The sequence below is a fragment of the Nannocystis pusilla genome (genome assembly GCF_026626665.1).
GTDB lineage: Bacteria > Myxococcota_A > Polyangia > Nannocystales > Nannocystaceae > Nannocystis > Nannocystis pusilla.
This window is the reverse complement of record NZ_JAPNKE010000002.1, coordinates 11,890,579-11,946,157: the sequence shown is the minus strand read 5'-3', so window position 1 is coordinate 11,946,157 and position 55,579 is coordinate 11,890,579. Positions and strand designations below refer to the sequence as shown.

The following is a 55,579-nucleotide window of genomic DNA, read 5'->3' as shown; positions in this document are numbered from 1 at the left end:
GTCGGCCAGGTTCTCCGGGTACTGCAGCTCGGTCGCGTCCTCGAACGTGATCTTCACCTGGTACTGCACCACGCTGCCCGCCGGCTGCTGCGGGATCTGCCCCGTGATCTGGTCGGGTGCGACGTCCATCGCGATCACCCCGCCGACGTCCGGCTGCTCGCGCAGGCGCCAGGTCAGCGCGGCCGACTCGATCATCCCGCCGCTGCACCGCCCGCCGGCGCCGTCGACCGCGACCGACACCGTGTATTCGGCCAATTGCGGCAGGGCCACCCGGCGCCTCGACGTCGACGCCGAGCTTGAACAGCCCGTGCTTGGCGAACGCCGCGTTGATCAGGCACTGGTTGGGCGTGCCGTTGGCGAGGTCGCCGTCGTCGTCGTCGGCCGCGAGCGCCTCGAAGTACATGCTCGGGATGTCGACCGCGCGGCGGATCGCTTCGTAGTAGAGGTGATCGGCGTGGCCACCCCGCCCGGGCCCTGGTCTTCGACCAGCGCCTTGCGCAGGTCCCACAGCGCGCCGGCGATGATGAGGCCGGTGATGTGGGTGTCGCCGTCGATGTCGTCGGGCCACACCGCCTCGCTGCCGTTCGGGTCGATGTGGCGCAGCGGCCCGGGGTCGTTGAGGAAGAAGCCGATGCCCATCGCCGGGTCGTCGACGATCGTCGCCGCCAGGTAGTCGCTCACGCCCTCCGACAGCGCCGGGTCGAAGTTGCCGACGCCCTGGATGATCGCGTGGTCATGCACCCCGTGGCCGTACTCGTGGTAGACGATGTCGGCGACCCGGCCGGTGTTGTTGCACTGGTTGCTCTGGCGGAAGAAGTTGAGGTTGCCGTCGTAGTAGGCGTTGCAGCTGTCGTTGATGTTGACGATCGCGTCGAGCTGCTCGCCGAGCCAGCCGAGGTCGGGGTCGATCTGGCGCACGTACTCGATCACGACGTTCGAGTGGACGAAGGTGCTGATCTGGGCGTCGACCTGCTCGTCGTTCGGGGCGCCCCACACCGCCGTCTGGTTCGGCTGCAGGTTGAGGTTGCCGGTCGCCGGGTTGCCCGCGTCGTTGTCGACCGTCACCTGCGTGCCGCTGGCCCGCGTCGTCACGGTGGTCGCGTTGTTGCCGTTCCACGTCACGTCGCCGGCCTCGGTGCTGGTGACGTTCATCCCGCCCACCGTCAGCGCCGCGCGGTTGGCCGGCCAGTCCTGGCGCTCGCCGCCGGGCTCGCGCAGCGGCGCGTCGTAGGCGACCTTGCCGCTGGCGAACAGCAGCGTCTGCTTGCGCGCCACCGGCTCGCCGGTGGCCGCGTCGACGTAGACCCGCCAGCGCCCGCGCGGCGCCGTCGTCGACAGCTCGACCGGCACCACCGTCGCGTAGTCGACCTTGCCCGCGCGCACCAGCGGCAGCACCACCGCCTCGTGCGCGGCCTCGAAGGTGACTGTCCCCGGGGACAGGTCACGCTCCAGCCACGCGCTCGCGGCGGCCCGCGCCTCGGCGGCGCCGACCGAGCGGACCGCCGGCGCCGCCACGTGCGGCAGCGCCTCGAGCCGATCATGAACAGACGGTCGTTGCGGAAGCGGAAGCTGACCTGCCCGCCCTCGACCGCGACGCCGCGGACCCGCTGTTCGAACCCGAGAGTGCGCATCCCGCCGCTCTCGACATTCGCCACCAATGTGAAGTCCCCCGCCGCGGCGCCCGGCGCCAGCAATGCCACGTGACGGCTCAGGAACGCCCGCGCGATCCGCTCGGCCGCGACCGGCGAGGACGCGCTGCCGGGCGCCGCGATCCCCGCGCCCCAGATCCGCCTGACCACGTCGGTGTCGCGGTCCCAGACCGCCCACGTCTGCGGGCCCATCTCGGCGACCAGCCGCGACCACGCCCGCGCGTGCCGGGCCGGCACCCGATGCCACGCGAGGTCGCCGGCGACGCGTACCGGGGCGCCTTGCGCGACCTCCAGGACGGGCCGCCGCGCGTGCTCGGCGGGGGTCTGAACCGCGCTCGCGGTCGGGCTGACGGCCAAGATCGTGGCCGCGGTGAGGGTGGCAATCCCGTGGGCGAGTCTCATCGGTCCTCCGCGGGTGCGCCAGAGCGCACCACGTTGCCACCCTACCAAAACGCAAGGGCCTGGAGGTATGTTTGTGTCTAGCGCGTGCTCACGGGAAGAACCTTGTCGCCGCTTGACCCCGCGACCCGCCCTCAGCCCTCGAAGGCCGCAGCGAATGGCTGCAGTCGGCCCCTCCGCAGGTGAAGGCAATGCGGCAGCGCGTCCGCCTCGACCGCGCCGCGACCGCAACGATATGACCTCAGAAACATGTCTATCCAGACATGTCTTTGACGCTGGGCGATGCCCGACCGTGGGCCCGTTCGCCTTCAATGTCCTTTCAGACATACGCTGATTCGCCGCGGCGAACGTGCGCCCCCGCCGATTCACCCTTCGAGCACCGGCAGCACGATCGCCGACGGCGGGCCGGGTCGTGGTGGATCTGCTGCTCGCGACCACCATCCGCGTCCCGCTGGCCAGCGGCTCGCCGGTGCCGAGGTTGCGCACGAAGCGAGGGTGCGCGCCGCTGGCGACCTGGACGCGCAGCCGGTGCCCGCGCGGGAAGCGATACGCCGTCGGCCACAGCTCGACCGGCACGCGCAGCACCCCGTCCGCGTCCTTCTCCACGCGGCCGGGCGTCAATCGCAGCAGCCCGTCGCACACGTTGAGCGACCGCCCCGAGGGCTGGACGTCGCACAGGCGCACGAACACGTCGGTCCATTGCGTGCTCGACGAGAAGAACACCTCCGCGCGCACCGGCCCGACGACCTCGAGGTCGCGCTCCAGCGGCGCGCTGGTGTACGTGCACACGTCCGCGCGGGCCTCGAGCGCCCGGTTGTCGTGCGCGCCCGCCTCGCGGCCGAGCAGCACGCCGCCGACGCTCGGGGTCGGATCGGCGGGGTCATAGGAGAAGCGATCGGGCTGCGAGACCGGCGGCGTCGCCTCGGCCAGCGCGCCCCCGGGCTGCAGGTGAAACCGCCGCTCGCGCGCCCGGAGGGCGGCCAGGCCGCAGATTCACGCTCCACCCCGGGCGTGCCGTGGGTCATCACGCACACCCGCACCGCGGCCGCGCGGGCCGCCCGCGCTCGCCGAGCAGGTGCTCGCGCAGCCAGCCGATGCCCTCGCGCAGGCCGGCCGCCATCAGCCCCACGTCCGCGTGCGCGAACGGGCCGACGTAGAGCTGCGGCGACCGCCCGGCTGCGACCAGCGCGGCGTGGTCCTGCAAGGTCCACGGGAGAAAGATGTCGTACCAGCCGGTCACGATCTGCACCGGCGCGGCGACGTGGGCCACGTCGTCGCTGAAGTCGCGGGCCCTGGTCCAGTACGGATCGCCCTGTTTGTCGTGAACGAGCCAGGCCTGCCAGAAGTCGACGCGCCCGCCGGTCAATGCGTGGTCGAGGCGCGTCAGCGGGAGCTGCTGAAAGACCGCGCGGCGGCGGCGACCGCCCAGAGCTGCATCGCGAGCACGCCGCGCCGCGCGATCAGGGCCGACATCAGCTGCGTCCACGACAGCGTCGCGTCGAGCGAATAGCCCTCGCCGGCGTAGGTCTGATCGCGGAACTGCGACGCGGTCGCCTGCAGGCACAGCGCCTTCAGCGTCGGCCCGGCCTCGCGCGCGAGGGCCCACTGCGTGAAGCCGTAGTAGCTCGCGCCGAAGGTCCCGAGCCGGCCGTCGAACCACGGCTGCTGCTCGATCCACCGCACGGTGTCGACCCCGTCGGCGCCCTCCTGCCCGAACGGGTCGAGCGCGCCGCCCGAGCCGCCGGTGCCGCGCACCGCCTGCACGACCACCCGGAACCCGCGCTGCGCCAGCGGCGTCGCGGCCGACAGCTTCGGCGAACCCGCGCCGGCCGTAGGGCGTGCGCACCAGCACCGTCGGCAGCGTGTCCGTGGCGATCGCCGGCCCGTGCGGCGTGTGGATGTCCGCGCGCAGCACCACGCCGTCGCGCATCGGCACGGCCACGCCGCGCTCGATCTGGACCTCGCGGGTGAGCGGCGGCGGCAGCTTGGCGAGACGATCGATCAGGCGCGACGCGAGCGACATGGGACCTCCGGGGCTCGTGAGAGTGCGGGAGGAGCGTACCCCGTCGCGATGCCGCGCAGGTCGCACCTTCCCGACCCCGACGCATGACGGCAGTCGGCCCGTGCCGCCTCACGGCGCGAACGACCACAGATGATGCTTGGTCCAGTCGCTATCATTGCCGTTCAGCAGCATCAGATCGCCGCACTTGCCGCGCGCCGGCGTCAACCTGCGACTGCCGGTGGCGAGGTGGGGGAGCGTCAAGGGCGTGTCCTCGAGGATCGCGCCGTCGAATCCCAGCCGCACCAGCGACGCCGTCAGCGGATCGGCGGACTCCCCCGGGAGTACGGCGTCGGCCCACGCCCGATCGGCAGCGACAACCCGTCGGGGTCGACCAGCGCGCCGCTGAAGGCCGGCGAGCCCGAGGCGTCCTCGATCGCCACCTGCGTCTGCCAGCGCGCCTCGCCGTCCGCGAGCTCGATCGCGTGGGCCGTGACCTCGGCCGGCTCGAAGTGCTGCACGATCGCCACGGCCTGCTCGCCGGGCGTGATCACCAGCTGGATGAGCTGGTTGGAGCGCACCGGCGGGTCGAGCAGGTCCGCGGTCCACAGCACGCTGCCGTCGTCGCCGAGCCGCCACACCTTGAACTCGTCCTGCTCGCCCGCTTCACCGTGCCCCGCCAGGATCTCGCCGTTCGGGCCGACCGCGACATCCAGGCCATGGATAGGATAAACGCTCGGCGGGTTGATTTCCCACTCGAGCGCGCCGGTGGCCAGGTCGACCCGCGCCACCCACAGCGCGAACGGCTCCTCCTCCTCGATCCCACGGCCGATGATCACCATGCTGTCCCCGAGGAGCTCGAAATCGTTCGGCCAGGCCAGGTGACCCAGATCGGCGTCGACCACGGTCGCGGGCGACCCGTCGGCGGGGACCCGCGTGATTCGCATGACGTGCTGCCCGTCCTGGATGTCGAAACCGAGCAGCACCAGCGGATCATCGGCCGCGCGGCGCATTCCGACGGGGAGATAGCCGGGGTGGTCGTCGGGGCCGAACGACCACCCCGTCGGCTCGCCGTGCCAATCCACCCACATCACCCCGCCGTTGATGCCCTCGGGGCTGCCGGAACGGCCGCCGCCGATCGCGATCCGGCCGTCGTTGAGCATGGCGAACGAGCTCGACAGGAAGTGGACCGCGAGGTCGATGCTGATAGGCAGGGACCACATCGGCTCGAGGTGCGGGAGATTCTCGGGGCACTGGAGCTCGCCGGAGGCTCCTCGCTGTCGGCCGCCGTGGTCGACACGACCGTGGGATCACTGGCGGACGAGTCGGCGCCCCCCGAGGTGGTGGTCGAGGTGCTCTCGGTGCCGGCGGCGCCGCTCGAATCGCCCTCGGTGAACACGCCGAGGTCGCCCTGGACGTTCAAACAACCGGTGATAGCGAGCACGCTGGCGACGAGGCCGAGGCGCGGGAGGATGGTCGCGGTTTGGATGCTGGTCATACGCACGGTGATTTCCGTCGCCGTCGCCGGTCCGTGAGCCTCGCCCCCCGACCTCATCGGACCCGGATCCGACCCTCGCCCACCGCCCCTCCGCTCGGGGCGCGCCGAGCGCTCCCTGGGGTCGTCGCGCCGACCTGTCCCGAAGGACACCTTATTTCACCGCCCGCGCCTGCCGCTCACCGCCGCACCGGCTCGAGCTCGAGCCGCGCGATCGACAGCTGCATCCACGCGTCGAACGCGTGCGCCTCGATCGTGAACTGATAATCGCGCCAGCGCCACCGCTGCGCCCCGGCCTCGGTGCCGACGTTCGTCTCGAAGCGCTCCGGCTCGGCCCGGAGCGGCTGGTATTCGACCGCGACCAGCAGCGGCGGCGACTCGCCCGCGTCGATGTGCTTGGTCGAGTGGCCGAGGAACCGCATTCGCGTCGAGCCGAGCTCGACCTCGCCGCCTCGCTCGACCCGCACCGCCAGCGGCTCGCCGGCGCGGACCCGATCGCTGACCTGCTCGGCCGTCACCACGAGCCGCGGCGCCCGCGTCGGATCTTCGACCGCGACGACCTCGACGCGATAGCGCTCGAACCACGCCTCGCGCAGCGAATCATAACCTTCGGAGAGCAGGCTGATCTCGCGGCGCACCGGCGCTCCCATGCCCTCGAACACCAGCGCCAGGGTGACCCCGCTGCCGGCCGGATAGCTGCCGTCGGGGCTCGCCTCGATCGACTCGACGGTCACATTTTAAATGCACCGTGATGCCGCCGCCGAGCGGCAGCCGCTCGTTCGCCGCGAGCGTCGTGCGAATCGCCGGAGCGGCAGGAGCGGGCGCGGGTACGGAGGGCGGCGGCATCGTCGGCGCGGGCGCAGGAGCGGCGCACGCGGCGAGCAGGCAGATCGCGAGGCCGCGGCGCGCCGCCGCATTGTCGCCGATCGCCATCCTCACTGCGCCCCTCACTCGACGATCACTTTCGCGCTCCAGCCGCGGCCGAACGTCTCCGGGTGGTACATCTCCTCGGCCTTCGGCGGCGGCACCACGAACACGCCCGGCGTCGTCGCCAGCGCCACGTACGTGTACGTGTGGACGCCCTCCCACAACAATGACGTGAACGCCTCGGCTCGCTCGTCGCGCAGGTTCTGGTGCTCGAACCACGGGCGGTTCCACCACCACCACGGCGACTGCTTGGCCATCGCCTGCGGGTCCTCGGGCAGCGAGCCGGTCGTCATCAGCGCCGGGTTCTGCGGCTCGAGCCCGGCCGGCAGCGGGTCGACCAGGGCCACGTGATAGCGGCGCGTCGGCGCCACCATCGTCAGGCGCACGCGCACGCGCCCCGCCCTTGATCCGCCACGTCCCGTCGGCGTCGCGCGACACGTCCCTGGGGTCGTCGATCGCCTCGTACGCGCGGTCGACCACGAAGCCGTGGTCGGTCGGCGGCATGCGCATGTCGCTCGGCGCGTAGCGCATGCCGATCCGGTAGTACAGCCGGCCCTTGCCCTCTTTCTGCAGGATCAGGTCGCCCGCGCCGACCTCGAAGACGTCGGCCATCGGGATGTCGATGCGCTTGCGGTCGGTCTGGCGGCCGACGAACTTCTGCTCGCCGGCGTAGCGCGGCCCGAGCCACGCGCGGGCCACGAAGTCGGGCGTGGTCTTCTCGTACGTGTTGAAGTAGCGGTCGAGCGCCACCAGCACGAACGCGTTCTCCTGCGTGCTGCTCCACCGCCCGGCCTTGCGGTGCGCCATCAGGCCCTCGACCAGCTTGGGGATGAGGTCGCTCTTCGGCTGGTCGGCGATCAGCGCCTCGAGCATCAGCGCGTCGACCCGGCGGTCCGAGTGCAGCAGCACGTGCCCGCCGTCGCTGTACGAGGTGACGAAGTGGGCCGCGGCCGCGGTCTCCTCGGCGCGGTTGCGGACGACGCGGCGGATCGCCTCGAGCTCGGCGGTCGAGGCCGCGTCGCCCTGCAGGGCCGAGTACAGCCACGCGACCGCCTCGAGCCCCATCTTCTCGACCCCGCCGGCCTCCTTGATCAGCGCCCGCGCCTCGGCCGGGTCGCCGCGGCCAAGCTGGCGCAGGGTGTAGAGCGCGTAGGCCCGCAGCACCTGCTTCTCGATCGGCCCGTACGACTCGGGGATCCGGTAGCGGATCGACTGCAGATAATTGACTGCCTTTTGGGTCATGTCCTCGGGGACATTGAAGCCCTTGGCCTCGGCGCGGGCCAGCGCGTGGGCCACGTGGATCGACAGGTACGGGTACGAGCGCTCGCCCCAGCGCCAGAAGCCCCAGCCGCCGTCGTAGTTCTGCAGCTTGGCGAGGCGCAGCAGGTCCTGGCGCACGCTCGCCTCGAGCTCCTTGGGCGGCGGCAGGCCCTCGGCGGCGAACGCGGTCAGCACGTCGCGCAGCGACGCGATCGCCATCACCCGCGACGACACCTGCTCGGCGCAGTCGAACAGGTAGCGGACCAGGTACAGCAGCGCGTCCGTCAGGCCGGCCACCGCGGTCGAGGTCGTCGTCACCTCGAGGCCGCCGAACTCGCGCCACACGCCCGCCGGCGCCTTGACCGGCTGGGCCACCGCGCCGCTGTCGAGGGTGCCGTAGGTCGCGAACGCCTCGGTGGTCGCCGGCGTCCACACCGGCAGCGACAGCTCGGCGGCGTCGGAGTGCTTGCCGCTGGCGACCGCGAACTGGAATCGCGCCGTGCCGGCCATCTCGGTGGTGGTCGGGAACCGCACCTCGACCCGGTCGCCGGCCGGCACCTGTACCTGCGACCTGTCCCTTCGAGCAGCTTCGCATTGCCGGCGCGGACCGCCACCTCGACCGTCAGCGCCTTCTTGCCCTGGTTCTGCACCACCACCGGCAGCTCGACCTTGTCGCCGAAGTTGAGGAAGCGCGGCGGCGACGGCCGGACCATCAGCGGCCGGCTCGCGGTCACCGTCGCCTCGCCGCTGCCGAACGCGCCAGCCCCGCCGGCCGCCACCGCCATCACCCGGTAACGGGTCAGGTTGTCGGGCAGCTTGAGCCTTACCTGCGCCTTGCCCTTGCTGTCCGTCGGGACAGCCGCGGCGAACAGCGCCAGCGCGCTGAAGTCGGTCCGCAGCGCGATCGCCGTGTCCTCCTGCGCGCCGCTGTCGTCGTCGCCGTCGCTGGGCTTGGCCTCGGCCTTCTTGTCGCTCTCCCGCGCCTCCTCGATCGGCGCCGGCGCCATCGGCGGCTCCGGCGCGGCCATCCCGGCGCTCGCCTTGCTCTTCCGCTTCGGCGCCGACTCCTCGGCGCGGTCGTAGCCGCCGTCGTCCTTCGAGCCGCCGCCGCTCGGCCCGTTGCCCTGCAGCGCGGCGAGGTCGGGCCGCGCCAGCAAGAGCAGCTCGCGCAGGTGATGCTCGCGCACCCCGCCGTCGCGGTCGACGTAAAATGTCGCCACCGGGTCGGGCCACTTGTAGCCCGTCAACGACAGCACCGCCTCGTCGACCACCGCCAGCGCCACCTCGCCGCCGGCGACCGGCTTGCCCTCGGCGTCCTTCAGCTCGACGTCGACCACGGTCTCCGCGCCCGGCGGGAGCTCCTCGTCGCGCGGCTTGGCCGTCAGCTGCAGGGTGCGCTTGCGCGGCGGGATCCGCAGGTTGACCGCCCCCGCGGCGTAAGCTGGCCGCGGGGCCAGGTTCGGATCGGCCGTCCCGTCGTCGCGGGTCCGCGGGGCCGCACCGACCAGGTCGACGTGCACGTGCAGGTTCGGCACGTGACCCTCCTCGATCGGCACCCGCAGCTTGGCGGCGCCGTCCTCGACCTTGAACCGCTCGCTGCGCAAAAGGCCCGAGCGGCGGATCGTCATCACCCCCTCGGCGCGCGGCCACGGCGACACCACCAGCAATTCGGCGACGTCGCCGGCCCCGTACTCCTTCTTGTCGGTCAGCAGCCCGACCTTCTCCTGCTCGATCGAGCGGCTCGGCGGGGTGTCGCCGCCCGCGACCCACACGTCCGTGCGCGTCACGCTGCTGCGCCCGCGGGCGTCGGCCACCGTCGCCTCGAGGCGCAGGGTGCCGCCGCGGCGCGCCACGAATTCGCAGTGCGACGCGCTCTGCTCGAGCTGACCGGGCAGGTCTGGGTGTCGACGACCTTCTCCTTCCACTGCCCGCGCTCCTGCACCCATTCGAATTGCTGGGCCAGCACCGTCGCCGCGCGGCCCTCGACCAGCTTGCCGTCGAGGTCGGCGACCACCGCGTCGACGCTGAACTTGTCGCCCTTGTTGTAGAACGGCCGCGGCGTCTTGAGGCCGACGTAGAGGTCGGCCGGGTGGACCACCAGACGCGCCCGGCCGGTCCACTTCTGCCGGTTCACGTCCTGCGCCGAGCCCTCGGCCGTGACCGTGTACGCGCGCCGGCCGGCTCCACACGAAGTCGGCGCGGATCCGGTGCTCGCCGGCCGCGTCGGTCTGGCCCTTGAACGTCACCTCGCGCCCCTGCGGCTGCGCCTCGCGGCGCCACCAGTACCAGCTCCGGTGAAGCCGAAGCTGTACTCGTCGAGCCCCGGCGGCGTGAACGTGGCCGGCTCGCTGCGCACCCGCCAGTCGACGTCCGCGCCCGCGAGCCCGCCGCCCGAGAAGTATGGCGCGCAGCGTCAGCTCGGCGCTGGTGCCGACCAGGTGCGGCCCCGGCGAGGCCTCGACCTTCACCTCGTACTCCGGCCGGCGGAACTCCTCGATCTTGAGCGTATGATAGTAGTTGCGCCCGCCCGCGTCGATCCGCAGCTGCGCCGACCCGGTGTTGACGTTGCCCGGCAGCGCCAGAGTCAGCTCGAACCCGCCGGCCGCGCTCACCGGCACCTCGCCCTTCAGGAGCTCGCTGCCGCGCGGGTCGTACAATTGATACGAGGCGGTCTTGACGTTCGCCGGGCCGATGTCGCCGCGCTCGCCCCCGCCGACGCTGCGGATCCACCCCTTCACCTTGGCCGTCTCGCCCGGCTTGTAGAGGCCGCGGTCCTCGGCCACGTAGAAGCGCAGGTCGTCGCCCGGCGAATACGCGCTCCAGCCGGACGAGTCGGGCGAATAGTAGTACATGTTCTCGGGCACGAACGCGACGTCCCCGCCCTTGCGGGCGACGAGCATCTGCCCGCGATCGGCCAGCGGCAGCGTCACCAGGCCGTCGCTCCCGCTGCGGCCGGCGCCCCCGCCCGGCGCGATCTTCACGTCGAGCCCGGCGAGCGGCGCCCCGTCGGCGAGGTTCGTCGCCCACGCCAGCATCTCGCCGTGATCGACGAACGCGGTCAGGCCGATGCGAGTGACCTGCGCCCACGCCATCACGTACTGCCGCTGCCAGCAGTCCCGCGGCTGCCGCGGCGGCTCGACGAACGCGATCACGTTGCCGAGGCCGCCCTTGAGCGCGGGCGACAGATCGATCGCGGACTCCACCAGAGCGTCGGGCCGGTCGTCGACCTTGATCGTCTGGGTCGACACCAGCCGCCCCGGCGGCGCCGGGATCGGCCGGCCGTCGCGGCAGTCCATGTCGCGGCGATAGTCGAGGTAGCGCCCGTAGTCCTCCGGCGTGACCGCGTACAGCCGCACCTTCAGCTTCGGCCGGTTGATCGAGAACACCGACAGCTTCGGCCCGCCGCCCGGATCGACCACCAGGAAGTCGCGGTTGGGGCCCTGCAGCTGCGGCTCGGCGCGCGTGGTCGTGAATTGCGACCCGCCCGCTTCTCGGACGCCTGGCCGAACACGTCGCGCAGGCCGGCGTCGACGGTGACCGAATACATCGTGCGGCCCGCGGTCGCGCCGGTGACCGTGATCGTGTTGCCGCTGGCGCTGATGTTTATGCCCGGGATCGACGGCTCGACGTGGACCGTCCTGGGGTCGAAGCGCTCGAGGTCGATCGGGTTGGTGAACACGACCTGCAACGGCGTGAGCGGCCGGCACTCGCCGCCCCACCCGCACTGGGCGCCGATGTGCTCCATCGGCCCGAACGTGGCGAACTGATACACCTGGCTGTTCTGCGACCGGCGCGGCCCCTCGGCCGAGGGCGTGCCCGGGCCGACGGTCACCTTGACGCCGGTCCCGCGCGGCAGCGGCTCGACGGTGCGGAACGCGACGAAGCGCCCCGGCTCGCTCGCGGCGACCTGCTGCCGCGCGCCCTCGTCGGCCTCGATCTCCGCCGCGGTCGCCAGCCGGATCGCCCGCTTGTCGCCGACTTCGACCGAGATGGTCTCGAGGACCGCCTTCGGATCGATCTTCTGATCGAACTGCACCACCATCACCGGCTGGAGCTCGTGCGGACCGCCCTGCGGCCACATGGACAGCACCGTCGGCGGCGGGGTCGAGAACTTCCATCCTTGGCCTGCGCCAGCGCCCCGCCGACGCTCGACCGGGTCTGCGCCGCCACCCGCACCCGGTATTCGGTCGCCATCGGGAACCGCCCCGCCGGCTCGAACATCACCGTCTTGGCCCCGACCCACCGCCATTCGCCGGGCGGCTGCGGCGACAGCTCGACCGGCACCTTCAGCTTGGCCAGCTCGGCGTGGCTCGTCACCGCCACCATCGGCTGCGAGAACGACACCGACAGGTGCGGCGCCAGCTCGACCTCGCCCTCGGGCATCGCCCGCGTCACCGCCAGCGGGCCCGCCTCGGCCCGCTCCGGCGCCGGCGCCTCGCCCGGCGGCGGGAACGCCTGCGTCACCGTCTTGCCCGGCCGCGGCGCCGGCAGGCTCTGCTCGCGCAGCGAAGGTCTTCCTGTCACCTGTCTCTTGGGTCAGCGCGGGCAGCCGCGCCGGCAGCTTGGCCGCGCGCGCCTCGGGCAGCGGCTCGGCCTTGACCGGCGCCTGCCCGACCCCGCCGATCGGCCGCTGCGCCTCGCTCGCGCGCAGCCGGATCTCCAGGCCGTCGGGCGCGTCCTGCGGGGCGCTGCGCAGATCGATGTCCTGCGTCGCCGACGCCGCCGCCACCGGCTCGCCGCTCACCGGCACCACCACCGCCGAGCCCTTCGTCGCCGGGCAGCTCGTCAGCAGCGCGAGCGAGAGGTTGGAGACGCAGACGATTCGGAGCGGACGGCCGAGGCGCACCGCGGGTTGTATGCGCACGCAGGCGGCCCCGATACGCCCCCCGTCGGGCGATTTCGGGCGAGGCGGTCGCGGCTGTTCTCGCGCCTCGTCGCGCCCGGTGATTGCGGCGACTCTCGCCCGTCAATCGTCGCCGAGGCGAGCGTCGGCGCCGACGGGACCAGCCGGCGCGCGAGCAGCTGCAGCCGCGAGCGCGCCAATCCCATGCTGCTGCTGGCGCGATCGAGCTCGACGAACAGGTAGCAGCCGGTCCGCGGCGTCCGCTGCAGCAGGTGCAGGCGGGGCCTGCGGGTCACCAGGATGTCGTCGACGCAATCGTCGACCTCCTCGCTGTGGACCAGCCGCGTCAGCGCGTGCACCAACCCGTCGTCGAGGGGGTGCCCGCGGCGGGCCAGGAAGTGCCCGCGTTCGCTGTCGAGCAGGGCGGCCGCCTGGGCTCCGTCGAGCGCCATCGCCTCGTCGAGGCAGCTCCGCATCAGCGCGTCGATCTCGAGCGCAGGCGCCTTCGACCGCGTCGGCGCCGGCGGGATCGTCCCCCCGCCGGCGTCGGCAGCAGCTCCGCCAGCGCGAACGTCATGCCGCTGCTGTAGCGCCGCTGCTGCGGCACGAACATCACCACGTCGTGGCGGCGGGCGAACAGCCGCTCCAGCTGGCCGCCAGCCATCGCCGCAGCCGCGCCTCGAGCTCGGGCTCCGTGACGATCTCCCACTCGATCAGCACGTCGGCGAAGTGGCGCCGGCGGTGAAGCACTCCTCGAGCACCGCGTTGACGTCGTCGGCGCGCACGTCGGGCAGGTCGCGCAGGAGGTCGTGCAGCGAGCCTGTCTCGGAGGACAGGTGGACCCACGCGACCCGGCCCGCGTGGAAGAACACCCGCCCGACCTCGCCGCCGCTGCGCAGCAGGTCGCCGCCCGGGCTGGCGTGGGCCTCGGCGAGCGCCGGGAGCCCGGGCGTCGCGCTCGCCAGCGCCAGCGCGCGCTCGGCCGCCTGCACGCGCGCCAGCACCTCGACGCTCGACAGCGGCTTGACGAGGAAGTCGTCGGCCCCGGCCGCGAATCCGTCGAGCATGTCGGCGTGGCGGTTCCTCGCGGTCACCAGCATGACGTGCGCCGGCCCCGCGCCGGCGCGTCACGCAGGCGGCGGCACACCTCGAGGCCGGTCATTCGCGGCATCATCCAATCGAGCAGGACGATCTGCGGCGGCGCCGCGTCGTTGAGCAGCTTCCACGCCGCCGCGCCGTCCTCCGCCTCGCTCACCGCGTAGCCGCGGTCTCGCAGCGGCCCCACGAGCAGCGCCCGCGCGAAGGGTCGTCGTCGGCGACGAGGACACGGGCCATACGAGCGGGCGACGATTCGGAGAGGTTCATGACCGGCAGCTCGCACCGACGATCCTCTGTCCCCACGTGCTTGTCCATCCCTGATTTCGACGACGTCGGCCGCCGAACAATCACGGCTCTGCGGGCCCGCCAAACGGCCCATGTCCTATGTCCTGTCGTCCGCGTACAGCTGTCCGATAACATTCGTGAAGGTATGCTCAGGTATGCACATAGTCGATTTTCGCTTGCGCCCGGCCGGCGCGTGCGAGGCTCGCGGGCAGGTGAATGGCTGGCGATTCGGGCGCACGTACTCGTGATCGGCGACGTGGCGGGCATATCGGGGCTCCCCGCATCGGCGCTCGACGAGGCCTGCGCCGGCACACGGGTGTCGCGGCCGGTCCTGCGCTCCGAGGTGCTGCGAATCATCCGCGACGAGCGCGTCGACGTCATGATCACGACCGGGGGCGCCACCTTCCTCGCCGGCGACGAGTTCCTGGCGGCGTTCGCCGCGCGCGAGGCCCCGATCGCCCTGCTGATGGCCACGCGGCGGCCCGACACGGCGATCTTGGCCCGCCTGCGCGGCGCCGGGGTCCACGTCGAGCGCATCGGCTTCCCCATCGACCCGGCCGATCTGCGCGAGCGCGTCCAGGAGGCATTGCGCGCCGCGCAGCCCCCGCCTATCGAATCGACATTTACGACTGAGGATTTCCCCGAAGAGGAGAGCATGCCCAACATCAGCAAGACACTCGAAGAATCGATGAAGATCGACGGCGCGATCGCGGCGGCCCTGGCCGACTGGGACTCGGGCCTGTGCCTCGGCACGCCGGCGGCGGCCCCCGCCTGAACATCGAGATCGCCGCCGCGGCAACTGTCAGGTCGTCAAGGCCAAGATGGCGACGATGACCGAGCTCGGCATCAAGGGCGCGATTCAGGACATCCTCATCACCCTCGACGACCAGATCCACCTGATCCGCCCGCTCCGCCGCGGGGAGAACCTCTTCCTCTACCTGGCGATCGACAAGGTCAAGGGCAACCTCGGGCTCGCGCGGCATCGCCTGCAGAAGCTGGAGTCCGAGCTCGTGGTGTGACCGCGGTCGCCGGCGTCTTTCGCCGGCGACAGCCGCGAAATCACGCGTGTACCGCCGAGGCCGCAGCGGCCCGACGGCCGACGTCCGCGTAATCCTTCAGCACGAAGGCGTCGTGCATTTGCACCGAGCTGCGGCTGAGCCGGGCCAGCGCCCGCAGCCCGACGTCGGCACGCGGTCGAACAGCCTCGCCGATTGCGCGAACAGCCACAGGCCCAGCGGGCTGCCCGGGATCAGCCGCTTCGCCACGGTCAGCGCGAGGCTGCGGCTGTTCATCACGTACGCGCGCAGCGTCTCCTCGCATCGTGGAAGCCCTTTTCGTGGTCGCCCCCGGCCGCCGCCAGCTCGCCGGCCAGCACGTAGGCGCCGACGATCGCCAGGCTCGTGCTGCCGCCCACGGCCGCCCCCGGCGAATAGCCGGCGTCCCCGGCCAAGGTCACCCGCCCGCGCGTCCACGTGTCCATCCGCAATTGCGTGATCGTGTCGAAGTAGAACACCTGCGCCCGCCGGGCCTCGGCCAGCAGCCGCGGCGCCTCCCAGCCCAGGCCGGCGAACGCTTCCTCCAGCAGTTGCTTCTGCCGCGCGACGTCACGGTGATGGTATTCGAGCTCGCGCGCGCTGCGGAACAGGAACAGCGCGCGGGCGTCGTCCATGTGGCGCGCTGTAGACCCCGGCCATTCGGTCGACCCCGCTGACGAGGATCGTGCGGTCGCTGAGACCGAGGTATTGGGAATCGACGCCACCGCGAGGTAGGCGCCGATCGGGCGCGAGATTGCCGCTCGTCGCCGAACACCAGCCGGCGCACATTCGAATGCAGGCCGTCGGCGCCGACCACCAGGTCGAAGCGCCGCGGCGCGCCGCGCTCGAACGTCACGTCGACGCCCGCCTCGTCCTGGCGCAGCGACGCGATCGAATCGCCGTAGACGTACTCCACCTCGCCGCGGCTGGCGCCGATGAGGACCTCCGCTAGCTCGTCGCGCATGATCTCGCAATGGCGGCGCGACAGCACTTGCATCACCCGCTTGACGTCGAGCTCGACCGGCCGCCTCGCCCCGTCGCGCAGGAGCGTCAGGTGCTCCGTCCCCGTCTCGCGGGCCTGGATCTGCGCCAGCACCCCATCTTCTCGACGATGTCCATCGCCGGGCGGAACAGGTCGACCGCGTGGCCGCCGGTCTTGCGGGGCCCCGGCGCCCGCTCCACCACCGTCGGTTCGAACCCGTGACGTTTGAGCCAATACGCCAACACGGCCCGGCGACGCTCGCGCCGCTGATCAGGATCTTCTGCATCAACGCCTCCTTGCCTACCGATAGGTAAGCACGCGGTCCGGGATTTCAAGGCGACGGCGGCGTCTCCGGCGATATCCTCGTCCGGTGACGCGAGCCGGCCCACCGACACGAAGGCGCGGATCCACGCGGTCGCCCGCGAGCTGTTCATGCAGCAGGGCGTGCAGCAGACCAGCCTGCGCCAGATCGCCGACCGGCTCGGCATCACCAAGCCCGCGCTCTACTACCACTTCGACTACGCGAGGCGCTGGTCGCCAGCATGTTCGCGCCGCTCATCGCCGACATGGAGGCCCACCCCGAGGCGCTCGAGGCGGCCCCGCCGGCCGACCCGCGGGTCCTGCTCGGCGCCCACTTCGACCTGCTGACGCGCCACCGCGACCTCATCGTCGCGATGGTGCGCGACCTCAGCATCCTCGCCGAACTCGACCTCGCCACGCGCATGTTCGGCTGGCGCCACGCCTGACGACCCTGCTCATCGGCCCCGCGCCGCCGCTCGAGGCCCGCGTGCGCGCCGTGGTCGCCATCGGCGGGATGGCCGACACCGCCGTCGAGTTCCCCGACGTGCCGATGGAGCGCGTCGCCGACCGCCGTCGAGGCCGCCTGCGCCGCGCTCGGCCTGCCCCCGGCCCGCCCGGCCGCCGTCGCCAAGGCCAAGGCGGCGAAGAGCCGCCCGCGCCGGGCGACCTGAGGCTCCCGGCGCTGCGAGTCCGCCTGTCTCTCGGGTCATGCGCGAACGCACATGTCCGGGCGGACAGTCTTGGGTATGCCACGACATGCCCCTTCGGACATGCCCTTGAAGACACCTCTGTCCCGTCGCTGCTTTACAGCAGATCGCCCTCGGGCAGCTCGACGCCCTCCTCGCGGCTGCCCTCGTCCATGCGGCGGGCGCCCTCCATCAGCACCGCGGTGGTCGAGGTGCCGATCTGGTCGCGCATCTCGACCGGCAGCGCGCGGAACTCGAATTGGCCGGCGGACCAGCGCAGCGCGTGGTAGACGGCGTCGACGTGCAGCGCTCAGGCCCACGTCCATGACGGCGTCGACGATCCGGCCCTGCGAGAGGAACAGGCGGCAGCGCTCGTCGGGCTCGCGGCGGTGCAACACCAGGAGGCCGGTCTTGCGCTCCATCTCGAGCAGGACCAGCAGCGAGGCGACGCCGATGTCCTCGAGGTTGCCGTTGAAGCCGCGCGCGCTCGCGGGCCGACGTCGCGGATCTGGTCGCGCGTCTCGGCGTGCAGGTGCTGGCGGCGCAGCACGCTGGCGACGCGGGCGGCCAGCTCCTCGGGGCGGAACGGCTTCGGCAGGTAGTCGTCGGCGCCGAGGCGGAAGCCCTGCGCTTGTCCTCGGCCGAGTCGAGCGCGGTGAGGAAGATGAACGGGGTCAGCGCGAGCCGCGGGCTGGCCCGCAGGCGCGCGACGAGCGTCCAGCCGCTCATGCCCGGCATCATGACGTCGGAGATGACGAGGTCCGGCGGGTCGGCCATGGCCTTGGCGAGCGCGACGGTGCCGTCGCTGGCGGTGGTCAGCGTGTACTCCTGGCCGCGCAGCGCCGCCACCACGACGCGTTGAATCCAGGGGTCGTCGTCGACGACCAAGATCTTGGCGGCATGGCGGTGCTCCTGCTGGTTGGTTTGTCACGCATGCGGACCCTGTCGAGCAGCGCGCGCGGAGGGCCGTGATCGCCCGGCGCACTGCAATGTCGAGGAGGTCGATGTGGGCGCGCAGATCGCCGAGGGGGCCGTTGCGCTGGCCACCTCGACGCGCCCGGCCATCTCGGCGATGGCGGCGAAGCCCGCGGCGGCCGTGCCCTTGAGGGTGTGCGCGTAAGCGCAGCTGCGACCGCGAGGCGTCGGCCAGAGCCGCCGCGAGGCCCTCGCTCGAGCGCCGCAGCGACTCCCCCAGCAGGCCCGACAGCTCGCGCAACTCGTCGGCGTCGCTGCCGGCCATGGCGTGGAGCTGGCTCAGGACGCCGGCGAGCTCGTCGGCGTCGACCTCCGGCGCAGCGCCGGCCGCGGAGCGGACGAGTCAGCGAGCTCGGGCGCAGCGCCGGCCGCGTGCTCGCGCGCCGGTGCGATGGAGGAGCCGGCGGCGAGCTCGGCGCCGGCGCGGCAGACCTGTCGACGGCGAGCTCGGGCGCCGGCGCGGCAGATCGGCCGGCGGCGAGCTCGGCGCCGGCGCGACAGACGAGCCCCCGAGCGCTCGCTCGGGCGCGGGGACGGCCGCGCCGGCGGCGGCCTCGGCCCTGATCGGCGGGCGTCGACTCGGGCACGAGCGTCGGAGCGGCGCCGCGGCCCTCGAGGTGACGCGCGAGCGCCTCCTCGAGCACGTGCATCGGCAACGGCTTGGTGAGCACCTCGGCCATGCCGGCGGCGAGGCAGCGGCAGGCGTCGGCCCCGGAGGCGGCGGCGGTCAGGCCGAGGATCGGCGTGCCGGCGTTCAGCGCTGCGCCGTGACGGATCCACCGCGTCGTCTCGATGCCGTCCATCTCGGGCATCTGATAGTCCATGAGGATCAGGTCGTAGGCGGTGCCGGCGGCCTTCTCGAGCGCCTCGGCGCCGCTCCGCGACCTCGTGGCCGTAGCCGAGGTGGTCGAGCAGGTGCGTGGCGACGATCTGATTGAAGGCGTTGTCCTCGACGACGAGGATCGCCGCCGCCGTTCGGCGCGCACGCGCTCGTCGGGGCCGCCCTCGCCGTCGACGCGGGCCGCCGGCGGCTCACCGAGGCGTGCGCGAGCGGCCCGGACCTGGGCCCGGCGCAGCGCGCGGCCAGAGCCCCGTCGGCGTCGTCGCGCAGCCACGGATCGACCGCGACGACCGCGGGCTGCTCCGGGCCGCCGTCGGCGTCGACGAAGCGGACCACGCGGCCTCCGGTGGGTCCTCGCCCTCTTGGACCGCGACGCCGTCGGCCACAGCAGCTCGCGCAGGGCCTCGCGCTGGCCGGCGCTGCGCAGCCGCAGCCAGGCGGTGACGGGCTGCTCGCGCGGCGGGAACGAGGCGGCGGCCGCAGCCCGGGCAGCGGGAGCCGGGCGCAGAACTCGGAGCCGCGGCCGGGCTCGCTGACGACGTCGATGCTGCCGCCCATGGCCTCGCTGAGCCGGCGGCAGATCGCCAGGCCGAGGCCGGTGCCGCCGAACCGCCGCGTGGTCGACGAGTCGACCTGCGAGAAGGCGTGGAACAGGCGGTGCAACCGATCGGCGGGGATGCCGATGCCGGTGTCGCGGACGCGGAAGATCAACATGTCCCCGGGGCCAGATTCGCAGCGGACCACCACCTCGCCGCCGCGCGGGTGAACTTGAGGGCGTTGGTGGCGAGGTTGAGGAGGATCTGGCGCAGGCGCACGGGGTCGCCGAGGACCGCGGCGGGGACGTCGTGGGCGACGATCGCGGCGAGGTCGATCGCCTTCTCGCGGGCCATGCCGGCGACGATGTCGGCGACCTCGACGCACTCGCGCGGCGAGAAGGCGGCCTGCTCGAGCTCGAGCTTGCCGGCCTCGATCTTGGAGAAGTCGAGGATGTCGTTGACGAGCGAGAGCAGGATGTCGCCGGACTTCTTGATCGTCTGGGCGTAGGTGTGCGCCTGCGCCGGCAGACCCGCGTAGCGACGAGCAGCCCGGCCATGCCGAGGATGCCGTTGAGCGGGGTGCGGATCTCGTGGCTCATGGTGGTCAGGAGCTCGACTTGGCCTCGGTGGCCGCCTCGGCGACCTCCTTGGCGAGCAGGAGCTCACGGGTGCGCTCGGCGACGCGGGCCTCGAGTGCGCGAGTACTCGAGCTCGCGCCGCTGCCGCTGGGCCTCGCCGACCAGGCGGGCGTTCTGCACCGAGATCGCGGCCTGGGCGGCGAGGACCTCGAGCACGCGCACGCTCTCGGCCGTGAAGGCGCCGGGCAAGGAGTTGTGCTCGACGTGCAGGGCGCCGGCCAGCTCGCCGTGGAAGAGGACGGCACGCAGGCGGCCGCCCGGGTCCCGCGCAGGCGCACGACCGGGTCGTCGCCGAACCGCGGATCGAGGGCGGCGTCGGCGACGATCACCGGGGCCCGGGTGCGCGCGGTGTAGTGAATGATCGCCGCCGGTGGATCGCCAGGGTCGCCGCCGAGCGGGCTCGGCTCGCACATGAAGTGCTCGGAGTCGGCGCCGCCGCGGGCCCACACGCGCCAGCCCTCGGCCTCGCGCCGCAGCAGCCACCGTGCTCTGCGCCGGCGATCCGCAAGGCGGTCGCCATGGTGACGTCGACGATCCGCGCCTCGTCGAGCTCGCGGCTGATCGCCTGGCTGGCGCGGATGACCGCCAGCAGATCGATCGAGTCGGTAACCACCGGCGCGGGCGCCCGGCGCAGCTCCGGCCAGGCGCCGGCGAGCTCGCCGACCAACGCGGTGGCGCCCCAGGCTGCGTAGCGGTCGCTGGCCTCGCGCGCGTAGGCGGCGGCGACCCGCGGACGGCCGGCGGCCCGGTGATGCGCGGCAGCCAGGCGACAGGGCGAGGCCGGCCTCGTGGACGAAGCCGTGGGCGCTGGCGAGGTCGATCGCGCGGTCGTAGCCGCGGCTGGCCTCGTCCTCGGCGCCGCTCACCCGCGCCGCCTCGGCGCGCACCAGGGCGAGCTTGTGGGCGAAGGTCTCGGGCGCAGACTCGGCCCAGAGCACCAGCGGGCGTCGTCGGCCAGCTCGAGCACGATGTCGCCGACGCCCTCGCCGGCCCCGCGCGCGCCGAGGCGGGCCAGCGCGCCGTGGAAGCGATGCTGCGCCGGATAGAGGATGCCGACGACGCCGTCGAGGTACTCGTCGGCGGCGCGCTGCTGGCCTCGGCGGTCATCGGGTCGCCGAAGTAGAGCGCCAGCATGGCCTCGAACATGTGCAGGCAGAACAGCAACATGCGGTAGTTGCCGGCGCGGAAGACGGCGAGGTCGCGCTCGCGGTCGATGGCGGCGCCGTCGAGGCGGAGCGGATCCGAGGCCTCGCCGCGCAGGTTGGCCGCGGTCTGCAGGGCGAGCGCGAGGTAGAAGTTGGCGACGTCCTGCCGGATCTTCCGGATCTCGGCGGCGACGGGCACCGCGGTGGCGAGCAGCTCGGGCAGCGGGGTGCCGCGCAGGAGGGTGTAGATGCACAGCTCGGCGCCGCCGTAGCCGACGTACTCGTGCGCGCCGGTCTCGCGGCCGAGCTCGTAGGCGCGGCGCAGCGACTCGATCGAACGCGGCAGCGGCTCCTTCCACACCTGGATGTGCGAGCCGAACACCTTGATGACGCGGCAGCGGATCTGCAGGTCGTCGAAGCGGGCGGCGAGGCGCTGGGCCAGGCGGCCGAAGGCGTGGCCGGCCTCGAGCTCGAGGGCGCTGCACAGCAGCAGGCCGTTGAGGCAGCAGCCGTAGGCGATCGGCGCCGACACGCCGTGGCTGCGGGCGACCGCGATCATGGTCAGGACGACCGGTCGCAGCAGCTCGGGGCGGGTCCAGTAGGTCGGGCCGATGATGTCGCCCAACACTTCGACGACGGCCGACAGCCGCGGGTCGACGAGGTCGGGCTGCTCGGCGAGCGCCTCGATCTCGGCGGGGCCGAAGCGGAGCTCCCGCTGCAGGCGCGCGGTCTCCTCGGCGATCTCGTCGGCGGTGCGCGGCAGCGGGACGCCGAGGCGCTCGAGGATCGCCAGCGCCGTGTCGAGCGCTCGCGGCATCTGATCGCTCTGGATCGCGTAGAGCGCGATCTGCTGGCGCGCGACGCGGACGCGGCCGAGCAGGTCGGGCGCGCGCGCAGGGCGACCGCGGCGAGCGACTCGCGCGCGTAGTCGCCGGTGGCGTAGCCGGCCTCGATCGCCGCGAGGTGAGCCGAGAGGGCCAGCGGCGGGTCGTCCTCCCAGGCCGACTCGCCCGCGGCCGCGACCGCGGCCTCGGCGTAGACGCGGGCCGAGTCCTGCGCGGCAGCAGCGGCGGCTCGCAGCGCGGCGCGCAGCTCGAGGTGGGCGATGCTCCGCCGCTGGGCCGGATCGGGCAGCGCGGGCAAGCCGAGGCCGAGCTGGGCGGCGACCTCGAACAGGCGGTCGTCGAGCGCGGCCGGCCCGAGGCCGCGGCGCAGCGCGCGATCCGCAGGTGCAGGGCCGGGCGCGCGTCGACGGGGATGCTGGCGAGCGCGGCCTGCTGGACGCGGTCGTGGATGAAGCGGACGCCGTCGTCGACCGCGACGAGCAGGCCGGCGTCGATCAGCGAGCGAGCCTGGCCCGCAACGCGGCAGGCGTGAGGCCCATGGCCCAGGCGAGGGCGTCGCCGCGGACGCGGTTGCCGAGGCAGGCCGCCACCTGCAGCAGCTCGCGCTCGCCGGCGCCGAGGTCGTCGAGGCGACCGTCGAGGAAGGCGACCACGTCGTCGCGGATGTCGACCGGCTGGACCGCGTCGGCGTGCCAGGACCAGCGCTCGACCTCGTCGTCCCAGCGCAGGGCGCCGCGCTGGGCGAACGAGCGCAGCAGCTGCCCGGCGAAGAAGGGGTTGCCGCGGGTCTTCTCCCACAGCAGCGCGGCCAGCGGGGCGACGCGCTCGGGCTTGTCGACGAGCGCGTCGGCGACCATGCGGGTCATCTGCGAGGGATCGAGCGGCCGCACGAGCAGCGCCGTGACGCGCGCCGGCGGCCTCGATCTGCGACCAGGTGGTGCGCAGCGGATGATCGGCCTCGACGTCGCCGCCGCGATACGCACCGAGCAACAACATGATGCGTGGCCGGATCGGTGGCCAGCGCGCGCAGATGCGGAGCGAGCCGGGGTCGGCCCACTGCAGGTCGTCGAGGAACAGCGCGAGCGGCTTGCCGTCGTGCGTGAGCGCCTGCAACAGGCGGATGAAGACCGCCTCGAAGCGCGCCTGACCCTCGGCCGGCGGCAGCGGCGAGACCGGCGGCTGCGGGCCGAGCACCAGCTCGAGCTCGGGCAGGACGTCGACCACGAGCTGTCCGAGCGGACCGAGCGCGGTCGTCAGCGCGGCCCGCCAGCGCCCGACGTGGCCGTCGCTCTGGGCCAGCAGCCGCAGCACCGCCGGCCGCAGCGCCTGGATGTACGCGTCGTACGGCCTGGCCTGGCGCAGCTGATCGAACTTGCCGGCGTAGAAGCGGCCGCCCAGCGCTCGCATGCTGGCCTGCAGGGCGTGGACGAGGGCGGTCTTGCCGACGCCGGCGGCGCCGCGCACCAGCACGACCTCGGCCCCGCCCTGCGCACGCGCTCGGCGGCCTGTCGCAGCGCCGCGACCTCGTCGTCGCGGCCGTAGAGGCGATCGGGAGGCTGAAGCGCCCGCCGCGATCGCGCCGGCCGGCGACGAAGTCGACGAGCGGGTCGTCGCCGTCGAGGGCGACGAGGATCCGCCGGAGGTCGTGCGCGACGCTGGCGGCGGACGGTAGCGGGCGTCGGGCGACTTGGCCAGCAGCTTGAGCACGACCTGCGACAGCGCCGGCGGGATGGCGTCGACGAGCCGATCGGCGCGACCGGGACGCGGGCCATGTGGCCGTGCACGCGCTCGAGCGGGTCGGCGCTGGCGAACGGCGCGGCGCCGGTGAGCAGCTGGTAGAGGCAGGCGCCGAGGGCGTAGAGATCGGTGTGCGGACCTATCGCCAGCTCGGCGCGACCGAGCTGCTCGGGCGCGGCGTGATCGACCGCGACCGGCAATCCGACCGGAGGCGCATCGACCTCGCGCAGCGCCGGGCCGCCGAGCAGGCGCACGTCGGCGTGCCGCACGTCGGCGAAGATGTGCGCGGGCTGCAGCTCGAGGTGCAGAGGTCGCGCGCGTGCAGCTCGCCGAGGATCTCGGCGACGCGCAGACCGACGCGCAGGACGGTGTGCGCCGGCAGCGGCGCCGCGAGCAGCGGATCGAGGCCGACGTCCTCGTATTCGACGCCGGGCTGGGGTTCGCGGACCATCCGCCGCGGGCTCAGGAACCCGGCCGGCAAGCGCGGCCCAGCTCGACCTCGCGGGCCAGCGCGACGAACAGCGCCGGCTCGGCCGGGACTCGCCACTCGCCGCAGGACCTGGCGCTCGGCCTGCACGCGCACGAGCCTCGAGGTCTCGCCCTCGAAGAGCGTGGCCGCTTCGCCGCCGCGGGACATGCCCTGAGGATAATCTGGAGACCGCCGCGGTCGCGGCATTCGTGCCTCGTCCTGCGCAGACGATCGCGGCGCGGAGTCGAGCGCGACAATCGTCATTCGAGCAGGCTCAGCCGGTCGGCGACGGCCGCGCGGGTGCGACTGCGGACACATCCTCGCACTGCCCGGACGCGCATCCGGCTCTCGCGGGCGCCGGCCGTGGTGTCGCCATTGCGGCCGCGTAACAGGTGTCCGCCGATTGAGCGGACGATCGTTCGCCGCCCCTCGCCGCGGACCGACGGCGAGGCGTCGAACGACCTGAATCGAAGAACATGTCCCGAAAGACATGCTCCGACGCGCCGGTCCCGTCGGTCACGCCGCGCCTCGCTCGCCCGCGCTCCCGACCTGTCTCTTCGGACATACGGCGTCGCCGAGCGAGACCCACGCCGACCCCGGCGTCTCGGGCTGGTGGGCCGGCGAGCTCGACCGCGGGCCGGCGTCCCACTGCCGCGGGGCGTCGGCTATCGTGCCCGACATGTCGACGTCCCCGACCGCTCTCGCTGCTCTTGCTCGGCGCCCTGACCTCGTCCGCCTGCCAGGGCGGCGACGGCTCGACCGACGGAGCGACGGGAGCCGCCACGGACGCCACCACGGCCACGGCAGGGCCAGCCACGGACGCGACGACCGCGGCGAGCACCGATCCGACCGACGGCCCGGCGGATCCCACCCCGACGAGCTCGACGAGCACGACCTCCGGCTCGACCTCGGTCGGCACCACCGACGCGTCGACGACCACGAGCGACGATCCCTCCGCGACCGACACCGACACCGGCAGCCCCGGCCTCGCCTGCCCGCTCGGCGAGGGCTCCGGCGTGCAGCAGTTCGCGCTCGCCCCGGCGCTGTTCAGCGCCGGCGACGACCCGTCGGACTCGCCGGCCTGCGCGATCGTCAACCCCGAGCGCGGCTTCCACGGCTTCACCAACCTGCGCACCCTCGACGGCGGCATCCTCGACAACCACGCCGCCAGCGGCTTCTCGGTCGTCTACGGCCAGGTGCTGCTGCCCGAGTACCGCGACGCCCCGCTCGACGCCGACGTGCTCGCCGAGATCGCCGCCAGCTTCGACCTCGTGCGAGAGCACGGCATGAAGGTCGTCCGCGCTTTCACTATTCCAACGCGGAGAACGAGCCCGACGCCGAGCTCGAGCGGATCCTCGAACACATCGAGCAGCTTGCGCCGCTGCTGCAGGAGCACGCCGACGTGATCCTCACCCTGCAGGCCGGCTTCGTCGGCCTGTGGGGCGAGTGGCACGGCTCGATGCACGGCCTCGACGCGCCCGGTCCGCGCAAACAGATCCTCGACGCCCTGCTGGCCGCCTTGCCGCCCGAGCGGACCGTCTCGGTGCGCCGGCCCTCGTTCAAGCAGCAGGCCTACGGCGGCCCGCTGACCGCGGACACGGCCCACGACGGCAGCGCCATGGCCCGCGTCGGTCACGTCAACGACTGCTTCCTCGCCTCCGACGACGACTTCGGCACCTACCAGGAGCCCGGCGAAAAGACTACGCGGTCGCCGACTCGGCGTTCGTGCCGGTCGGCGGCGAGACCTGCGCCGTGAATCCGCCGCGCTCGGAGTGCCCCTCGGCGCTGGCCGAGTTGGCGCTCCACCACTGGACGCACCTCAATCTGGCGTACACGGAGGAGGTCCTCGAGGGCTGGCAGCAGGACGGCTGCTTCGCCGAGATCGCCTGCCGCCTCGGCTACCGCCTCCGCCAGCCCGCGTTGCGCTGGGGCAGCGGCAGCCTGGCGGCGCGCCGCCGGTCGCGCTCGAGCTCGTCAACGACGGCTTCGCCGCGCCCGTCAACCCGCGCCCGCTGGTGCTCGTGTTCGACGGCCCGACGCGCGTCGACGTCCCCGCCGTCGACTTCGACCTGCGCACCCTGCAGCCCGGCGAGACGCAGACCGTGTGCGTCGACGCCGTCCTGCCCGCCGACCTTCCGGCCGGGATGTACCGGATCGGCCTGCGCCTCGCCGATCCGCCCGAGCCTCGCCGGCGACCCGCGCCAGGCGATCCGCCTCGCCAACGACACCGGCGTCGCGTGGGACGGCGGCGTCAACTGGTTCGAGGCGAGCTTCACCGTCGATTGATCACACCTGTCTGAAGCGCCCTGTCCCCGCGGACAGGGCTCGAATCACGACGGCAGCGCGCCGGACGTCAGGTCGAAGGTGTACGGCATCGGCGAGTCGGCGCCGTTCAGGGTGATGTTGAACTTCCAGGCGCCGATCTTCTCCTGCATGCAGGCGAACAATGCGTCGTGCTTGAGCGTGCTGCGCTGCGGGTCGAAGGTGGTCTTCTTGACCTTGCCGTCGCCGTCGACCACGATCGTCGCCTTGACCCGCCCGGTCGGCGCGTCGGGGCCTTGCCCGCCGTGTCCTTGTAGCAGGCGACGATCTCGCCGGCGTGCGCCTCGACGTTGCGGTTGAAGTTGGCGACGTCGAGTACGGCGACTCCTCCTCCTCGGCGGCCGCGGGCGCCTCGGCCTCGGCGGGCGCGGCCTTTCACCGGCGTCGGCGCTCGCCGGCGGCTCGACTCCGCCTCCTCTTGCACGATGTGCAGGAGCAGGACCGAGGCGAGCGCGAGCCGGAGCGAGGGGAAATCGCGGCGTGATCTTACCCTTCTCGCAGGCGACGGAAGCACCGACCCTGTCGGACCGCGCGCGGATTTTCCGCGCGGCGAGCCGGTGGTCTCGCGGACCGTCGCGTGTCGACAGCCCGCGGGCCGCGAGCGTCGACGACAAATTTTCGGACATGTCCCGAGGGACATGCCCGTTCGGTCCTCGCGCTGCGGCGCCGGCCGCGGGGCGGGCAGGCTGCCGAACACCGCCTGCGCAGGTTGGCGTCGACGTCGGCGAGCAGCGCCTCGAGCTGCTCCTGCGCCTGCCGCAAGTAGTAGGCGTAGGTGACGTGGGTGAGCTTGTGGAGGCCGGCGTACATCGTGGCGACGGCGCCGAGGGTCGCCAGCACGGCGAGGATCGGGATCATCACGAAGAACATCCCCACGCCGACCCCGGCGCCGGCGGCCGCGGTCATGCCTCCCATCAGCGGATAGTAGAGCTTGCGTCCGGACGCGATCGACTCGCAGCTCGGCCGTCACCGTGCATTCGATGGCGACCCGCGGCGCTGCATCGTCAGGCGGACCTGGCGGATCGTCAGCACGTACATGTAATAGGCACATCCGCCGTAGCCGCTGCCGTCGGCGGTGTGGATGAACTTCGGCACGCGGAACGTCGTGACGCCGCCGTCGAGCGGGTGCGGGCGAACGGCGTCCTGCAGCGCAGGCTGTACGGGCTCGTCTGCCGCCTGTCCGACGGCGTCGGTACGGCCTTCGCCGGCGCGCGGATCACCCGCGAGGCGGTGATCCTGGCGGACGTCCTTGCCGAACAGGCGCACCGCCCAGCGGCCCTCCGCGGCCGCCGGGACCGCCGGGACCGCGAGCGCGCCGCCGGTGGGCAGCTCGGCGGCGGCCATCGCCACGAACTCGGGGCGATGCCCGCCTCGGCCGCGGCGGCCTGGACCTCCGACACCCGCAGCGCGCTCGCGGTCGTCGGCGCCGGCGCGGCCGCGGTCCGCGAGCGCTCCTCGACGCGGCGAGCGGCGTCCGCCTGCAACTGGGCGGCGCGCTGGAGCACCGCGGAGACGTCGCGTTCGCCGAGCAGCGGTCGCCGCCGGTGGGCGCGGGCGGTCAAGCGAGCTCGCCCTCGACGCCGACCAGCGCCTCGGCGAGCGCCTCGGCGGAGGCCCAGCGCGCGTCGGGCCTTGGCGAGGCAGCGATCGATCACCGCGGCGAGGTCCGCAGGGACCTCGAGGGCGAGCGTACAGCGGCGTGGCTGTCGGTCGCGTGCTTGACGAGCACCGTCGGCGTCGCCGCGCCCTCGAAGGTGCTGGCCCGCGAGCAGCCAGAAGCCGACGACGCCGAGCGAGTAGAGGTCGCTGCGCCCGTCGAGCTCGCGCCCGAGGATCTGCTCGGGGCTCATGTACGTGGCGGTGCCGACCATCTGATCGTCGCCGGTCAGCCGCGACGCCTGGGCCTCGAACGCGATGCCGAAGTCGGTGACGAGCACGCGCGCTCGCGCGCTCGACGAGGATGTTCTCCGGCTTGATGTCGCGGTGCACGACGCCGCGCGCGTGCGCGTAGGCCAGCGCCCACGCGACCTCGCGGAGCAGCCGCACCACCTCGCGCGCAGGCCGGGCCGCGACTCTGCACGCGCTCGGCGAGCGTCTCGCCGTCGACGTACGGCATCGTGAAGTAGGCGGCGCGCGGCCTCGTCGGCGTGGAGGATCGGCACGATGTTCGGGTGCGACAGCTTCGCCGCGGTCTTCGCCTCGCGGAGGAACCGCTGGCGGTGCGCGGCGTCGGCGGCCCGCTCGCGGCAGCACCTTGATCGCGACCGGCCGCTCGAGCCGGAGGTCGCGCGCGAGCAGCACGACGCCCATCCCGCCGCGCCCGAGCTCGCGCTCGATCGCGTACTCGCGCCCGAGCGCCGTCGCCAGCTCGGCGAGCTCCGCGTCGTCGAAGCGCGCGCCGGGATGGTCGGGGCAGTGGCGAGGCTCATCGCCCCGGATGCTATCAGACCGGCGCGGCCGGCTCGCGCTCGCGGTTCGATTCCGCGAGCCGGGCGGCAGCTCGCCGGACCACAGCGACCCCGCGCTCGCGCAGCGCCGCGGTCAACGCCGCGGCCTGCTCGCGTGCCACGCCTCGACCCCGCGGCGGCCCAGCGCGGGTCGGCGAACTCCTGCGTCGCCCCCTCGACCCCGTGCAGCACGTCGATGCGCACCGATCCCGCGCGCTCGGCCAGCGCGTCGGCCAGCGCGTCCACAGGTCCCGGCAGCAGCGGCTGCACGATCGCAAACGTGCGCAGCCCGGCCGCCTTGCACGCCGCGAGCGCCGCCAGCCGGGCCGGGATGCTGGCCGCGCGCGGCTCGAAGTGGCGACGGGCGGCGTCGTCGAGCGTGGGGATCGAGATCCCCGCCCACGCATTGGCGATCGCCGGCAAGACGTCGAGGTCGCGCTCGATCGCGCCGCGCGGGTCGGGCAGCACCCCCGTCTGCCACCGCGCGTCGCGCAGCGCCAGCAGCATCCGCCGCGTCAACTCGTGCCGGCGCTCGATCGCGTGGTACGGGTCGCTGACCACCGCGCGAACTCGATCGGCGCCGGTGTCACCGTCTTCAGCTCGGCCGCCAGCACCTGGCGCGTTGACCGCACGTCGACGTACGAGCCCACGGCGCCGGCGGAAGGCCCAGGAGCGCCCGCGTCTCGGCCACGTGCGACTGCGCGTAGCAGAACCTGCAGCCGATCAGGCAGCCCACGTACGGCGTCACGGTGTAGTAGCGGCCGCCCTCGGCGCGCTCGAGCAGGCGCTCGACGGTCACCGCGCGCACCCGCGCGCCCGGCTCGTCACCTGTCTCTTCGGCCATCTCGGCGTCGCGGGCCAGCGCCGCCAGCACCGCCTCCTCGCGGGCCGCCGCGGCCGTGGCCACCGCGCGGCAGACCGCGACCCCGAGCGCGCGCCCGTCCGCCGCGACCGCCGCGTCGAAGCGATACGACGGCCCGAGCCGCCGCGTCTGCACCGCGCTGCGGCGGCCGGGAATCAGGCGCGCGACCTCGACGTGGACGCGCGTCGCCTGTCTCGAAGGTCAGGCGCGGACCGCACTCGGTGGTGACCTCGGCGAGGCGCAGCCCCGGCGCCAGCTCGTCGCCGGGGCCAAGGCCGCCGACGAGCGCGCAGGTGGACCTCGAGGTCGCGGGCGCCGGGCATCGCGGGATCGCCTATACCACGACGCCGCGCGCTCACGGCAGGCCGACGACCCCGCCGATCCGCCGCGGGTCGGCGGCGCCATCTGATTCCGCTCAGCGGGTAGGTCACCACCGCCTGGACCGCGCCGATGTCCCGCACGTCGACGAACGCGTAGCCGAGGCGCTCCAGCGCCGCGCGCACCGAGCCGCCGAAGCCGGCCTCGATCTCGGTGTCCGCCAAGCTGCTCGCGCTGCTCAGCGCGATCCGCGGCGCCGCGATCGACGACTGCAGCGAGCGCCGGTGATCGATCAAGTTGAGCGTCACCTGCGGGAGCGCGCCGATGATGCCGGTCCTGCCCGGCGAGCCGTAGGCGGCCACCAGCTCGCCGTCGAGGAACAGCATCATCGGCGAGATGCTGGCGCGCGGGCGCTTGCCCGGCGCGACGTCGTTGGCCCCCGGGTCGTAGGGCGCGCTGCTGGCCCGCGGCGCGTCGTTGAAGCTCGTCGGCTGATTGTTGAGCATGAAGCCGAAGCCCGGGACCATCAGGCCGGTGCTCCACAATCGCTCGATCGTGCTCGACACGCTGACCGCGTTGCCGTCGTCGTCGATCACCGTGAAGTGCGTGGTGTCGGCGCCCTCGCGCTCGCTCGTCAGCGTCGTCAGCGCCTGGCCGAGGCCCGGCGGCTCCGGCTGGAACGGCCGCGGATCGCCGGCCGAGACGCGCTTGCGTCGTCTGCCCGCGGCGATCAGCGCCGAGCGCGATCGAGGTAGTCCGGATCAACAGCCCCGCGGCGGGCACGTACGCGTGGTCGGGATCGCCGAGCCACAGCGCGGTCGGCGAACGCCAGGCGCATCGCCTCCATCATCACGTTCAGGGTCGCGGCGGCGCCGAACTCGAAGCCGTCGCCGCCGAGGTCGAAGCGCTCCAGCATCCCCAGCATCTGCAGCACCGCCACCCCGCCCGAAGACGGCGGCGGCGTCGTCACCACCTCGTAGCCGTGATAGCTGCGGACGAGCGGCCTGCGCGTGCGCACCTCGTAGGCCTCGAGGTCCGCGCAGGTCATGCGACCTTGCCGCCGGCGTTGTCCGAGCGGGTGGCCAGCTGGGTCGCCACGATCGCCCGGGCGATCCCCGCCGCGTGATCGCGGTCGTAGAACGCGGCGAGGCCGTGCTGCTGGATCAGCGCGAAGGTCCGCGCCAGGTCCGCCTGGACCAGCAGGTCGCCCTCCGCGAGGGCCCCGCCGCCCGGGCGGAACACCTTGCGCGCCTCGTCGTAGGCCGCGTCGCCGAGCTCGGGCTCGAGCCGCGACGAACCTGTCTCTTCGGCCAGTCGCTTGCTGACCGCGAAGCCCTGGCCGGCGGCCGCGATCGCCGGCTCCAGCAGCTCGCCGAGGCTGCGCGTGCCGTAGCGCTGCAGCGCGTACGCCATGCCCTTGAGCGCCCCGGCACCCCGACCGCGTAGCCGCTCGACGACTCGACGTCGGCCGAGTGCTCGCCGGCGAACATCCCGGGGTCGCCCCGGCCGGCGCGGTCTCGCGGAAGTCGACGACCACCGTCTCCTCGGGCGCCCAGCCGGCCAGGTGGATCATCGCGAACCCGCCGCCGCCGAGGCCCGACGACTGCGGCTCGACGACGTTGAGCACGAAGTGCACCGCCACCGCCGCGTCGATCGCGTTGCCGCCGGCGGCGAGGATCGACGCGCCGGCCTCGGCCGCCAGCCGCTCGGTCGTGGTCACCACGCCGCCGTGGAACGCCGGGCTCGGACCTGCGATCGGCGCGCTCGCGTCGTCGGGCAGGATGGCGTCCGGCAGCGCCTCGGCGGCGTCGTCCGCCCCGACGCACCCGCCCAGCGCCGCCAGCCCGAGCACGAGCGCGGCGCGGCGACTATGCACATAGTGGCCGAGAGCACGTATCGACATAACCGCCCCTCCCGCGACCGCGCGCCAGGTCGCGCGCCGCGGGCCCGCCCAACTTTGACACGCGTCGTCGCCGTCGCCGCGCGGACCGTGCGCCAGTTGGCACGTACCAGCGCCAGGGCGCGCCCTGCCGCGGTCGTGTGGTGGACGCCACGCCCGATCGGCCGCTGCCCACATTCGCGGCCGCGCCTCCTCCGCGACGCGTGAGCCTCGCGACGCCGGCGCAAGTCCGCGGAGGTCCCACGTCGGGCCACGTCTGCCCTCATTTCCCGGCGGCGGCGTCGCCACGGCGATCCTGCCACCGCGCCCACCGCCGCCCTACCCGCCTCGCTCCACCGCCGCGGAGCATTCCGCGACGCCATCGAACAGGCCGATCTGCGAGGCGAGCTCGCGAATCGAACCGACCGACTTGTGCCCGCGCATCAAGCCTGAGCCTGCGCCGCGTCCGCCGGCGCCGCAGCGCTCATCAAGGCCAGCGCGCGCTCGGTCAGCGCCGGTCCGGCCTGCTCCGGCGTGCCGGCGGCGAACGGCGGGGCCGGGTCGTACTCCATCATCAGTTGCACGAGCCGCGCCGTCTCCTCGCCGCGCAACTGGGCCAGCAGCGTCAGGCCGAAGTCGATCCCGGCCGTGACGCCGCCGCCGGAGATCCGGTTGCGATCGACGACGACGCGCTGCTGACCGGGATGGTCCCGAACGTCGGCAACGCGTCGTGCAGCGCCCAGTGGGTGGTCGAGCGATAGCCCTGCAGCAGCCCGGCGGCGCCGGGGATCAGCGCGCGCCGAGCACACCGACGTCACGCTCCCGGCCCGCGCGCCGCGGTCGGCCAGGAACGCCAGCACCTCGGGGTCCTTCATCGCCGCGAAGGTCCCGAAGCCGCCGGGCACGAACAGCACGTCGAGGTCGCGCGGGCAGTCTTCCAGGGTGCAGGTCGGCAGCAGCTGCGCGCCCGAGTCGCTCTCGACCGGCGCCATCGTCTTGGCGACCAGATGGGTGGTGCCCGCCCAGGCGAGCACCGACTGCGGCCCGATCAGATCGAGCATCGTGAAGCCGGGGTACAGCAGCATGGCGATGCACAGAGGATCGATCCCGGGGATGGTCAACGTGATGTTCATGCCGCCACGGTCCCACTCGCGGCGCTGCGCGACGAGTGGCGCGAACGCCAAACACCGCTCGCTTCTCGCCACCGTGCGCCGATCCGTCGCACCCCACCGTCTCGACCCGCCATGAAGGATGCACATCGGCACGACGACGAGCGCCGCGCCTTCGCCATCACGGTCGGAGCACGACCTTGATGCAGCCGTCCTGCTTGTCGCGGAACGTCCGGTACGCCGCGGGTCCCTGATCGAGCGGCAGGCGATGGGTGATGACGAACGACGGATCGATCTCCCCCACCTCGATCTTCGCCAGCAGCTGCTGCTGATAGCGCTGCACCGGCGTCTGGCCCATCCGAAACGTCAGCCCCTTGTTCATCGCCGGGCCCATCGGCAGCTTGTCGACCGCGCCCACGTAGACGCCGGGGATCGACACCGTACCGAACTTGCGGCAGCACATGATCGCCTCGCGCAGCACGTGGGCGCGGTCGCTCCATCATCACCGCGGTCTTCACCTTGTCGATCACCGCGTCCGCGCTGCCCAGGCCGTGCGCCTCGCAGCCGACCGCGTCGACGCAGCGGTCGGGTCCGCGACCCCGCGTCAGGTCCATCAATTGATCACTAGACCGGCGTCTCCTCGAAATTGATGACTTCGGCCCTGCCGGCCTCGGCCATGCGCAGGCGCTCGGGGACGCGGTCGATCGCCACCACCCGGCCCGCCCCCAGCATCCAGGCGCTGCGGATCGTCATCTGCCCGACCGGCCCGCAGCCCCACCGCCACGGTGTCGCCCGGCTCGATGCCGCACAGGTCCGCCGTGAAATAGCCGGTCGGGAAGATGTCCGACAGGAACAGCACCTGCTCGTCGGTGAGCTCCGACTCGATCTTGAGCGGACCTACGTCGGCGAACGGCACCCGCAGGTACTCGGCCTGTCCGCCCCAGAACCCGCCCATCATGTGCGAGTAGCCGAACAGGCCCGCCGGCGAGTGACCCATGATCTCGCGGGCCATGCGTGCGTTCGGTTGCTGACGTCGCAGCCGGATTGCTCGCCGCGCTTGCAGAAGAACACGAGCCGCAGGCGATCACGAACGGCACGACCACGCGGTCGCCCTGCGCAGCCGCGTGACCGCCTTGCCGACCTCGACCACCTCGCCCATCGCCTCGTGCCCGAGGACGTCGCCGGTCTTCATCGTCGGCATGAAGCCGTCGAACACGTGGAGGTCGGACGCAGATCGCGTCGCGGTGATCCGGACGATCGCGTCGCCCGGGTCGAGGATGGTGGGGTCGGGCACCCTGTCCAATCGGACATCTCGCGGGCCGTGCCAGCAGATCGCTCTCATGACTCGTCCTCCGGTGGACGCGGACTTGCCGTGCTCGGCAGGTCGGCCGGCGCCGGTCGCCGCTCCTGACTAGCCTGGGCGCTCGCACGGCCGTCGCAAACCCAGGCGAATGCAACGACCCGCCGCGAGGACGCGCCCGGCAGCTCCACCGCCTCCGTGCGTCCGACCTGCGGACCGCGGCCACCACCGGCGCACCGCCCTCGCCCCGCCCGCGAGCGCAGCGGGCTCGGCCGATTCGTCGCTCGCGCGGCCGAGCTCGGCGGCGCCGTCGAACCACGCGTCGCGAACGACGAGGGCGAGATCGGGCCGAGAGGCCCGCGTGCATCCTCGTGGCTCGGCTGGCGCTCGCGGTCTGCTGCGACGCTCGCGGTGGCGACCCGCCGTCGGCTCGCGCGAGGCGCGACCGGTCGGCCGTCGCTCCGCGCCACGGCAGCGCAGGGCCCTGCGCACACCTGACGTGCGCAGCTCTCGAGCGCCACACACGGCGATCGCGATCACGGCTCGGCGTGACCGTCGAACGTCGAGCTCGAGACGTGACGAGGACGACCGGCAGCCCCGGCCGCCAGGTCGTCCTGGACTCGTCATCTGGTTGGACCTAGCGAGCGAGTCCCGCGCTCGCATTCACGGCGTCGGACGGCCGGCTCGGATTGCGCGGCGGCCATTCGATCGCCAGCTTGATGATGCGCCGCTTGAGGGCGTGGCGAGTGATGCCGAGCAACGCGGCGGCGCCGACGATGTTGCCGGCCGAGCTGAGCGCCTCCACGCACAGGCGCCGCTCTGCCTTCTCGAGGTTGAAGTCGTCAAGGATGAGTTGGGCCAATGAAACCTCCGGTTCCGTACTCGCAGGGAACGGGCAAGATAATCCCGGCGAGCTCTCGTTGCGAACCGCGACAACTCACGGCTGCGCGGCCCCACCGCCCGCCTGGAGGCCGAGATCGCGCATTGACGTGTGGCCGTCAGCCCCCTCGGAATGGCGCGAGCTGCTCGCCTATCAGTCCATTCGCCATTCGCGGCACAATGACTGGAGTCGGCGCGAGGTGGGTGTCACCGCTCCACGCGTCCACCGCCGCCGCCCCGCCGTCCCGACGAGAGCACCGACGCCTTCGTGTCGGGCGACCCCGGCGCGATCGTCCTGCGAGACGAGGACGACGAGTCGCGAGCGCGCCATCGTCGCGCCCGGCAGCGGCGACCAGGTGCACCTGGGACATCGAAGGCTCTCCGAGCTCGCCGTCCGCAGCCCATGCGCGCCGCGACCCGTGAGCGCACTGCGACGATTCATCACAGCGCGGACGGAGCACCCGCCTCGCGCGGGCGCCTGTGGTTCCGGACGTCGCGTTCGCGCCCTGCGATCGGCCTTCCGGCAACATCACAGCCGCGTCACAGCGGCGCGCCAGCGCGGTGAATTTCGCCGCTGCGCCGCGTCGATGCGTATTTCCGGGCCCGCGTGTACGCTCGGACGGCCCCCCCGTTCGTCATGCCCGCCTCGATCCTCGTCGTCGAAGATGAGCGCGATCTAAGGTCCGCCATCCGCCACGCGCTCACGCGCGAGGGCTTCCAGCCGCGCACCGCCGACACCGGCGCGCAGGGCCTCTCGCTGGCCCGCAGCGAGCCCGCGCCCGACCTCGTGCTGCTCGACCTGAACCTCCGGACATGTCGGGCATCGCGCGTGTCCAGGCTCCGCGCCGACCCGATCACGCGCGCTGCCGGTGGTGATGGTGAGCGCGCGCGCCGAGGAGATCGATCGCGTGCTCGGCTTCGAGGTCGGAGCCGACGACTATGTGACGAAGCCGTTCAGCCTGCGCGAGCTGGTGCTGCGGATCCGCGCCGTGCTGCGCCGGCGGGTCCAGCCGCCCTCCGCGGCCGAGCGCGTCTCCTGCGGCCGCGTGCGCGTCGACGCCGGCGCCCAGCGAGCCTGGCTCGACGACCGCGAGCTCGCCCTCACCGCGCTCGAGCTGCGCCTCCTGATCCTCCTCGTGACCCGCCACGGCCGCGTGCACACCCGCGAGGCGCTGCTGGCCGAGGTCTGGGGCCTGTCGCCCAACGTCACCACGCGCACCGTCGACACCCACGTGCTCCGCCTGCGCGCCAAGCTGGGACCCGCCGCCGGCCAGCATGCAGACGCTGCGCGGGGTCGGCTACCGCTTCGCCGAGACCATCGAGGGCGGCGGTGACCGGGTGATCCGCGTCGCTCCCGTCGCGCCCGGGCTCGCGCTGAAGCGGCGATGGGGGCGTCCCCGGGCTCGTACCGGCAAACAGCGCCGCGGGCAGATCGGCCCGCGATCGTCGCGTCCGCAGATCTCGCGCCTGCGGATCCGCGGCGCGCGGTCCAGTGCGTGACGAAGCGGTCGCTGTCCCGCAGGCACGCCTGCAGCGCGTCCTGCAGGTTGCGGTGGCTGATGAACGGGCTGATGTCGACGCCGAGGTTCGTCATCGTCTGCGCGATCGCAGGGTTGACCCCCGACAGCCGCACCTGCCCGCCGAGCAGCGCGACGGCGCGGATGATGCGATAGAGCTGCTCGGCCGTGGTCGTGTCGACCGCGTCGACGCCGGTCATGTCCATGATCGCATAGCGGGCCCGCAGGCGCACCACCTCGGCCAGCAGGCGGTCCATGATCTCCGACGCCCGCTCCGAGTTGATCGCGCCCACCAGCGGCAGCGTGATGATGTTGTCCCACAGCTGAATGATCGGGGTCGACAGGGCGCGGATCGCCTTCTGCTGCCGCGTGATGAGCTCCAGCTGATTGCGCGCGGTCTCCTCGGCGACCTTGAGCGCGGTGATGTCGCGGACCACCCCGATCGCCCGGATCTTGCCCTTGTTGTCGGCGTCGGGCATCGAGTCGCCGAACACCTGCCACCAGCGGATCTCGCGCTGACGGTTGAATACGCGGTACTCGGCGTAGATCGGCTTCCCCGTCATCAGGTGCTCGGCGATGGCCTTCGACGACGTGCCCACGTCGTCGGGATGAATCGCGTCCCACCAGCTGCTGGCGACCGGCGCGAAGTCCCGCTCGTGGTAACCGAGGAGCTCGGGAAGCGCTCTGAATAATGCACGGGGATGTTGCGGTGGAACGCTTGCTCGGGATCGATGGCGGGGTACTCCCAGATCCGTCGCCGGAGACGGCTACCGCCATTGCGTAGCGCTCGAGAAGACGGCGGATCTCCGTCTCGTCATTCGTCATCATCTGCCCCTGTCCTCCACGGTTCACCCTATCAGCCGGAGCCGTCGGCGGAAGCGGTATCGTCTCACCGGACGCAATCCGCAAATAGGCGGATCGAGCGGTTTCGCCCGCCGCAGGCGGACCGGAGGCCGCCCGCGCAGCTCGAGCCCCGCGGCCGGGCAATTCACCGGCCCCTCGTCGTTCATCCGACCGGCACCTACACGTGCGAGCGCAGGCGGCGCCGGAACGCCGATGTGAGTCTCCATTCTCCCGCTTTTCCGCGCGCCCCTTCCGCGGCACGGATCCGCGTGGCATAGACGATCCGAATAATGGCTGCGCATGTGGTGTAGCCATTGGGTCGAGCCGTCGAGGACGGGGGGTTTGACATGATCGAGACCGAAGCCTGGGTGCTCTACGAGCGGTCCGGCGCCGCTCAGTCCGCGCTGGATTCCGGCGACTTTCGCCTCGAGAAGTTCTCGTTCCCCGCGCCCGCCAGCGACGAATGCTGGTCGAACCGCTGTTCGGCAGCTGGGAGGGCAACATGACCCATTCGCTCCAGCGCCGGCCGATCGACATCTGCGGCCAGCGCCGCGAGCGACGCGTCGTCATCGGCAACGGCAGCGTCCTGCGAGTCTTGCGGGCCGGCGCCGACGTTCGTGGGATCCACGAGGGCGCGGTGGGGATCCTCATGGCGGTCACGTGCAGGACGAGTTCGGTTACACAGATTTTGGTGCAGGGCTACGACGCTCCGGGCACCGTCGGCGTCCTGGCCAAGCGGACCAAGATCGCCGCGCGCAACTTCTTGCCGCTGCCGCTCGAATCTCAGCACCGCCTCGAGCAGTGGGCCGCGTTCTCGGTGCGATATTTGACGGCGTGGTCGAATTATCAGCGTGGCGCTCGGCGCCTATCGCCTGCAGATCGACGAGCACCAGGACCCCGCGCCGTTCGTGCTCGGCTGGGGCGGCGGCTCGACCCTCGCGGCGCTCGAGCTGGCCCAGCGGGCCGGCAGCCGCACCGCGATGGTGACCGGCAGCCCCAGCGGCTCGCCGAGCTGGACCGCAGCGGGATCGGCGGAATCGACCGCCGGGCCTTCGCCGACATCGAATTCGACGAATCCCGCTATCACGGCGACCCCGGCTACCGCGAGGCCTACCGCGCGTCCGAGCAGGCGTTCCTCGCCACGGTGCGCGACTTTACCGGCGGGCGCGGGGCCGCCATCGTCTTCTGATTACATCGGCGCCCCGGTGTTCCGCGCCAGCGTCAAGGCGCTCGCGCGCCAGGGCGTGCTGGCGACCGCCGGCTGGCTGCTCGGCATGCAGATGACGATGAACCGCGCGATCGAGTGCATCGGCCGCCACGTCCACGTGCATTCGCACTATATCCGCCACTCCGACTCGCCGGCCGCCATGCACTACGCCGAGCGCGAGGGGTGGATGCCGCAGGTGTCGGAGATCTATTCCTGGGAGGAGATCGGCCGCCTGGCGCGCGACGCGGCCGCCGGGCGCCTCCGCTCTTACTTTCCGGTCTACTGCGTCAACCCGGTCTGATCGGGGCGCCGCGGCGTCAGGCGCGTGGTCGTCGTACCACGATGATTGCGAAAGAGGAGTGTCGTCACGGGATCGGGGCAGTCCCTGGGCGGAGTTCGGGCCGACTCGCACGAATGGGCGGCCGACTGGCCGGCTCGCTGGCCGGGGCCCGCCGCGGCTGGAGCTGCCGGGCGAATGGTGGCAGGCCGACGAATGTGCCCAGTCGGAGTTCGAGCTCCCGCTCGACGCCGAGACCGCGGCGGCCCTGCGGGCGCTAGCGACGACCCTCGACGCGCTCCCGGCGGCGCCGCTGCTCGCCGGCCTGTGGCTGGTCCTGGCGCGTCACACCGGTCAGCCCGATCTCGTGGTCCTCGCGCACTGCCGGCGCGGAGGCCCGCTGGTGCCCGCGCGCGGCCGCATCGAGCCCGGGCTCCGCTTCCGCGACCTCGTCCGCGCCGCGCAGCAGCGATCCGTGACGGCGCCGAGCGCCCGGCGAGCCCGGCGGCGATCGTCCGCGCCGCGGCGGCCCGCGGCTCGGGGCTGGAGTTCCGCTCGCGTTCTGGCTCGACGAGGGCGGCGATCCGCCGCCGCGCGCCGGCGAGGACGACGTCGGCGGGGTCCCGCTGGTGTTCGTCGCGAATGTCGGGACCGCCGCGCTCTCGCTGCGCGCGTCGGTCGGCGCCGGGGTGGCGATCGCCGCCGTCCGGCGCGTGCTCGCCCGCTGGCAGGTGTTGCTGCGCGCCGCGGCGGCCTCGCCGGACGCCCTCGCAGACGCGCTGCCGCTGCTGCCCGCAGACGAGCGCCGTCGCGTCCTTTACGAATGGAACGACACCGAGATCGATCTGGCGGGCGAGGTCTGCCTGCAGCGATGGATCGCCGCCCAGGTCGCGCGCGGCCCCGATCGCGTCGCGGTCGTCGCCGAAGAAGGCAGCTGGACCTACGCCGAGCTCGACCGTCACGCGGACGCCGTCGCAGCGGAGCTTCGCCGTCGCGGCGCGCGTCGCGGCTCATTGGTAGCAGTCTGCGCCGACCGCTCGCGCGAGCTACTCGCAGGCCTCCTGGGCGTGCTCAAGGCCGGCGCTGCGTATGTCCCGCTCGACCCCGAGCACCCGCGCGAGCGCCTCGCCTTCATGCTCACCGACTGCGGCGCTCGCCTGATCCTGGCCCAGCGGCGGCACATCGAGGCCCTGCCGGCGGCGACGGACGCGATCGTCGTCCTCGACGGCGCGCGGCCCGACGCCGACCCCGTGCCCGACGACGTCACGCCCGACGATCTGATCTACGTCATGTACACCTCGGGCTCGACCGGCCGGCCGAAGGGGGTCATGAACATCCACCGCGGGGTCGTCAATCGCCTCCTCGACCTGCAGCGCACCATCCCGCTCGGGCCGGACGACCGATTGCTGCAGAAGACCCCGTGCGGGTTCGACATCTCGGTCTACGAGTTCTTCTGGCCGCTGCTGGCCGGCGCGACCGTGGTGATGGCGCGGCCCGGCGGTCACCGCGACCCGGCCTACCTGGTCGAGGCGATCCGCGCCCACGCGATCACCACGATTCACTTCGTACCGCCGATGCTGACCGCGTTCCTCGAGCAGGTCGACCCGCGCGCTGTCGTTCATTGCGCCGCGTCCTGTGCACCGGCGACGTCCGCGCCCGCGCTCGTGCGCACCTGCCACGCGCGGCTCGACGTCGACGTCTACAACCTCTACGGCCCGACCGAGGCCGCCATCGAGGTCACCGCGCATTGTTGCGAGCGCGGCGTCGACGTCGCCGCGATCCCCATCGGCCGGCCGATCGCCAATTGCACGATCTACGTGCTCGACCGCCGCGGCGAGCCGGTCCTGCCCGGCGCCCGGGCGAGCTCCACATCGGCGGCGTCCAGGTCAGCCGCGGCTACTGGAGCCGCCCCGGCCTGACCGCCGAGCGCTTCGTGCCCGACCTGTTCGCCGCGGCGCCGGGGCAGCGGCTGTATCGCACCGGCGACCTGGCCCGCTGGCGCAGCGACGGCGTGCTCGAGTTCCTCGGCCGTCTCGATCATCAGGTCAAGATCCGCGGCGTCCGCGTCGAGCCCGGCGAGATCGAGGTCGTCCTGCGCGAGCACCCCGCCGTCCGCGACGGCCTGGTCGTCGTCGACGACGCCGGCGGCGAGCGTCGTCTCGTCGCCTACGTCGTGTTCGCCGGCGAATCGCAGCACACCGGCGCGGCCGCGCTCGCCGAGCTGCGCGCGAGCCTGGCCGCGCGCCTGCCCGCGGCCATGGTCCCCGCCGCGCTCGTGCCGCTGCCGGCGCTCCCGGTGCTGTCGAACGGCAAGATCGACCGCAACGCCCTGCCTCGCCCGGACGCGCATCACTTCGCGGACCCCACCGAGCGCATCGCCCCGCGCACCCCGCTCGAGCGCGACATCGCGGAGCTAGGCGCGCCGTCCTCGCGGTCGATTGCGGCGTGACCGACGATTTCCTGGCCGTCGGCGGCCACTCGCTCCACGCCGCGCAGATCGTCGCCCGCATCAAGCGAGCGCTCGGCAGCACCCTCTCTCTGGCCGAGTTCTTCGCCCACCCGACGATCGCCGGCCAGGCCGTCCTGCTCGCCGATCGTCGCCCCGCCGACGACGAGGCGATCGCCCCCGCGGCGAACACCGGCGAGCTGTCCTTCGCCGAGGAGCGGCTGTACTTCCTCCACCAGCTCGCGCCGCACGGCCCCGCCTATCATTGCTCGCTCGCGTTTCACATCGGCGGCGAATGCGACGAGGCGCGCCTCTACCCGCCCTGCGCGCGCTGATCCGCCGCCACGAGATCCTGCGCACCCGCTACGTCGACGACGCCGGCGCGCCGCGACGAGTCATCGACGCCGACGAAACTTTCGCGCTCGCCCGCCTCGACCTCGCTCACCTCTCGCCCGCCGAGCGCACAAACACCCTCCACGCGACCCTCGCCGCCGAGGCCGGCCGCGCCTTCGACCTCGCCGCCGGTCCCCGCTCCGCGCCGGCCTCGTGCGCCTCGCCCCCGACGCGCGGGTGCTGGCTGGTACTGCACCACATCGTCACCGACGCCTGGACCGAATCGTTGCTCCTGCACGAGCTCGGCCGGCTCCACGACGATTCGACGGCGAGCCCCGCTCCGCCCGCGCCGACCTACGCCGATTACGCCGCCTGGCAACGCCGCGCGCAATCGGGCGAGCGCCACGCGGCCGCGCTCGCCCGCTGGCGGGCCCGCCTCGCCGGGGCGCCCGCCCTGCTCGCATTGCCCACCGACCGCCCTCGCGGCGACGCCCCGGCCCATCGCGGCGCGCGCGTCGCATTCACCGCCTCGCCGGCCGCCCTGGCCCCGCTCCGCCGCCTTGCGCGGGCCGGGGGCGCCACCCTGTCGCAGGCCATCCTCACGGTATTCGCGGCCGTCCTGCGGCGATTCGCCGATCAGGACGATCTGGTGATCGGATTGACCGCCGCGGCGCGCGGCCGGGTCGAGCTCGAGGCGGTGGCCGGCTTCTTCGTCAACACCCTGCCGATCCGCCTCGACCTCGCCGACGATCCCACGCTCCCCACCTTGCTCGCGCGGGTCCGCGACGCCGTGCTCGCGGCCCACGAGGACGAGGACGTCCCGTTCGAGCAGATCGTCCGGGCCCTGCGCTCGCCGCGGACGTCGGCGGCTCACCGCTGGTGCAGGTCGCGTTCGCCCCCCAGGCGCCCGGCGACGTCGGCCTGCACCTGCGGGGCTGCCCGTGCGGCCGCTCGACGTGCACGCCGGCGGCGCCATCTTCGACCTCACCCTGCTCACCCGCGAGACCGCGGAGGGCGGCCTCGCGGCCATGTTCGAATATACCACCGATCTGTTCGACCGCTGGCGCATCGAGCAGCTCGCGCGAGCGCTCGCGGCCGCGCTCGCCGGCGTCGACGCCCCGGCTTCGTCCGTCGCCGCGCTGCCGCTGATGTCCCCCGCCGACGAATCGCAGCAGCTCCGCCGCGCCTGCGGCCCGCGGGCGCCGATCGTGCATTCGAGCGGAGTCCACGCATTCGTCGAGGCGCAGGTCGATCGCACCCCCGACGCGGTCGCCCTCGTCAGCGATGACGAGACCGTCACTTATCAACAATTGGAGCGCCGCGCCAACCGCCTCGCCCATCACCTGCGCGCGCTCGGGGTCGGCCGCGGCACGCTCGTCGGCGTGGTCGCCACGCGCACCAGCGCCACCTTCGTCGCGGTCCTGGCGATCCTCAAGGCCGGGGGCGCCTACGTCCCGCTCGATCCGTCCTATCCTGCGCAGCGGCTCGCCTTCATCGTCGAGGACGCCGCGCTGCGCTGGATCGTCGCCGAGCCCGACGTCGCCGCGAGCTTGCCCCCGCACGCCGCGGAGCTGTCGCGCCCGACGCAGCGCTGGCCGCCGACGAGCGGCCGATCACCGACCTCGGCGCGGACGACCTCGCCTACGTCCTCTACACCTCGGGCTCGACCGGGCGACCGAAGGGCGTGGCCATGACGCACGGTCCGCTCGCCAACCTCACCGGCTGGCACCGGCGTCATCCGCGACTCGGGCGACCGGCGCGCACGCTGCAGTTCGCCTCGCTCAACTTCGACGTCTCGGCGCAGGAGCTCCTCTCGACCTGGGCCACCGGCGGCGCCCTGGTGCTCGTGTCCGAGGACACGCGCCGCGACGCGCGGGCCCTGCTGGCCCTGCTCGAGCGGCAAGCCGTCGAGCGGCTGTTCCTCCCGTTCGTATTTTACAACACCTCGCCGAGGCCGCGAGCTCCGAACGTCCGCCGGCCACCTTGCGCGACGTCGTCACCGCCGGCGAGCAACTGAAGATCTCTCCGGCCATCCGCGACCTCTTCGCGCGCCTGCCAGAATTGCAGCCTTCACAATCACTACGGTCCGACCGAGGCGCACGTCGTCACGACCCACCTTCTCACCGGCCCGGCCGCCGCGTGGCCGGTCCTGCCGCCGATCGGCGCGCCGATCGACGATACGCGGATCTACCTGCTCGACGCCGACCACCGCCCCGTCCCGCCGGGCGTGACCGCCGAGCTGTACATCGCCGGCGCCGCGCTCGCTCGCGGCTACCTCGGTGCGCCCGCGCGGACCGCCGAGCGGTTCGTCCCCGATCCGTTCGTCACGGGCGAACGGATGTACCGCACCGGCGATCGGGCGCAGCGACCTCGACGGCAACCTCGAGTACGTCGGCCGCGGCGATTCCCAGGTGAAGCTGCGCGGGGTGCGGATCGAGCTCGGCGAGGTCGAGGCCGTCCTGGCCCAGCACCCGACGGTCGCCGCCGCCGCCGCGGTCGTGCGTGAAGATGTCCCCGGGGACAGGCGCCTCGTCGCCTACGTCACCGCCCGCGCGCCGCTCGACCTCGTCGCCCTGCGCGACCACCTGCGCGCACCTGCCCGAGCCGATGCTCCCCGGCGAACTCGTCGAGCTGCCGCGATTGCCGCTGCTCCCGAGCGGCAAGCTCGCTCGCCGCGCCCTGCCGCCCCCGCGCGAACGCCCCCCGGTCGCACGCCCCGCCCCGTCCTCCGGCACCGCGTTGGAACGACGGATCGCCGCGATCTGGCGCGACGTGTTGCAGCTCGAGCAGGTCGGCCTCGACGAGCGCTTCTTCGATCTCGGCGGTCATTCGTTGCTGCTCGCCCGCGTGCGGGCCGAGCTCGAGCGCGCGACCGGGCGCCCGATCGCCATCGTCGAGCTGTTTCGCCACCCCACGATCCGCAGCCTCGCCGCCCACCTCGACGGCGCGCCCTCGCCGACGAGCATCGATTCATCCCCCGCACCGCCAGCCACGCGGACTACGGAATCCCGCGCGATCGCCATCGTCGGCATGGCCGGTCGGTTCCCCGGACCGCCAGCGTCGACGCTTTGTGGCAGGCTCTCGTGGCCGGGCGCGAGCTGATCTCGTTCTTCACCCGCGAGCAGCTGGAGGCCGCCGGCATCGATCCGGCCCTCGTTCAAAACCCGCGGTTCGTCCCCGCGATCGGCGTCATGCCCGACGCGATGTGCTTCGACGCCGCCTTCTTCGGCTACAGCCCGCGCGAGGCCCGGCTCATCGATCCGCAGCAGCGCGTCCTGCTCGAGGTCGCCTGGGCCGCGCTCGAGCACGCCGGCTACGCCCCGCGCGGGCTCGACGGCGCCGTCGGCGTGTTCGCCGGCTGCGAGGTCCCGCGCTACTGGCTCGAGCGCCTCCGGCACCCCCGGCGGCCCGCTCAGCATCGAGGAGTACGAGGTCGGCTTCGGCAACATGAACGACACCCTGGCCACGCGCGTGTCCTACGAGCTCGGCCTGCGCGGCCCTGCCTTCACCATGCAGACCGCCTGCTCCACCTCGCTTGTGGCAGTCCACGTCGCCTGTCAAAACCTCGTCGCCGGCGAATGCGACGTCGCGCTCGCCGGCGGCGCCGTCGTCATGCCGCCCGACCGCCTCGGCCACGTCTCCGAGGGCGGCTCCGTGGTCGCCCCCGACGGCCACTGCCGGCCCTTCGACGCCGACGCCCAGGGCATCGTCGGCGGCAACGGGGTCGGCCTCGTCGTGCTCAAGCGGCTCGCCGATGCGGTGGCCGACGGCGACACGATCCACGCGGTGATTCACGCCACCGCGATCAACAACGACGGCGCGCAAGGTCGGCTTCACCGCCCCGAGCGTCCCCGGCCAGTGCGAGGTGATCGAGCGCGCGCTCGCGGTCGCCGGCGTCGAGCCGGCCCAGATCGGGCTCGTCGAGGCGCACGGCACCGCCACCCGCCTCGGCGATCCGATCGAGGTCGCCGCGCTCACCCAGGCCTATCGCCGCCGCACCGCCGCGCGGGCCTGGTGCGCGCTCGGATCCATCAAGGGCAACATCGGCCACCTCGGCGCCGCCGCCGGCGTCACCGGCCTCATCAAGGCCGCCCTGGCGCTCGCCCGCGAGGCCATCCCGCCGACCCTGCACTTCCGCGCCGCCAACCCCGAGCTCGCCCTCGACGAGAGCCCGTTCTTCGTCAACAGCGAGACCATGACATGGCCCAAGAGCCATGTACCGCGATTCGCCGCGGTCAGCTCGTTCCGGGTCGGCGGCACCAACGCGCACGCGATCCTCGGCGAGGCTCCGGCGTCGCCGACCCCCGATCCGTCGCACCCGTGCAGCTGCTCGTGCTGTCGGCGCAATCGCCTGGCGCGCTGACGGCCGGCGCCGCCCGCCTCGCCGACGCCCTCGCCCGCCCCGACGCCCCCGCGCTGCCGGATGTCGCCCACACCCTCGCCCGCGGCCGCACGCCCCTGCGGCGCCGCCTGGCAGTGATCGCCCGCGACGCCGACGCGGCCGTCCGCGCCTTGCAGGGGACCGACCGGGCCCGCCTGGTCGAGGGCGTCGCCGGCGAAAGGCCGCGCGTCGCGTTCCTGTTCCCCGGCGGCGGCACCCAGTCGGTCGGCATGGGCCGCGAGCTTTATGATAGTGGCGATCCGGCCTACCGCGCCGAGTTCGACGCCGCCGCCGACCGCTTCGCCGACGAGCTCGACCTCGACGTCCGGCACCTGCTCTACGCCGCCGACCCCGACGCGGCCGCCCGCGAATTGTTGCGACCCACGCGCTTCCTGCCGGCGATCTTCTGCTGCGAATACGCGCTCGCCCGACGAATGATGGCACTCGGCGTCATCCCGGTCGCGCTGACCGGACACAGCCTCGGCGAGTACACCGCGGCCGCGATCGCCGGCGTCCTCTCGCTCGCCGACGCCGCCCGTCTCTTGGCCACGCGCGCCCGCCTCCACGAATCGCTGGACGTCGAGGCCGGCCTGCTGGTCGTCGCCCTGTCCGAGGCCGCGCTCGCGCAGCGCCTCCCGCCCGGCCTCGACATCGCCGTGGTCAACGCGGCCGACAGCTGCGTCGTGGCCGGGCCGCTCACCGCGATCGACGCCTTCGAGGCCGCGCTCGCCCGCGACGGCGTCGACTCGCGCCGATTGCCGGTGGCAGGCGCCTCGCACTGCGGGCTGGTCGAACCGCTGATCGCACCGCTCGTTGCCTGCGCGCGCCGCTCGCTCGCAGCGCCGACGATCCCGCTCGTCTCCAACGTGACCGGCGACTGGCTCGGCGACGACGACGCCCGCGACCCGCAGCACTGGGGCCGGCACCTGCGCGGCACGGTGCGCTTCGCCGCCGGCGTCGGCCGCCTGCTCGCCGACCCCGAGCTCCTCCTCGTCGAGGTCGGCCCCGGTCGCACCCTCGCCGGCCTCGCCCGCCGCCACCCCGACGCCGGCGCCCGCCCGATCCTCGCCACCATGGCCGCGCGCGGCGGCAACCTCGGCGACCTCGAGACCTTCACCCACGCGCTCGGCCAACTGTGGTGCCGCGGTGTCGACATTCGCTGGGACGCCCTGTTCGCCGGCGAACGCCGCCGCCGCGTGCCGCTGCCGACCTACGCCTTCGAGCGCGTCCACCACGAGCACCCGCGCAGCGCGGACGTCCTGCGCGCGCGGTGCCGGTGATCCCCGACGCGCCCACGACCATCAGCACGGACGCGACGGCTCCGACCGATCCGATCGAGCGCGCCCTCGCCGGCGTGTTCGCCGAAGTGCTCGGCGTCCCCCGCCGGGCCCGGCCGACAACTTCTTCGACCTCGGCGGCTCCTCGTTCCTGGCCCTGCGCGTGCGGGTCCGCGTCGAGGAGCTGCTCGGGGTCAAGCTCCCCGGTGCACGCATTCGTCGACCACCCCACGATCGCCGGACTCGCAGCATTCCTCCGCGCCCGCCTCCCCGAAGCTCCCGTCGCATCAGCGCCGCGCGCGAGCGGCTCACGATCACCTTGCGGCCGGGCCCGGGCCGGCGCCTGTTCCTGCTCCAGCCGATCGGCGGGACCGTCTTCACCTACCTGCCGCTGGCGCGCAGGCTCGATCCGTCGCTGCACGTCATCGGCGTGCGCGCCTCGGGCATGGAGCCGGGCGAGCCCGTGTTCGCGCGCATGGACGAGCTCGTCGCGCATCAGCTCGCCGAGGTCCGGGCCGCGCAGCCGCGCGGGCCGTACTTGCTCGGCGGTCACTCGGCGGGTGGCGTCATCGCCTTCGAGCTCGCGCGGCGGCTGCTCGAGGGCGGCGAACGCGTCGACCTGGTCGCCCTGCTCGACACCGCCTCGCTCGCGCCGGCGCGGCGGCTGGTCCTCACGAGCGACGACGACGTGTTCCAGATCGCCGAGCGCATGCGCAGCGATTCGTCGCTCGCCTATGAACAATTCGCGGCGACCCTGCGCGACGACCCGGCCTTCCGCGGGCTCGTGCGCGCCACCTGGAGCGCCCTCGCCACCTGCGACCCGGCCCCGCTCGCCGCCGACGTCCTCTACGTCAAGGCCCGCGTGCAGCCCGACCCCGACGAGCGTCACGCCGACCGGGCGTGGCTGGAGTTGGTCGACGGCGCGTACACCCGCGCCAGCGTCGACGCCGATCATTTCTCGATGATGGACGAGCCCGCCGTCGCGTCCGTCGCGTCCCTGATGAACGCCGCGATCGCTCATGACCGCCGTCCATCCTCGAAGTAGAAGGTCGCCCCGGGGCCCATCGCAGGGCCATTGCCGCCTCGCTGTCCGCGAGCCCCCGAGCGCGCGCGCTGGCCCCCACGCGGACGAGGGCTTGCGACCCGCATTGCGCAATCGAGGCCCAGCCAGCGAAACATGTTTCTCTTGCCTCGCCCCATCCGCGCGGGTGCGTGCCCCTCTTGTGGCCGCGCGCGCTCGGCCTATAGCCGCAGTCGATGCTGCGACCCGTCTCGACGCGCGCCCTCACGCTCCTCTCGTTGCTCGCCCTCGCCTGTGAGAGCGACGGCGGCGCGAGAGCGGCGAGACCGGCGATCATCCGATCGACGTCCCCGACCCCGTCGATCCGCCCGAGGCCGACCCTGGCGAATACCTCGAGGGCATCGAGGGCGAGTTCATCCGCGCCTCGGAGGAGTTCGGCGTCCCGGTCTCGCTGCTCAAGGCGGTCGCCTACGTCGAGACCCGCTGGGAGACGGTCGAGGGCCAGGTCGAGTTCGACGGGCGCGACGCCGCCTTCGGGCCCATGGCGCTGCGCGGCGCCAACCAGCAGCGGGCCGCCGAGCTCCTCGGCGTCGAGCTCGACGCGATCAAGACCGACCGCGAGACCAACATCCGCGCCGCCGCGGCTGTCCTGCGGGACATGTCCGATCAGGAGGGCATCGACCGCGACGACCTCGGCGCGTGGGCCCCGGCGATCGCGGCGCTGGCCGCCATCGGGAACGACGCCGCCAGCGTCGGCTACATCCACAACGACGTCTACGGCCTGATCAAGAACGGCCTCGTCGTCACCGACAACGACGGCAACGTGATCTCGGAGATCCCGCCCGAGCCCGACGTCGAGCCGCAGTACACCCTCCGGGCGGCCCGACGCTGGCCACCAACCCCGACTACGCCGGCGCGATCTTCCGCAGCTCGCCCAACTACGGCAGCCGCCCGGCCGGCGTCACCGGCGAGCGGCGCATGGTCATCATCCACTCGTGCGAGGCGCCTACTCGGGCTGCTGGGGCTGGCTCGTCAACGACGACTCGGACGTCAGCGCCCATTACGTGGTCAAGGAGGACGGCTCGGAGATCTCCCAGCTCGTCAAGGAGGACCAGCGCGCCTGGCACATCGCCGCGAAGTACGACAAGAGCCTCAACGGCGGGCAAGAATCGCAGCTCCACGGCACCAGCAGCAACAACTTCACCGTCGGCATCGAGCACGCCGGCTACGCCAAGCAGGCCAACTGGAACGCCAACCTGATCGAGCAGTCGGCCAAGCTGGTGTGCGACATCACCAAGCGCCAGGGCATCCCGCGCGACAAGTACCACGTGGTCGCGCACGGCCACTGCAGCCGAACAACCGCATCGACCCCGGCCCCAATTGGCCGTGGGCCACCTATTTCAACAAGATCGAGGCCGCCTGCGGCGGACAGCCCGAGGACCCGCCGCCGGAGCAGCCCGACCCGAACGAGCCGCCGCCCGACCCGCAGGACCCGCCGCCCGAAGATCCGCCGGAGGACCCGCCGCCGATGAACGCGGATCCCGCCGAGATCATCGTCGACAGCAGCAACGGCAACAACGACCCGGCGCGCGCCAAGTTCACCGCCTCCGCCAACTGGTCGGCGACCGCCGCGACCCCGGCTTCTACGGCAGCAACTATCTGTTCGCCGCCGTCTCGCCGGTGTCCGACGCCGCCGAGTTCTCGTTCTACCTCGCCGGCGCGGGCAGCAAGAAGGTCGAGATCTGGTACACCAGCGGCACCAATCGCGCCCCCGACGCGCCGGTCGTCGCCTTCGACGCCCAGGGCAAGAACCTCGGCACGGTGAAGGTCAACATGCAGGCGGGCGGCAAGGCGTGGACCGCCGTCGGCACGTTCGCCTTCACGGCCGGGTGGAACAAGATCGCGGTGTCGCGCTGGACCACCGGCAACTACGTCGTCATCGCCGACGCCATCCGCGTCACCGGGGCCGGCAACGGCCGCCGCCGCCGCCCCCGAACGGCGACCCGACCTACGACCAGCTGCTGGCGCTGACGCAGAGCTGCACGCAGCTGCCCGGCACCACCAAATTCAAGACCGACTCGGCCGCCGCCGCCACCATCCCGGTCTGCCAGCTCGACGGCGCCGTGTGGTGGCGCGCCGACGCCGACATCGACTGCGACGGCGCCCCGGACCCCAAGTGCACCGTCGACCCGTACTACCAGCCCGAGACCTCGGCCAAGGACTCGCTGGGCAACTTCATCAACGCGGCCAAGACCGCGTTCCTGGTGGTGCCGCTGCCGAGCAACGGCTTCGACCCCAAGACCTACGGCATCAAGACCGGCTGGTCCGGCTACGGCAGCGTCGGCGCGATCCTCTACAACGGCAAGCTGATCTACGCCCCCTACGCCGACGCGGGCCCGACCGGCGTCATCGGCGAGCTGTCGTACCGCGCCGCCGAGCTGCTCGGCATCCCGCCGAGCCCGATCAACGGCGGCGTCGCCAGCGGCGTCACCTACATCGTCTTCACCGGCGCCAACTACGTCGACCCGATCGAGAGCCAGTCCGCCGCCGACGCGCTCGGCAAGCAGCTGGCCGCCCAGCTGCTGGTCGACAACTGATCTGCCTGTGTCGCCATGTCCTGCGGTGCATGTCCTCCGGCCATGCAACCGGGGCCGCCGCGACCGGCCGCCGCCGCGCCGCGACCGCGGACATGTCCCGAGAGGCATTGTGCGCAGGAGCACCGCCCGCGCCCGCGGCGGCCGCGCGAGCGGCGAGCGGCGCGCTGCCGCCGAGGCCGTCACAGCCGGGCGGGGCCGTTTCGCGTGTGAGGAGCCCCCGCGCCGGGGCCTCTCGCCGCGGCCTGCGCCACTTGGCGCCGGGCATTCGGGCGCGCAAATCTGGCGCATGGCGGACGTCTCGCACCTCGAATCACGGCAGGGGCACCTCATCGCCGTCGTCCAGGAGCTGTCGCTGGCTCGCTCCCTGGACGAAGTCACCGCGATCGTCCGTCACGCCGCCCGCGCGCTCGTCGAGGCCGACGGCGCCACCTTCGTCCTGCGTGACTGCGGTCGGTGCTTTACGCGGACGAGGAGGCGATAAGTCCGTTGTGGAAGGGCAAGCGGTTCCCCATGGAGAGCTGCGCCAGCGGGTGGGTCATGCAGCGCGCAGCCCCTCGTCATCGAGGACGTGTTCGTCGACCCGCGGATCCCCGGCGACGCGTATCGACCCACCTTCGTCAAGAGCATGGCGATGGTGCCGATCCGCAAGGCCCGGCCGATCGGCGCCATCGGCACGTACTGGCCCGCCACCGCGTCGCCGGCGAGGACGAGGTCCGGCGCTGCAGGCGCTGGCCGACAGCACCTCGATCGCGCTCGAGAACGTCGAGCTCTACAACGACCTCGAGCGCCGGGTCCGCGACCGCACCGCCCAGCTCGAGGCGCTCAACGACGAGCTGAGCGCGTTCGCCTACGCCGTCTCGCACGACCTGCGCGCGCCGCTGCGGGCGATCGCCGGCTTCAGCCGCGCGCTCGACGAGCGCTGGCGCGCAGCTCGACGCCCGCGGCCGCGACTGTCTGGACCGCGTGCCGCGGCGCCGCCCGCATGGACCGCATGATCGACGACATGCTCGACCTCTCGCGCGTGGGCGGGGCGCCGACGTGGTGCGGCGGCAGTCGATCGACCTGTCCGGGCTCGCGCGCAGCGTCGCCGCCGAGCTGCAGGCCGGGCACACCACCCACCGCGTGCGCGTCGTCGTCCAGGACGGCCTCGTCGCCGTGGCCGACGCCGGCCTCGTGCGCCTGCTGCTGCAGAACTTGCTCGGCAACGCCTTCAAGTTCACGCGCCCGAGCGCCGAGCCCACGGTCGAGGTGAGCGCCGAGGTCTCGCCCGCCGGCGAGCTGGTCTATCGCGTGCGGGACAACGGCGTCGGCTTCGACGCCTCGCGCAGCGAGGAGCTGTTCGGGCCGTTCTGCCGCCTCCACGGCGCCGGCGAGTTCCCGGGCGACGGCATCGGCCTCGCCACGGTGCAGCGGATCGTCCGTCGCCATCGCGGCCGGATCTGGGCCGAGTCGGCGCCCGGCAGCGGCGCCGCCTTCTTTTGGACCCTCTCACCCGCCAGCGTCGATCCTGTCCCTCAGGACATCCGCAGGGACTCCGACGCGCGGCCTCACGGCGGCGCCGAGCCGGCGCTGGTAGGCGCCCAGTGACCCGCCACCTCGCGGTCATGGTCGTCGACGACGACGAGGAGGACGCCATGCTCCTCGTCTACGAGCTCGAGCGCGGCGGCTTCGACGTCCGCTGGGTCTGCGTCGACACCGCCGAGGACATGCGCGACGAGCTCGAGCGCGGCGGCTGGGAGCTCGTGCTGTCCGACTGCGCCATGCCGCGCTTCAGCGGCCGCGAGGCGCTCGCCGAGCTCCACGCCTCCGGCCTCGACCTGCCGTTCATCGTCGTGTCCGGCGCCATGCGCGAGGAGGACGCGGTCGACGCCCTCCGCGCCGGCGCCCACGACTTCATCGTCAAGGGCCGGCTGGCGCGCCTGCTGCCCGCGGTCGAGCGCGAGCTGCGAGAGGCCCAGCTGCGCCGGCGCCAGCGCGAGACCGAGGCGCGGCTGGCCGAGACGGAGAGCTGCGCGCGCTCGGCCTGATGGCCGCCGGCATCGCCCACGACCTGCGCAACATCTTCACCCCGCTGACGCTGCACACCGGCCTGCTGCGGCGGCTCGTCGCCGATCACCCGCAGGCCATGCAGTCGCTCTGCAAGCTCGAGCACGGCCTGGCGATCGGCGTCCAGGTCATCGACCGCCTCAGCGGCTTCAGCCGGCGCGGCGGCGGCGAGACCGTCACGGGCGCGCTCGCCGAGCTCGCCCGCGAGGCGGTCGAGCTGTGCCGCCACCGCTCGCCGCCGCAGGTGCGGCTGGTCGTCGACGAGACCTCGCCGACGCCGCCGGTCCAGATCTCGCCCGGGCGAGTTCACCTCGGCGCTGATCAACCTGATCGGCAACGCCCTCGACGCCGTCGAGACGACCGGCACCGTCACCGTGCGCACCGGCGCCGGCGCCGGCGGGGCCTACGTCGAGGTCGTCGACGACGGCCCCGGCATCGCCGCCGAGGTGCAGGCGCACATGCTCGAGCCCTTCTTCACCACCAAGGCGGAGGGCACCGGCCTCGGGCTCGCCATCGTCCGCGGCTTCGTCGACCGCCACGGCGGCAAGCTGTCCTTCGAGACAGCCCCGGGCGCCGGGACCTGCGTGCGCATGGTTCCCGACGCCCTTGCCGGCTCAGGCGGCGCCCTTGAAGGCGCCGCCGGGGCCGCCTCGGGGATGCCGTAGAAGAGCCGGGCCGCCAGCCCGCCCTCCTGCAGCACGCGCTCGGCCGCCGCGCCGGCGACCAGCTCGACGCGGGCGCCCGCGGCCATCGCCATCTCCGGCAGGTTCACCTGCAGCTCGGCTCGGCGAGCGGCCAGGGCACCAGCAGCAGCTCGACCTGCTTGTTCTTCAGGCAGTCGAGCACCGTGGCGATCCCCAGCGCCCCGCGGCCGCCGGCCTTGGCCAGGTCGACCACCTCGTCGACCAGCGCGCACTCGTGGGCGCGCTCGTGCTCGAGCGCGCGCGGCATCATGTGATCCCACATGGCCTGGTCGCTCAGGTGCATTTGTGTCGGCACGAACCCGATCACGGCCTTGCGCACGGTGTCGTGCATGAGGCCCTCGACCGCCCGCGCCGAGGCCTCGCTCCCGCCGAGCAGGATCCGCTTCGCGCCTGACTCTTCGAGCAGGTGGCCGCATTGCTCGGCGACCTGGCGGTAGAACCGGCGCGTGTGGTCCTCGATGGTCGCCTCGAAGGCGTCGCGGTTGTTGCCGCCCTGGGTGTAGCCGCCCTCGCCGCGGCCGGTCGCCGGCAGGTACTTCGGCGGGAAGTCGTACTCGCGCACCTCGTTGTAACGGGTGCCGCCGAGGTCGGCGCGGCCCAGCTTGGCGACGAAGAAGCGGACCTTCTCCGAGTCGACCAGCGCCACCACGTACGGCTCGTACTCGTCGAGCAGCCACAGCAGCGAGGCCACCGCCGGCCGGCCGAAGTGGCACTCGGGCTGGACGATCGGGACCCGCAGCCGGAGCACCTCCTCGGCGCCCGGCGTGAAGAAGGCCGCGACCGCCTTGCACTCCGGCCGCAGCGTGGCGAAGAACTGCTCGGCCCGCGCGATCAGCTCCGCCGCCGCCGGGTCCTCGTGCGCCGCCTTCACGTCGCGCAGCGAGTTCTTGAGCCAGATCCGCCAGCCCGGCGTCCGCCCTGGTTTTCGAACAGCGAGGGATCGACCTGCGCGTAGATCGACAGCGTCTTGTCGGCCGCCGGTTGGCTGAGCACGCGATGGACATCGGTAAGCTTGAGCATGCAGACCTCGTTGCCGCGAAGTCTGGGCAATCGGCGCGCTCGTGCAAACCCCGGAGCAACCTCTGCCGGGCCAGGCGGCCGGTCACGGGCAATCGTGGCAGACGCGACCGCCATGCCGCGAGGCGAGCGCCGACGGGGCGCGATACGTGCACCCTCGATTCGCCGGCGACGACGGCTCGTCGGCTTCGGCGAGCACGAGGGTCTCCGGATCATACATTCACCAATCCGACCGACCGCGCGAGCAGGCCCGACCGGGCGAGCGACGAATGCATCGATGACGCGGGTCGCAGCTATCATGCTGTGGGACGCGGCCATCCTCCCGCGGCCACGTCGTCCTCTCGAGCCGCCACGAAACGATGATTCAGGTCGACCCGCGGCGGCGCCGCTCCTGCCCTCATTGCCGCGACAGCCCGCGCGGCCGGCCGCCTCCTGCGCTAGCGCTCGACCGGCCCGAGCGTCTCGGCCAGGAACGCGTCGATCGCCTGCTGCGCGGCGGGCCGCGTTCGCGTCGTACTGCAGCCCGCGCTCGGGCATCTGCGCGCCGGGGAACGTGAACGCGTGCATCGCATGGCCGTACGCGTGGATCTGCCAGTCGGCGCCGGCGGCGGTCAGCTCGCGGGCCATCCCGAGCACGTCCTCGGGCGGCGCGAT

The 55,579-nt window shown here is 73.0% G+C and carries 56 protein-coding genes and 20 pseudogenes (1 of these 76 cut by a window edge); 34 read left to right on the top strand and 42 right to left on the bottom strand.

Annotated elements, in window-relative coordinates:
• Window positions 1–330 precede the first annotated feature (330 nt).
• The 6 genes and pseudogenes from OV079_RS53350 to OV079_RS53325 form a co-directional block, all read right to left on the bottom strand.
• Window positions 331–1,515 carry a gluzincin family metallopeptidase gene (locus tag OV079_RS53350; protein WP_267778417.1) on the bottom strand — a complete coding sequence of 395 codons (1,185 nt, stop codon included), beginning with the start codon at window positions 1,513–1,515 and terminating at the stop codon, window positions 331–333.
• A gap of 1,028 nt (window positions 1,516–2,543) precedes the next feature.
• Window positions 2,544–2,978 (bottom strand): annotated as a pseudogene (locus tag OV079_RS60550) (CocE/NonD family hydrolase); the annotation flags it as partial.
• A gap of 94 nt (window positions 2,979–3,072) precedes the next feature.
• Window positions 3,073–3,534 carry a CocE/NonD family hydrolase gene (locus OV079_RS53340; RefSeq protein ID WP_267778415.1) on the bottom strand — a complete coding sequence of 154 codons (462 nt, stop codon included), beginning with the start codon at window positions 3,532–3,534 and terminating at the stop codon, window positions 3,073–3,075.
• On the bottom strand, window positions 3,432–3,812 hold the full coding sequence (locus OV079_RS53335) for a CocE/NonD family hydrolase (protein ID WP_267778414.1): 381 nt from the start codon (window positions 3,810–3,812) through the stop codon (window positions 3,432–3,434). The genes OV079_RS53340 and OV079_RS53335 overlap by 103 nt, the downstream gene beginning before the upstream one ends.
• A 367-nt stretch (window positions 3,813–4,179) precedes the next feature.
• Entirely contained in the window at window positions 4,180–4,311 is a 132-nt protein-coding gene (locus OV079_RS53330; RefSeq protein ID WP_267778412.1) for a hypothetical protein, read from the bottom strand.
• Between the two features lie 53 nt (window positions 4,312–4,364).
• Window positions 4,365–5,270, bottom strand: a complete 906-nt coding sequence (locus OV079_RS53325) for a hypothetical protein (protein ID WP_267778410.1) — start codon at window positions 5,268–5,270, stop codon at window positions 4,365–4,367.
• Between the two features lie 9 nt (window positions 5,271–5,279).
• Between OV079_RS53325 and OV079_RS53320 the strand changes: the two genes are divergently transcribed.
• On the top strand, window positions 5,280–5,582 hold the full coding sequence (locus OV079_RS53320; RefSeq protein ID WP_267778409.1) for a hypothetical protein: 303 nt from the start codon (window positions 5,280–5,282) through the stop codon (window positions 5,580–5,582).
• A gap of 139 nt (window positions 5,583–5,721) precedes the next feature.
• Here the strand turns inward: OV079_RS53320 and OV079_RS53315 are convergent, their stop codons facing one another.
• The 9 genes from OV079_RS53315 to OV079_RS53280 form a co-directional block, all read right to left on the bottom strand.
• Window positions 5,722–6,180, bottom strand: a complete 459-nt coding sequence (locus tag OV079_RS53315) for a hypothetical protein (protein ID WP_267778408.1) — start codon at window positions 6,178–6,180, stop codon at window positions 5,722–5,724.
• Between the two features lie 309 nt (window positions 6,181–6,489).
• Window positions 6,490–6,843, bottom strand: a complete 354-nt coding sequence (locus OV079_RS60545) for an alpha-2-macroglobulin family protein (protein WP_420829621.1) — start codon at window positions 6,841–6,843, stop codon at window positions 6,490–6,492.
• Window positions 6,844–8,043: 1,200 nt separating this feature from the next.
• Window positions 8,044–11,148: an alpha-2-macroglobulin family protein gene (locus tag OV079_RS53310; protein ID WP_267778406.1), complete on the bottom strand. Its 3,105-nt coding sequence runs from the start codon at window positions 11,146–11,148 to the stop codon at window positions 8,044–8,046.
• Window positions 11,088–11,810 (bottom strand): hypothetical protein, encoded by a 723-nt coding sequence (locus OV079_RS53305; protein WP_267778404.1) that lies wholly within the window; start codon window positions 11,808–11,810, stop codon window positions 11,088–11,090. The genes OV079_RS53310 and OV079_RS53305 overlap by 61 nt, the downstream gene beginning before the upstream one ends.
• On the bottom strand, window positions 11,771–12,253 hold the full coding sequence (locus OV079_RS53300; RefSeq protein ID WP_267778402.1) for a hypothetical protein: 483 nt from the start codon (window positions 12,251–12,253) through the stop codon (window positions 11,771–11,773). The genes OV079_RS53305 and OV079_RS53300 overlap by 40 nt, the downstream gene beginning before the upstream one ends.
• A gap of 261 nt (window positions 12,254–12,514) precedes the next feature.
• Window positions 12,515–13,048: a hypothetical protein gene (locus OV079_RS53295; RefSeq protein WP_267778401.1), complete on the bottom strand. Its 534-nt coding sequence runs from the start codon at window positions 13,046–13,048 to the stop codon at window positions 12,515–12,517.
• The gene (locus OV079_RS53290) at window positions 13,048–13,236 is read right to left on the bottom strand and encodes a hypothetical protein (RefSeq protein ID WP_267778400.1); all 189 of its coding nucleotides are present in this window, start codon (window positions 13,234–13,236) and stop codon (window positions 13,048–13,050) included. Before OV079_RS53290 ends, OV079_RS53295 begins: the two co-directional genes overlap by 1 nt.
• A 49-nt stretch (window positions 13,237–13,285) precedes the next feature.
• Window positions 13,286–13,666 carry a response regulator transcription factor gene (locus OV079_RS53285; RefSeq protein ID WP_267778399.1) on the bottom strand — a complete coding sequence of 127 codons (381 nt, stop codon included), beginning with the start codon at window positions 13,664–13,666 and terminating at the stop codon, window positions 13,286–13,288.
• A complete protein-coding gene (locus OV079_RS53280; RefSeq protein WP_267778398.1) occupies window positions 13,663–14,049 on the bottom strand; it encodes a response regulator in 387 nt (128 codons plus the stop codon). The genes OV079_RS53285 and OV079_RS53280 overlap by 4 nt, the downstream gene beginning before the upstream one ends.
• On the opposite strand from OV079_RS53280, the gene OV079_RS53275 reads away from it, so the two are divergent.
• Window positions 13,978–14,730: a hypothetical protein gene (locus OV079_RS53275; protein ID WP_267778913.1), complete on the top strand. Its 753-nt coding sequence runs from the start codon at window positions 13,978–13,980 to the stop codon at window positions 14,728–14,730. The genes OV079_RS53280 and OV079_RS53275 overlap by 72 nt on opposite strands.
• 46 nt (window positions 14,731–14,776) lie before the next feature.
• Window positions 14,777–14,974 (top strand): hypothetical protein, encoded by a 198-nt coding sequence (locus OV079_RS53270; protein WP_267778395.1) that lies wholly within the window; start codon window positions 14,777–14,779, stop codon window positions 14,972–14,974.
• A gap of 40 nt (window positions 14,975–15,014) precedes the next feature.
• Here OV079_RS53270 and OV079_RS60540 read toward each other — a convergent pair.
• Window positions 15,015–16,257: pseudogene (locus OV079_RS60540) on the bottom strand (FAD-dependent monooxygenase).
• Window positions 16,258–16,513: 256 nt separating this feature from the next.
• Here OV079_RS60540 and OV079_RS53245 point away from each other — a divergent pair.
• Window positions 16,514–16,717 (top strand): hypothetical protein, encoded by a 204-nt coding sequence (locus tag OV079_RS53245; protein WP_267778389.1) that lies wholly within the window; start codon window positions 16,514–16,516, stop codon window positions 16,715–16,717.
• A gap of 358 nt (window positions 16,718–17,075) precedes the next feature.
• Here OV079_RS53245 and OV079_RS53240 read toward each other — a convergent pair whose 3' ends face one another.
• The 9 genes and pseudogenes from OV079_RS53240 to OV079_RS53205 all read right to left on the bottom strand — a co-directional run bounded on the left by OV079_RS53240 (window position 17,076) and on the right by OV079_RS53205 (window position 24,311).
• On the bottom strand, window positions 17,076–17,264 hold the full coding sequence (locus OV079_RS53240; protein ID WP_267778865.1) for a DUF4388 domain-containing protein: 189 nt from the start codon (window positions 17,262–17,264) through the stop codon (window positions 17,076–17,078).
• 13 nt (window positions 17,265–17,277) lie between these two features.
• A pseudogene (locus OV079_RS60535) lies at window positions 17,278–17,415 on the bottom strand (DUF4388 domain-containing protein); the annotation flags it as partial.
• A gap of 223 nt (window positions 17,416–17,638) precedes the next feature.
• Window positions 17,639–17,806 (bottom strand): annotated as a pseudogene (locus OV079_RS60530) (response regulator transcription factor); the annotation flags it as partial.
• Window positions 17,773–18,756 (bottom strand): annotated as a pseudogene (locus OV079_RS60525) (response regulator); the annotation flags it as partial. The pseudogenes OV079_RS60530 and OV079_RS60525, both read right to left, overlap by 34 nt.
• Window positions 18,757–18,761: 5 nt before the next feature.
• A complete protein-coding gene (locus OV079_RS53230) occupies window positions 18,762–19,487 on the bottom strand; it encodes an ATP-binding protein (RefSeq protein ID WP_267778387.1) in 726 nt (241 codons plus the stop codon).
• 484 nt (window positions 19,488–19,971) lie between these two features.
• Entirely contained in the window at window positions 19,972–21,909 is a 1,938-nt protein-coding gene (locus OV079_RS53220; RefSeq protein ID WP_267778385.1) for a hypothetical protein, read from the bottom strand.
• A 522-nt stretch (window positions 21,910–22,431) separates the two neighbouring features.
• Window positions 22,432–22,803 (bottom strand): hypothetical protein, encoded by a 372-nt coding sequence (locus OV079_RS53215; protein ID WP_267778383.1) that lies wholly within the window; start codon window positions 22,801–22,803, stop codon window positions 22,432–22,434.
• A 226-nt stretch (window positions 22,804–23,029) separates the two neighbouring features.
• Window positions 23,030–23,401 (bottom strand): annotated as a pseudogene (locus tag OV079_RS60520) (AAA family ATPase); the annotation flags it as partial.
• A 412-nt stretch (window positions 23,402–23,813) separates the two neighbouring features.
• Window positions 23,814–24,311, bottom strand: a complete 498-nt coding sequence (locus OV079_RS53205; protein WP_267778379.1) for a hypothetical protein — start codon at window positions 24,309–24,311, stop codon at window positions 23,814–23,816.
• 308 nt (window positions 24,312–24,619) lie between these two features.
• Between OV079_RS53205 and OV079_RS53200 the strand changes: the two are divergent.
• From OV079_RS53200 to OV079_RS53190, 3 genes and pseudogenes are all read left to right on the top strand, one after another.
• Window positions 24,620–25,899, top strand: a pseudogene (locus OV079_RS53200) (DUF4874 domain-containing protein).
• Window positions 25,869–25,994 (top strand): annotated as a pseudogene (locus OV079_RS60515) (DUF4832 domain-containing protein); the annotation flags it as partial. The pseudogenes OV079_RS53200 and OV079_RS60515, both read left to right, overlap by 31 nt.
• The gene (locus OV079_RS53190; protein WP_420829620.1) at window positions 25,952–26,443 is read left to right on the top strand and encodes a DUF4832 domain-containing protein; all 492 of its coding nucleotides are present in this window, start codon (window positions 25,952–25,954) and stop codon (window positions 26,441–26,443) included. The pseudogene OV079_RS60515 and the gene OV079_RS53190, both read left to right, overlap by 43 nt.
• A gap of 30 nt (window positions 26,444–26,473) precedes the next feature.
• Here the strand turns inward: OV079_RS53190 and OV079_RS53185 are convergent, their stop codons facing one another.
• The 12 genes and pseudogenes from OV079_RS53185 to OV079_RS53125 all read right to left on the bottom strand — a co-directional run bounded on the left by OV079_RS53185 (window position 26,474) and on the right by OV079_RS53125 (window position 35,242).
• Window positions 26,474–26,662 carry a hypothetical protein gene (locus OV079_RS53185; protein WP_267778375.1) on the bottom strand — a complete coding sequence of 63 codons (189 nt, stop codon included), beginning with the start codon at window positions 26,660–26,662 and terminating at the stop codon, window positions 26,474–26,476.
• 289 nt (window positions 26,663–26,951) lie between these two features.
• The gene (locus OV079_RS53180) at window positions 26,952–27,371 is read right to left on the bottom strand and encodes a hypothetical protein (protein WP_267778373.1); all 420 of its coding nucleotides are present in this window, start codon (window positions 27,369–27,371) and stop codon (window positions 26,952–26,954) included.
• Between the two features lie 119 nt (window positions 27,372–27,490).
• On the bottom strand, window positions 27,491–28,402 hold the full coding sequence (locus tag OV079_RS60510; protein WP_420829619.1) for a protein kinase domain-containing protein: 912 nt from the start codon (window positions 28,400–28,402) through the stop codon (window positions 27,491–27,493).
• 61 nt (window positions 28,403–28,463) lie between these two features.
• A pseudogene (locus OV079_RS60505) lies at window positions 28,464–28,775 on the bottom strand (hypothetical protein); the annotation flags it as partial.
• 732 nt (window positions 28,776–29,507) lie between these two features.
• Window positions 29,508–29,909, bottom strand: a complete 402-nt coding sequence (locus tag OV079_RS53170) for a hypothetical protein (protein ID WP_267778370.1) — start codon at window positions 29,907–29,909, stop codon at window positions 29,508–29,510.
• Window positions 29,910–29,929: 20 nt separating this feature from the next.
• A complete protein-coding gene (locus OV079_RS53165) occupies window positions 29,930–30,688 on the bottom strand; it encodes a gamma-glutamyltransferase (protein WP_420829484.1) in 759 nt (252 codons plus the stop codon).
• Window positions 30,689–30,822: 134 nt separating this feature from the next.
• Complete coding sequence (locus tag OV079_RS53160) at window positions 30,823–31,140, bottom strand: gamma-glutamyltransferase (protein ID WP_267778368.1); 318 nt, start codon at window positions 31,138–31,140, stop codon at window positions 30,823–30,825.
• Complete coding sequence (locus OV079_RS53155) at window positions 31,137–31,505, bottom strand: gamma-glutamyltransferase (RefSeq protein ID WP_420829483.1); 369 nt, start codon at window positions 31,503–31,505, stop codon at window positions 31,137–31,139. Before OV079_RS53155 ends, OV079_RS53160 begins: the two co-directional genes overlap by 4 nt.
• A 133-nt stretch (window positions 31,506–31,638) precedes the next feature.
• Window positions 31,639–31,995 (bottom strand): annotated as a pseudogene (locus OV079_RS55425) (gamma-glutamyltransferase); the annotation flags it as partial.
• A 419-nt stretch (window positions 31,996–32,414) separates the two neighbouring features.
• The gene (locus OV079_RS53145; RefSeq protein WP_267778366.1) at window positions 32,415–33,155 is read right to left on the bottom strand and encodes a DJ-1/PfpI family protein; all 741 of its coding nucleotides are present in this window, start codon (window positions 33,153–33,155) and stop codon (window positions 32,415–32,417) included.
• A gap of 106 nt (window positions 33,156–33,261) precedes the next feature.
• Window positions 33,262–34,422 (bottom strand): annotated as a pseudogene (locus tag OV079_RS60500) (zinc-dependent alcohol dehydrogenase).
• Between the two features lie 595 nt (window positions 34,423–35,017).
• On the bottom strand, window positions 35,018–35,242 hold the full coding sequence (locus tag OV079_RS53125) for a helix-turn-helix domain-containing protein (protein WP_267778359.1): 225 nt from the start codon (window positions 35,240–35,242) through the stop codon (window positions 35,018–35,020).
• Window positions 35,243–35,896: 654 nt separating this feature from the next.
• Between OV079_RS53125 and OV079_RS60495 the strand changes: the two are divergent.
• Together OV079_RS60495 and OV079_RS60490 are read left to right on the top strand one after the other, a co-directional pair.
• A pseudogene (locus OV079_RS60495) lies at window positions 35,897–36,013 on the top strand (DNA-binding response regulator); the annotation flags it as partial.
• A gap of 121 nt (window positions 36,014–36,134) precedes the next feature.
• A complete protein-coding gene (locus OV079_RS60490) occupies window positions 36,135–36,593 on the top strand; it encodes a response regulator transcription factor (protein ID WP_420829482.1) in 459 nt (152 codons plus the stop codon).
• Window positions 36,594–36,841: 248 nt separating this feature from the next.
• Here the strand turns inward: OV079_RS60490 and OV079_RS60485 are convergent.
• Window positions 36,842–37,525 (bottom strand): annotated as a pseudogene (locus tag OV079_RS60485) (PAS domain-containing protein); the annotation flags it as partial.
• A 441-nt stretch (window positions 37,526–37,966) separates the two neighbouring features.
• On the opposite strand from OV079_RS60485, the gene OV079_RS53110 reads away from it, so the two are divergent.
• The 25 genes and pseudogenes from OV079_RS53110 (at window position 37,967) to OV079_RS56975 (ending at window position 53,869) form a co-directional block, all read left to right on the top strand.
• The gene (locus OV079_RS53110) at window positions 37,967–38,125 is read left to right on the top strand and encodes a hypothetical protein (protein WP_267778358.1); all 159 of its coding nucleotides are present in this window, start codon (window positions 37,967–37,969) and stop codon (window positions 38,123–38,125) included.
• Entirely contained in the window at window positions 38,122–38,808 is a 687-nt protein-coding gene (locus OV079_RS53105) for a hypothetical protein (protein ID WP_267778357.1), read from the top strand. The genes OV079_RS53110 and OV079_RS53105 overlap by 4 nt, the downstream gene beginning before the upstream one ends.
• A gap of 16 nt (window positions 38,809–38,824) precedes the next feature.
• Window positions 38,825–39,127, top strand: coding sequence for a hypothetical protein (locus OV079_RS53100; RefSeq protein WP_267778354.1), 303 nt, complete (start codon window positions 38,825–38,827; stop codon window positions 39,125–39,127).
• Window positions 39,128–39,732: 605 nt separating this feature from the next.
• On the top strand, window positions 39,733–41,022 hold the full coding sequence (locus OV079_RS53095; protein ID WP_267778353.1) for an AMP-binding protein: 1,290 nt from the start codon (window positions 39,733–39,735) through the stop codon (window positions 41,020–41,022).
• A 14-nt stretch (window positions 41,023–41,036) separates the two neighbouring features.
• Window positions 41,037–41,552 carry an AMP-binding enzyme gene (locus tag OV079_RS53090; protein ID WP_338089035.1) on the top strand — a complete coding sequence of 172 codons (516 nt, stop codon included), beginning with the start codon at window positions 41,037–41,039 and terminating at the stop codon, window positions 41,550–41,552.
• Complete coding sequence (locus OV079_RS53085) at window positions 41,549–41,884, top strand: phosphopantetheine-binding protein (RefSeq protein WP_267778349.1); 336 nt, start codon at window positions 41,549–41,551, stop codon at window positions 41,882–41,884. The genes OV079_RS53090 and OV079_RS53085 overlap by 4 nt, the downstream gene beginning before the upstream one ends.
• Window positions 41,845–42,690, top strand: a pseudogene (locus OV079_RS60480) (condensation domain-containing protein); the annotation flags it as partial. The gene OV079_RS53085 and the pseudogene OV079_RS60480, both read left to right, overlap by 40 nt.
• Before the next feature lie 133 nt (window positions 42,691–42,823).
• Window positions 42,824–43,576 carry an AMP-binding protein gene (locus OV079_RS53075; RefSeq protein ID WP_267778347.1) on the top strand — a complete coding sequence of 251 codons (753 nt, stop codon included), beginning with the start codon at window positions 42,824–42,826 and terminating at the stop codon, window positions 43,574–43,576.
• Window positions 43,474–44,388, top strand: a pseudogene (locus tag OV079_RS53070) (AMP-binding protein). Before OV079_RS53075 ends, OV079_RS53070 begins: the two are co-directional and overlap by 103 nt.
• Window positions 44,381–44,428, top strand: a pseudogene (locus OV079_RS60475) (hypothetical protein); the annotation flags it as partial. The pseudogenes OV079_RS53070 and OV079_RS60475, both read left to right, overlap by 8 nt.
• Before the next feature lie 61 nt (window positions 44,429–44,489).
• Window positions 44,490–44,984, top strand: coding sequence for a phosphopantetheine-binding protein (locus tag OV079_RS60470; RefSeq protein WP_420829481.1), 495 nt, complete (start codon window positions 44,490–44,492; stop codon window positions 44,982–44,984).
• Window positions 44,966–45,199, top strand: a pseudogene (locus tag OV079_RS60465) (beta-ketoacyl synthase N-terminal-like domain-containing protein); the annotation flags it as partial. The gene OV079_RS60470 and the pseudogene OV079_RS60465, both read left to right, overlap by 19 nt.
• A gap of 130 nt (window positions 45,200–45,329) precedes the next feature.
• Window positions 45,330–45,581 (top strand): annotated as a pseudogene (locus tag OV079_RS60460) (beta-ketoacyl synthase N-terminal-like domain-containing protein); the annotation flags it as partial.
• Window positions 45,582–45,747: 166 nt separating this feature from the next.
• Window positions 45,748–46,245, top strand: coding sequence for a ketoacyl-synthetase C-terminal extension domain-containing protein (locus tag OV079_RS60455; RefSeq protein ID WP_420829618.1), 498 nt, complete (start codon window positions 45,748–45,750; stop codon window positions 46,243–46,245).
• Window positions 46,203–47,543 carry an acyltransferase domain-containing protein gene (locus tag OV079_RS53040; protein WP_267778343.1) on the top strand — a complete coding sequence of 447 codons (1,341 nt, stop codon included), beginning with the start codon at window positions 46,203–46,205 and terminating at the stop codon, window positions 47,541–47,543. The genes OV079_RS60455 and OV079_RS53040 overlap by 43 nt, the downstream gene beginning before the upstream one ends.
• A gap of 106 nt (window positions 47,544–47,649) precedes the next feature.
• Window positions 47,650–47,739, top strand: a pseudogene (locus OV079_RS60450) (phosphopantetheine-binding protein); the annotation flags it as partial.
• Between the two features lie 120 nt (window positions 47,740–47,859).
• Entirely contained in the window at window positions 47,860–48,585 is a 726-nt protein-coding gene (locus OV079_RS53035; protein WP_267778342.1) for an alpha/beta fold hydrolase, read from the top strand.
• A gap of 971 nt (window positions 48,586–49,556) precedes the next feature.
• On the top strand, window positions 49,557–50,093 hold the full coding sequence (locus OV079_RS53030) for an N-acetylmuramoyl-L-alanine amidase (protein WP_267778341.1): 537 nt from the start codon (window positions 49,557–49,559) through the stop codon (window positions 50,091–50,093).
• Window positions 50,094–50,241: 148 nt separating this feature from the next.
• Window positions 50,242–50,592, top strand: coding sequence for a golvesin C-terminal-like domain-containing protein (locus OV079_RS53025; RefSeq protein WP_267778340.1), 351 nt, complete (start codon window positions 50,242–50,244; stop codon window positions 50,590–50,592).
• 92 nt (window positions 50,593–50,684) lie between these two features.
• Window positions 50,685–51,158, top strand: a complete 474-nt coding sequence (locus OV079_RS53020) for a glycoside hydrolase family 75 protein (RefSeq protein ID WP_267778861.1) — start codon at window positions 50,685–50,687, stop codon at window positions 51,156–51,158.
• A 286-nt stretch (window positions 51,159–51,444) separates the two neighbouring features.
• Window positions 51,445–51,639 (top strand): hypothetical protein, encoded by a 195-nt coding sequence (locus OV079_RS53015; protein ID WP_267778339.1) that lies wholly within the window; start codon window positions 51,445–51,447, stop codon window positions 51,637–51,639.
• 7 nt (window positions 51,640–51,646) lie between these two features.
• Window positions 51,647–52,153, top strand: coding sequence for a hypothetical protein (locus OV079_RS53010; protein ID WP_267778338.1), 507 nt, complete (start codon window positions 51,647–51,649; stop codon window positions 52,151–52,153).
• Between the two features lie 43 nt (window positions 52,154–52,196).
• A complete protein-coding gene (locus OV079_RS53005) occupies window positions 52,197–52,745 on the top strand; it encodes a sensor histidine kinase (protein WP_267778337.1) in 549 nt (182 codons plus the stop codon).
• On the top strand, window positions 52,742–53,185 hold the full coding sequence (locus OV079_RS53000; protein WP_267778336.1) for a response regulator: 444 nt from the start codon (window positions 52,742–52,744) through the stop codon (window positions 53,183–53,185). The genes OV079_RS53005 and OV079_RS53000 overlap by 4 nt, the downstream gene beginning before the upstream one ends.
• 84 nt (window positions 53,186–53,269) lie before the next feature.
• Window positions 53,270–53,869 (top strand): ATP-binding protein, encoded by a 600-nt coding sequence (locus tag OV079_RS56975; RefSeq protein WP_267778860.1) that lies wholly within the window; start codon window positions 53,270–53,272, stop codon window positions 53,867–53,869.
• A 103-nt stretch (window positions 53,870–53,972) separates the two neighbouring features.
• Here the strand turns inward: OV079_RS56975 and OV079_RS52990 are convergent, their stop codons facing one another.
• Window positions 53,973–54,779, bottom strand: coding sequence for a VLRF1 family aeRF1-type release factor (locus OV079_RS52990; protein ID WP_267778334.1), 807 nt, complete (start codon window positions 54,777–54,779; stop codon window positions 53,973–53,975).
• Entirely contained in the window at window positions 54,776–54,928 is a 153-nt protein-coding gene (locus OV079_RS52985; protein ID WP_267778911.1) for a hypothetical protein, read from the bottom strand. Before OV079_RS52985 ends, OV079_RS52990 begins: the two co-directional genes overlap by 4 nt.
• A gap of 546 nt (window positions 54,929–55,474) precedes the next feature.
• A pseudogene (locus OV079_RS60445) lies at window positions 55,475–55,579 on the bottom strand (dienelactone hydrolase family protein); the annotation flags it as partial.
• On the bottom strand, window positions 55,537–55,579 hold the final stretch of the coding sequence (locus OV079_RS52975) for a dienelactone hydrolase family protein (RefSeq protein WP_267778332.1). 521 nt of this gene lie beyond the right edge of the window; the window shows 43 of its 564 coding nt (coding positions 522–564); its start codon lies beyond the right edge, outside the window; it ends in the stop codon at window positions 55,537–55,539. The gene OV079_RS52975 and the pseudogene OV079_RS60445, both read right to left, overlap by 43 nt.

Coding starts and splice junctions, on each gene's coding strand:
- OV079_RS53325 (WP_267778410.1), bottom strand. CDS start 5,270: ATGTGGTCCCTGCCTATCAGCATCGACCTCGCGGTCCACTTCCTGTCG.
- OV079_RS53205 (WP_267778379.1), bottom strand. CDS start 24,311: ATGTCCCGCGGCGGCGAAGCGGCCACGCTCTTCGAGGGCGAGACCTCG.
- OV079_RS53295 (WP_267778401.1), bottom strand. CDS start 13,048: ATGCGGAGCTGCCTCGACGAGGCGATGGCGCTCGACGGAGCCCAGGCG.
- OV079_RS53015 (WP_267778339.1), top strand. CDS start 51,445: ATGGCGGACGTCTCGCACCTCGAATCACGGCAGGGGCACCTCATCGCC.
- OV079_RS53180 (WP_267778373.1), bottom strand. CDS start 27,371: ATGACCGCGGCCGCCGGCGCCGGGGTCGGCGTGGGGATGTTCTTCGTG.
- OV079_RS53230 (WP_267778387.1), bottom strand. CDS start 19,487: ATGTTGATCTTCCGCGTCCGCGACACCGGCATCGGCATCCCCGCCGAT.
- OV079_RS60490 (WP_420829482.1), top strand. CDS start 36,135: ATGGTGAGCGCGCGCGCCGAGGAGATCGATCGCGTGCTCGGCTTCGAG.
- OV079_RS53220 (WP_267778385.1), bottom strand. CDS start 21,909: ATGCCGCGAGCGCTCGACACGGCGCTGGCGATCCTCGAGCGCCTCGGC.
- OV079_RS53290 (WP_267778400.1), bottom strand. CDS start 13,236: ATGGCTGGCGGCCAGCTGGAGCGGCTGTTCGCCCGCCGCCACGACGTG.
- OV079_RS53110 (WP_267778358.1), top strand. CDS start 37,967: ATGATCGAGACCGAAGCCTGGGTGCTCTACGAGCGGTCCGGCGCCGCT.
- OV079_RS53245 (WP_267778389.1), top strand. CDS start 16,514: ATGTTCGCGCCGCTCATCGCCGACATGGAGGCCCACCCCGAGGCGCTC.
- OV079_RS52985 (WP_267778911.1), bottom strand. CDS start 54,928: ATGCTCAAGCTTACCGATGTCCATCGCGTGCTCAGCCAACCGGCGGCC.
- OV079_RS53215 (WP_267778383.1), bottom strand. CDS start 22,803: ATGACCCGCATGGTCGCCGACGCGCTCGTCGACAAGCCCGAGCGCGTC.
- OV079_RS53105 (WP_267778357.1), top strand. CDS start 38,122: ATGACCCATTCGCTCCAGCGCCGGCCGATCGACATCTGCGGCCAGCGC.
- OV079_RS53160 (WP_267778368.1), bottom strand. CDS start 31,140: ATGACCTGCGCGGACCTCGAGGCCTACGAGGTGCGCACGCGCAGGCCG.
- OV079_RS60470 (WP_420829481.1), top strand. CDS start 44,490: ATGCTCCCCGGCGAACTCGTCGAGCTGCCGCGATTGCCGCTGCTCCCG.
- OV079_RS53305 (WP_267778404.1), bottom strand. CDS start 11,810: ATGTGGCCGCAGGGCGGTCCGCACGAGCTCCAGCCGGTGATGGTGGTG.
- OV079_RS53280 (WP_267778398.1), bottom strand. CDS start 14,049: ATGGGCCGTTTGGCGGGCCCGCAGAGCCGTGATTGTTCGGCGGCCGAC.
- OV079_RS53270 (WP_267778395.1), top strand. CDS start 14,777: ATGGCGACGATGACCGAGCTCGGCATCAAGGGCGCGATTCAGGACATC.
- OV079_RS53155 (WP_420829483.1), bottom strand. CDS start 31,505: ATGGCGTACGCGCTGCAGCGCTACGGCACGCGCAGCCTCGGCGAGCTG.
- OV079_RS60545 (WP_420829621.1), bottom strand. CDS start 6,843: ATGGTGGCGCCGACGCGCCGCTATCACGTGGCCCTGGTCGACCCGCTG.